At 58.8% G+C, this 53,649-nt stretch carries 42 protein-coding genes and 4 pseudogenes; 26 read left to right on the top strand and 20 right to left on the bottom strand.

The features are described from left to right. The first annotated feature begins 122 nt into the window (after positions 1-122). From GWG65_RS35435 to GWG65_RS35475, 9 genes are all read left to right on the top strand, one after another. On the top strand, positions 123-1,709 hold the full coding sequence (locus tag GWG65_RS35435; protein ID WP_275200080.1) for a flagellar hook-length control protein FliK: 1,587 nt from the start codon (positions 123-125) through the stop codon (positions 1,707-1,709). 12 nt (positions 1,710-1,721) lie between these two features. Then, on the top strand, positions 1,722-2,429 hold the full coding sequence (locus GWG65_RS35440) for a flagellar hook capping FlgD N-terminal domain-containing protein (RefSeq protein ID WP_275200081.1): 708 nt from the start codon (positions 1,722-1,724) through the stop codon (positions 2,427-2,429). A gap of 212 nt (positions 2,430-2,641) precedes the next feature. Then, positions 2,642-2,917, top strand: coding sequence for a DUF1153 domain-containing protein (locus tag GWG65_RS35445; protein WP_002714638.1), 276 nt, complete (start codon positions 2,642-2,644; stop codon positions 2,915-2,917). 182 nt (positions 2,918-3,099) lie between these two features. Beyond that, complete coding sequence (gene fliF / locus GWG65_RS35450; RefSeq protein ID WP_275200085.1) at positions 3,100-4,704, top strand: flagellar basal-body MS-ring/collar protein FliF; 1,605 nt, start codon at positions 3,100-3,102, stop codon at positions 4,702-4,704. 18 nt (positions 4,705-4,722) lie between these two features. Next, a complete protein-coding gene (gene fliG / locus GWG65_RS35455) occupies positions 4,723-5,820 on the top strand; it encodes a flagellar motor switch protein FliG (RefSeq protein WP_148742506.1) in 1,098 nt (365 codons plus the stop codon). Then, the gene (locus tag GWG65_RS35460; protein ID WP_275200086.1) at positions 5,820-6,440 is read left to right on the top strand and encodes a FliH/SctL family protein; all 621 of its coding nucleotides are present in this window, start codon (positions 5,820-5,822) and stop codon (positions 6,438-6,440) included. Before fliG ends, GWG65_RS35460 begins: the two co-directional genes overlap by 1 nt. A gap of 3 nt (positions 6,441-6,443) precedes the next feature. Continuing rightward, positions 6,444-6,794, top strand: a complete 351-nt coding sequence (gene fliN, locus GWG65_RS35465) for a flagellar motor switch protein FliN (protein ID WP_247384857.1) — start codon at positions 6,444-6,446, stop codon at positions 6,792-6,794. A 47-nt stretch (positions 6,795-6,841) separates the two neighbouring features. After that, positions 6,842-8,227, top strand: a complete 1,386-nt coding sequence (locus GWG65_RS35470) for a sigma-54 dependent transcriptional regulator (RefSeq protein ID WP_275200088.1) — start codon at positions 6,842-6,844, stop codon at positions 8,225-8,227. A gap of 566 nt (positions 8,228-8,793) precedes the next feature. Further along, positions 8,794-9,825 (top strand): hypothetical protein, encoded by a 1,032-nt coding sequence (locus GWG65_RS35475; protein WP_275200089.1) that lies wholly within the window; start codon positions 8,794-8,796, stop codon positions 9,823-9,825. Between the two features lie 120 nt (positions 9,826-9,945). Here the strand turns inward: GWG65_RS35475 and GWG65_RS35480 are convergent, their stop codons facing one another. The 4 genes from GWG65_RS35480 to GWG65_RS35495 all read right to left on the bottom strand — a co-directional run bounded on the left by GWG65_RS35480 (position 9,946) and on the right by GWG65_RS35495 (position 12,568). Further along, positions 9,946-10,185 carry an antitoxin Xre/MbcA/ParS toxin-binding domain-containing protein gene (locus tag GWG65_RS35480; protein WP_275200090.1) on the bottom strand — a complete coding sequence of 80 codons (240 nt, stop codon included), beginning with the start codon at positions 10,183-10,185 and terminating at the stop codon, positions 9,946-9,948. Positions 10,186-10,309: 124 nt separating this feature from the next. Next, positions 10,310-11,599, bottom strand: a complete 1,290-nt coding sequence (locus tag GWG65_RS35485; RefSeq protein ID WP_275200091.1) for a hypothetical protein — start codon at positions 11,597-11,599, stop codon at positions 10,310-10,312. Next, entirely contained in the window at positions 11,526-12,089 is a 564-nt protein-coding gene (locus GWG65_RS35490) for a hypothetical protein (protein WP_275200093.1), read from the bottom strand. The genes GWG65_RS35485 and GWG65_RS35490 overlap by 74 nt, the downstream gene beginning before the upstream one ends. Positions 12,090-12,238: 149 nt before the next feature. After that, positions 12,239-12,568, bottom strand: coding sequence for a hypothetical protein (locus tag GWG65_RS35495; RefSeq protein ID WP_275200094.1), 330 nt, complete (start codon positions 12,566-12,568; stop codon positions 12,239-12,241). A gap of 737 nt (positions 12,569-13,305) precedes the next feature. On the opposite strand from GWG65_RS35495, the gene GWG65_RS35500 reads away from it, so the two are divergent. Beyond that, a complete protein-coding gene (locus GWG65_RS35500) occupies positions 13,306-14,529 on the top strand; it encodes a site-specific integrase (protein ID WP_148742517.1) in 1,224 nt (407 codons plus the stop codon). A gap of 468 nt (positions 14,530-14,997) precedes the next feature. Here GWG65_RS35500 and GWG65_RS35505 read toward each other — a convergent pair whose 3' ends face one another. From GWG65_RS35505 to GWG65_RS35545, 8 genes and pseudogenes are all read right to left on the bottom strand, one after another. Further along, positions 14,998-15,225: an ABC transporter substrate binding protein gene (locus GWG65_RS35505; RefSeq protein ID WP_148742518.1), complete on the bottom strand. Its 228-nt coding sequence runs from the start codon at positions 15,223-15,225 to the stop codon at positions 14,998-15,000. Positions 15,226-15,244: 19 nt separating this feature from the next. After that, positions 15,245-15,901, bottom strand: coding sequence for a hypothetical protein (locus GWG65_RS35510; RefSeq protein WP_275200096.1), 657 nt, complete (start codon positions 15,899-15,901; stop codon positions 15,245-15,247). A gap of 263 nt (positions 15,902-16,164) precedes the next feature. Next, positions 16,165-16,371 carry a hypothetical protein gene (locus tag GWG65_RS35515; protein WP_187436171.1) on the bottom strand — a complete coding sequence of 69 codons (207 nt, stop codon included), beginning with the start codon at positions 16,369-16,371 and terminating at the stop codon, positions 16,165-16,167. A 181-nt stretch (positions 16,372-16,552) separates the two neighbouring features. Next, positions 16,553-16,819: a hypothetical protein gene (locus GWG65_RS35520; protein WP_148742520.1), complete on the bottom strand. Its 267-nt coding sequence runs from the start codon at positions 16,817-16,819 to the stop codon at positions 16,553-16,555. 623 nt (positions 16,820-17,442) lie between these two features. Next, positions 17,443-17,702: pseudogene (locus GWG65_RS35530) on the bottom strand (hypothetical protein); the annotation flags it as partial. A 704-nt stretch (positions 17,703-18,406) separates the two neighbouring features. Continuing rightward, positions 18,407-19,435 (bottom strand): aspartate-semialdehyde dehydrogenase, encoded by a 1,029-nt coding sequence (locus GWG65_RS35535; RefSeq protein ID WP_275200097.1) that lies wholly within the window; start codon positions 19,433-19,435, stop codon positions 18,407-18,409. Positions 19,436-20,166: 731 nt separating this feature from the next. Beyond that, entirely contained in the window at positions 20,167-21,309 is a 1,143-nt protein-coding gene (locus GWG65_RS35540) for a TlpA disulfide reductase family protein (protein ID WP_148742522.1), read from the bottom strand. Between the two features lie 1,050 nt (positions 21,310-22,359). Beyond that, a pseudogene (locus tag GWG65_RS35545) lies at positions 22,360-22,443 on the bottom strand (hypothetical protein); the annotation flags it as partial. Positions 22,444-22,791: 348 nt separating this feature from the next. Here GWG65_RS35545 and GWG65_RS35550 point away from each other — a divergent pair. Continuing rightward, entirely contained in the window at positions 22,792-23,937 is a 1,146-nt protein-coding gene (locus GWG65_RS35550; RefSeq protein WP_275200098.1) for an IS630 family transposase, read from the top strand. 27 nt (positions 23,938-23,964) lie between these two features. On the opposite strand, the gene nolL is transcribed toward GWG65_RS35550, so the two are convergent. Next, on the bottom strand, positions 23,965-25,065 hold the full coding sequence (gene nolL, locus GWG65_RS35555; RefSeq protein ID WP_275200099.1) for a nodulation factor fucose acetyltransferase NolL: 1,101 nt from the start codon (positions 25,063-25,065) through the stop codon (positions 23,965-23,967). Between the two features lie 882 nt (positions 25,066-25,947). On the opposite strand from nolL, the gene GWG65_RS35560 reads away from it, so the two are divergent. From GWG65_RS35560 to GWG65_RS35575, 4 genes and pseudogenes are all read left to right on the top strand, one after another. Further along, positions 25,948-27,168 (top strand): IS630 family transposase, encoded by a 1,221-nt coding sequence (locus tag GWG65_RS35560; protein WP_275200100.1) that lies wholly within the window; start codon positions 25,948-25,950, stop codon positions 27,166-27,168. 731 nt (positions 27,169-27,899) lie between these two features. Continuing rightward, positions 27,900-28,526 (top strand): sulfotransferase domain-containing protein, encoded by a 627-nt coding sequence (locus GWG65_RS35565; RefSeq protein WP_148745566.1) that lies wholly within the window; start codon positions 27,900-27,902, stop codon positions 28,524-28,526. A 179-nt stretch (positions 28,527-28,705) separates the two neighbouring features. Next, a pseudogene (locus GWG65_RS35570) lies at positions 28,706-29,111 on the top strand (transposase); the annotation flags it as partial. A gap of 177 nt (positions 29,112-29,288) precedes the next feature. Beyond that, the gene (locus GWG65_RS35575; protein WP_275200116.1) at positions 29,289-30,026 is read left to right on the top strand and encodes a helix-turn-helix domain-containing protein; all 738 of its coding nucleotides are present in this window, start codon (positions 29,289-29,291) and stop codon (positions 30,024-30,026) included. A gap of 59 nt (positions 30,027-30,085) precedes the next feature. On the opposite strand, the gene GWG65_RS35580 is transcribed toward GWG65_RS35575, so the two are convergent. Continuing rightward, the gene (locus GWG65_RS35580) at positions 30,086-31,642 is read right to left on the bottom strand and encodes an ISL3 family transposase (protein ID WP_148736740.1); all 1,557 of its coding nucleotides are present in this window, start codon (positions 31,640-31,642) and stop codon (positions 30,086-30,088) included. Between the two features lie 85 nt (positions 31,643-31,727). Here GWG65_RS35580 and GWG65_RS35585 point away from each other — a divergent pair. After that, a pseudogene (locus GWG65_RS35585) lies at positions 31,728-32,105 on the top strand (IS630 family transposase); the annotation flags it as partial. A gap of 523 nt (positions 32,106-32,628) precedes the next feature. Here GWG65_RS35585 and GWG65_RS35590 read toward each other — a convergent pair. Continuing rightward, positions 32,629-33,444 (bottom strand): ferredoxin--NADP reductase, encoded by an 816-nt coding sequence (locus GWG65_RS35590; protein ID WP_148745558.1) that lies wholly within the window; start codon positions 33,442-33,444, stop codon positions 32,629-32,631. Positions 33,445-34,500: 1,056 nt separating this feature from the next. Between GWG65_RS35590 and GWG65_RS35595 the strand changes: the two genes are divergently transcribed. Next, positions 34,501-36,396, top strand: a complete 1,896-nt coding sequence (locus tag GWG65_RS35595; protein WP_187436500.1) for a HAMP domain-containing methyl-accepting chemotaxis protein — start codon at positions 34,501-34,503, stop codon at positions 36,394-36,396. A 341-nt stretch (positions 36,397-36,737) separates the two neighbouring features. On the opposite strand, the gene GWG65_RS35600 is transcribed toward GWG65_RS35595, so the two are convergent. Further along, the gene (locus GWG65_RS35600; protein WP_235940585.1) at positions 36,738-37,160 is read right to left on the bottom strand and encodes a hypothetical protein; all 423 of its coding nucleotides are present in this window, start codon (positions 37,158-37,160) and stop codon (positions 36,738-36,740) included. 1,186 nt (positions 37,161-38,346) lie between these two features. On the opposite strand from GWG65_RS35600, the gene GWG65_RS35605 reads away from it, so the two are divergent. From GWG65_RS35605 to GWG65_RS35620, 4 genes are all read left to right on the top strand, one after another. Then, on the top strand, positions 38,347-39,657 hold the full coding sequence (locus tag GWG65_RS35605) for a DUF2130 domain-containing protein (protein WP_148745548.1): 1,311 nt from the start codon (positions 38,347-38,349) through the stop codon (positions 39,655-39,657). 61 nt (positions 39,658-39,718) lie between these two features. Continuing rightward, positions 39,719-39,928, top strand: a complete 210-nt coding sequence (locus GWG65_RS35610; protein ID WP_148745549.1) for a hypothetical protein — start codon at positions 39,719-39,721, stop codon at positions 39,926-39,928. A 2-nt stretch (positions 39,929-39,930) separates the two neighbouring features. Continuing rightward, complete coding sequence (locus GWG65_RS35615) at positions 39,931-42,396, top strand: AAA family ATPase (RefSeq protein WP_275200102.1); 2,466 nt, start codon at positions 39,931-39,933, stop codon at positions 42,394-42,396. 598 nt (positions 42,397-42,994) lie between these two features. Further along, a complete protein-coding gene (locus GWG65_RS35620) occupies positions 42,995-43,363 on the top strand; it encodes a hypothetical protein (protein ID WP_148745551.1) in 369 nt (122 codons plus the stop codon). Here the strand turns inward: GWG65_RS35620 and GWG65_RS35625 are convergent. After that, positions 43,308-44,639 carry an integrase family protein gene (locus GWG65_RS35625; RefSeq protein WP_148745552.1) on the bottom strand — a complete coding sequence of 444 codons (1,332 nt, stop codon included), beginning with the start codon at positions 44,637-44,639 and terminating at the stop codon, positions 43,308-43,310. The two genes, GWG65_RS35620 and GWG65_RS35625, sit on opposite strands and share 56 nt — an antisense overlap. A gap of 866 nt (positions 44,640-45,505) precedes the next feature. On the opposite strand from GWG65_RS35625, the gene GWG65_RS35630 reads away from it, so the two are divergent. From GWG65_RS35630 to GWG65_RS35640, 3 genes are all read left to right on the top strand, one after another. Further along, on the top strand, positions 45,506-47,416 hold the full coding sequence (locus GWG65_RS35630) for a ribonuclease H-like domain-containing protein (RefSeq protein ID WP_275200104.1): 1,911 nt from the start codon (positions 45,506-45,508) through the stop codon (positions 47,414-47,416). After that, positions 47,401-48,471, top strand: coding sequence for an adenylosuccinate synthetase (locus GWG65_RS35635; protein ID WP_275200108.1), 1,071 nt, complete (start codon positions 47,401-47,403; stop codon positions 48,469-48,471). The genes GWG65_RS35630 and GWG65_RS35635 overlap by 16 nt, the downstream gene beginning before the upstream one ends. A 729-nt stretch (positions 48,472-49,200) precedes the next feature. Beyond that, entirely contained in the window at positions 49,201-50,268 is a 1,068-nt protein-coding gene (locus tag GWG65_RS35640; RefSeq protein WP_275200109.1) for a hypothetical protein, read from the top strand. A 163-nt stretch (positions 50,269-50,431) separates the two neighbouring features. Here the strand turns inward: GWG65_RS35640 and greA are convergent, their stop codons facing one another. Beyond that, positions 50,432-50,914, bottom strand: coding sequence for a transcription elongation factor GreA (gene greA, locus GWG65_RS35645; protein ID WP_275200110.1), 483 nt, complete (start codon positions 50,912-50,914; stop codon positions 50,432-50,434). A gap of 130 nt (positions 50,915-51,044) precedes the next feature. Between greA and GWG65_RS35650 the strand changes: the two genes are divergently transcribed. Together GWG65_RS35650 and GWG65_RS35655 are read left to right on the top strand one after the other, a co-directional pair. Then, complete coding sequence (locus GWG65_RS35650; protein WP_275200111.1) at positions 51,045-51,317, top strand: AbrB/MazE/SpoVT family DNA-binding domain-containing protein; 273 nt, start codon at positions 51,045-51,047, stop codon at positions 51,315-51,317. Next, positions 51,304-51,627, top strand: coding sequence for a type II toxin-antitoxin system VapC family toxin (locus GWG65_RS35655; RefSeq protein WP_342760702.1), 324 nt, complete (start codon positions 51,304-51,306; stop codon positions 51,625-51,627). The genes GWG65_RS35650 and GWG65_RS35655 overlap by 14 nt, the downstream gene beginning before the upstream one ends. A gap of 524 nt (positions 51,628-52,151) precedes the next feature. On the opposite strand, the gene GWG65_RS35660 is transcribed toward GWG65_RS35655, so the two are convergent. After that, positions 52,152-52,856, bottom strand: coding sequence for a phosphatase PAP2 family protein (locus GWG65_RS35660; protein WP_275200112.1), 705 nt, complete (start codon positions 52,854-52,856; stop codon positions 52,152-52,154). Between the two features lie 327 nt (positions 52,857-53,183). Beyond that, a partial coding sequence (locus GWG65_RS35665) for a transporter substrate-binding domain-containing protein (protein ID WP_275200114.1) occupies positions 53,184-53,649 on the bottom strand: 466 nt, incomplete at its 5' end.

Genomic DNA, 53,649 nt, shown 5'->3' on the forward strand with positions numbered 1-53,649 from the left:
GGCATTGGGACGCCGGGGCCGATTCATCAAGCCATTGATATAATAAGATAAAATACCTCTTCGCGAGGCTGGCCCGCTCCTTGCTACCTCTGGGTCCGAAGATGCTTTCGAGGGGTTCGCCTGTGGTTGGTGTGACGTCAGATGTAGCTGCCAGCGTGCAGGTCTCCAGCGCGCAGCAGAAGACTGCCCGGTCGCAGAGCCCGAAAGACTCCACCGACTCCTTCGGTTCGCTGGTCGACAGCAACACCCAGGCGATCAGCAACAGCGCGCAGCCGCAGGACGCCGCGCCGCGGCGCAGCGATTCCGCGTCGTCCGCCTCCGACAAGGCCCCGCGCGAGGCGCCCTCCACCGACTCCTCCTCCCAGAGCAGGGCGGGCGACGACAGCGACACGCCTGTGGCGACCGATGGCGATACCGCGATCGATCCGGCCAAGGCGCCCGGCAAGACCAAGGACGAGTCCGAGGCGTCCGGCACCAAATCGGCCGACACATCCGACGACACCAAGGGTGACGAGACCGGCGGCACCGATGGCCTTGCCGCCGCCGTGGATGCCGCAGCCGCCGCCCAGACCGACGTGGCGCAGGCGGCCGTGCCCGATCCGAACGCGATCGTGATCGCCGCGCCCGTGGTGCCGGCCGATCCGAACGCGAACCAGGCCGCCAACACCGCCGCCTCGCCGCTGACGATTGCGGCTGCCGGCATCGCCGCCAGCGCCTCGACCGCGGCGCAGATCGCAGGCACCAAGACCGATACCGCGACGGCGAGCGACAAGAGCGCCAAGACGGCCGGCGCCAAAGTCGACGCGGACACCACGACGACGCTGGCGGAGGCCGCGACCGGCACAAGCGACGCTGGCGCAGCCGATGCGAAGGCGAACGGCGGGCTGATTGCCGCCGTCGATCCGGGCACGCCGAAAACCTCGTTCAAGGCCGCCGCCACTGCGCAGGCCGACGCCGCCAATATCGGCCAGGACGCCGGCAAGACCGACGCCGCCACGGCGCAAAATCCGGCGACCGCGGCGAACGCCGCCGCGCATCCCCAAGCCGCCACGCCTCAAGCCGACGCCGGCGCAAGCGATGCAAAGGCCGCCTCCGACCACAGCGCCGATGCGGCCCCGGCTGCGCCGACGACGCACGCTCATGCAGGCGCGCAGGCCGCAATCGCCGCACCAGACGCCAGCGCGCAGGCCGCCTCCTCCGTGCAGGCGCCGCTGACCAATACGACTTCGGCGGCGACCGCCTCCACCGCGACACTCACTGCGACTGCAGCGACCAACACCGCCGTGCCGATCAACGGCGTGCCGATCGAGATCGTCGCCGCCGCACGCGCCGGCAAGACCCGGTTCGACATCAGCCTCGATCCGGCCGAGCTCGGCCGCATCGACGTGCGCATCAATGTCGACCGCAACGGCCAGGTCACCTCGCATCTCACCGTCGAGAAGCCGGAAACGCTGTCGATGCTGAAGCAGGACGCGCCGCAATTGCAGCGCGCGCTCGACGATGCCGGCCTCAAGACCGGCAGCAACGGGCTTTCGTTCAGCCTGCGCGACCATAATTCGTCGGGCCAGAACTCCGGCCAGGGCAACGACAACAACGGCAATGCTCGCCGGCTGATCATTAGCGACGAAGACGCAGCTCCCGCCGCGCCCGTGGGCCGCGGCTACGGCCGCATGCTCGGGTCGAGCAGCGGCGTCGACATCAGAGTTTGAGGAGTATCCGCCATGACCACCACGAATAGCGCCACCGCACCCGCGGTCGTCTCCGGAACGACCGACCTCCCGAAATCTTCCTCGTCGAATTCCCTGAGCTCGAACACGGGAGCGACGCTGGCCGGCAACTTCCAGACCTTCCTGACGCTGCTGACGACGCAGCTGCAGAACCAGAATCCGCTCGATCCGCTCGACACCAACCAGTTCACCCAGCAGCTGGTGCAGTTCGCCGGCGTCGAGCAGCAGCTCAAGACCAACGATTCGCTGTCCCAGCTCGTCACCCTGCAACAGACCACGCAGGCGACCCAGGCGCTCGGCTTCGTCGGCAAGACCGCCGTGGTCGACGGCTCGACTGCGACGATGAAGAGCTCGTCCGCGACCTGGCACCTCAACGTTCCCAGCAGCTCGACGGTCGACATTTCGGTGACCAACAGCACCGGCCAGACCGTGTTCACCGGCAAATACACCGCCGCCGCCGGCAGCGACATTCCCTTCACCTGGAACGGCCAGGGCAATGACGGCACGCAATGGCCCGACGGCAAGTACACGATCACGGCCACGGGCAAGGACCTCTCGGGCAACAATGTCGGCATCGCCGCGCAGGTCCAGGGCACGGTGTCGTCCGTCGACCTGACCCAGTCGCCGCCGCTTCTGACCATCGACGGCCAGACCTACACCGTCAGCCAGGTGAAGAGCATCGTCAGCTCCAGCAGCAACTGAGGCGGCGCCTCGCCTGACACGCTATTTTCGTTAGTAAAGTATTTACGAACACCCTCGAACGGCCCGGACGCACCCGTTCCGCCGGCCGAGACGGCTGCGTTCCCGCAAGTTTCAACGAGAATTGTATTGAAGCCTTAGGCTTAGCGGATTTTTAAGCCGCCGCGCGTAGGGTTATGGCGTGAGTTCAGTGGTTGAGAGTTTGTGAGTACGCCATGACAGAACCCCATCGCCCGAGGGTAAAATACGTCATCGGGCCGGACGGTAGTCCGTTGACGATCGCGGATCTGCCTGCACCCGGCACCAAACGCTGGGTCATCCGCCGCAAGGCCGAGGTCGTCGCCGCCGTTCGTGGCGGACTCCTGTCCCTCGAGGAGGCCTGCAGTCGTTACACCCTGACGGTCGACGAATTCCTCTCCTGGCAGTTTTCCATCGACCAGCACGGTCTTGCGGGGCTTCGCACCACCCGCATTCAGCAATATCGCCAGTAAGCGATCCGGAAATCTGCGGCTTTTGACGAAAATCGGCCTCGCCCTGCGAGGCCGATTTTTTTCATGACACGACTTTTGTCAGAGCTCTTAACCTTCGTTAACCATATCGAAACCATCACCTAGGCAATAATTGCCCAGTCGGCCTTTCCTGGGAAAGCAGCCGAATCTTCTGGGGCGGTTGCTTGCAAGGTCTTGCGGACTTTTTGAAGGGTATCGGCGCCGCCCGGTTCGGGGCGATGATCGCGGTCACCGCCGCGCTCGTCGGCTTTTTCGCGTTCGTGATCATGCGCGTCACGACGCCGCAGATGACGACCCTGTTCACCGACCTCAGCGTCGAGGACTCCTCGGGCATCATCAAGGACCTGGAGCGCCAGGGCATCCAGTTCGAGCTGCGCAACGAGGGCACCATCATCATGGTGCCGAAGGACAAGGTCACCCGTCTCAGGATGAAGCTCGCCGAGGGTGGCCTGCCCAAGGGCGGCGGGGTCGGCTACGAGGTGTTCGACAAGTCGGACGCGCTCGGCACCACCAGCTTCGTCCAAAACATCAATCATCTGCGCGCCCTGGAAGGCGAGCTCGCCCGCACCATCCGCGCCATCGACCGCATCCAGGCCGCCCGCGTCCACCTCGTGCTGCCCGAGCGCCCACTGTTCGCGCGCGAGGCGCCGGAGCCGTCGGCCTCGATCGTGGTCCGGGTCCGCGGCGCGCTGGAAGCGACGCAGATCCGCGCCATCCGCCACCTCGTCGCCTCCGCCGTCAACGGCTTGAAGCCGCAGCGGGTCTCGATCGTGGACGAGGCCGGCCAGCTGCTCGCCGACGGCGCCCAGACCGATCCCGAGCAGGCGGTCGGCGACGAGCGCCGCACCGCCTTCGAGAAGCGGATGCGCAAGCAGGTCGAGGACATCGTCTCCTCCGTGGTCGGCTCCGGCCGCGCCCGCGTCCAGCTCTCGGCCGATTTCGACTTCAACAAGATCACCCAGACCTCGGACAAGTTCGATCCCGAGGGCCGCGTGCTGCGCTCGAGCCAGACCCGCGAAGAGCAGAGCATGACCGCCGACAACAACGGCCAGGTCACCGTCAACAACGAGCTGCCGGGCAACCAGCAGAACAGCGGTGTCGCGGCCAAGGACCAGAGCAAGAAGTCCGAAGAGACCAACAATTACGAGATCTCCCGCACCACCAAGACCGAGGTGACCGAGGCCGGCCGGGTCAACCGCATCTCGGTCGCGGTCCTGGTCGACGGCATCTACTCCAAGAACGACAAGGGCGAGCTGGCCTATCAGGACCGCACCAAGGAGCAGCTCGACCGCATCTCCACGCTGGTGCGCTCGGCGATCGGCTTCGACCAGAAGCGCGGCGATCAGGTCGAGGTCGTCAATCTGCGCTTTGCCGACGCGCCCTCCACGGCTCCGATCGCCGAGCCGAGTGGCTTCCTCGGCATGCTCCAGTTCACCAAGGACGACGTCATGTACTTCGTCGAGCTCGGCGTCATGATGCTGCTCGGCCTGGTCGTGCTGTTCATGGTGATCCGGCCGCTGGTCAGGCGCATCCTCGCCTCCGACGAGGTCGCCGCCGCGATCTCCGGCGTCCTCACCGGCCCCGCCGCCTCGGAAGAGGCTCCGTCCCAGGCGCTGCTGCCGAGCGGCGCCGCGAGCGCAATCGACGTCGCCACCGTCCAGGGTCAGGTCCACGCCCAGTCCGTTCATCGCGTCGGCGAGCTCGCCGAGCGCAACCCCAACGAAACCGTCGCCATCATCCGCCAATGGCTGACCGAACCCGCGAAATGATTCGAGACGAGATCTGACATGGCCGCCGCTTTGCAAAACGCCAACTCGAACGACATCACCAGCGTGATCTCCACGCTCGGTCAGCGTGCCAACACCCGGGCCAAGGACGGCAAGGCGGCCGAGCAATTGACCGGTCCGCGCCGCGCCGCGATCCTGATGCTGGCGCTCGGCGAGCAGTATGGCGGCAAGATCTGGGGGCTGCTCGACGACGACGAGGTGCGCCAGCTCTCACTGGAGATGTCGACGCTCGGCACGGTCGAAGTCGACACGGTCGAGGACATGCTGCTCGAATTCGTCTCGCGCATGTCGGCCTCAGGCGCGCTGATGGGCAATTTCGACGCCACCGAGCGGCTGCTCCAGCAGTACCTGCCGCCCGAGCGCGTCAACGGCATCATGGACGAAATCCGCGGTCCCGCCGGCCGCAACATGTGGGAAAAACTCTCCAACGTGCAGGAAGAGGTTCTCGCCAACTACCTCAAGAACGAATACCCGCAGACCATCGCCGTGGTGCTTTCGAAGCTGAAGTCGGAGCACGCCGCGCGCGTGCTCGGCATCCTGCCTGAGGAGCTCGCGCTCGACGTCATCAACCGCATGCTGAAGATGGAGGCGGTGCAGAAGGAGGTGATCGAGAGCGTGGAAAAGACGCTGCGCACCGAATTCATGTCCAACCTATCCCAGACCCGCCGCCGCGACGCCCACGAGGTGATGGCGGAAATCTTCAACAATTTCGACCGCCAGACCGAAACCCGCTTCATCACCTCGCTCGAAGAAGACAACCGCGAATCCGCCGAGCGCATCAAGGCGCTGATGTTCACCTTCGACGACCTCGTGAAGCTGGATTCCGGCTCGGCCCAGACCTTGATGCGCAACGTCGACAAGGACAAGCTCGGCGTCGCGCTCAAGAGCGCCAACGAGGACGTCCGCAACTTCTTCTTCGGCAACATGTCCTCGCGCGCTGCCAAGATGCTGCAGGACGACATGGCGGCAATGGGCCCGGTTCGGCTGCGCGACGTCGACGAGGCCCAGGCGCTGCTGGTCAACCTCGCCAAGGACCTCGCCGCCAAGGGCGAGATCATGCTGACCAAGAACCGCGCCGACGACGAGCTGGTGTACTGATGGGCGCTCCGGCAAAATTCCTGTTCGATACCGACTTCGCCGCGCCGGACCGGACGCGCGAGAAGGCTGCGACCGCGGTCGAGATCGCGCAGAAGGTCGCGGAAGCCGAGGCGCGCGCCTACCAGGACGGCTTTGCCGCCGGCCAGCGCGAGGCCAAGGCCGAGAGCGACCGCCGTGTTGCGCTCGCCATGGAAGAGATCAACATCGCGATCCGCGGCATCGCATCGGGCATCGGCAATATCGAGAGCAAGATGGAGACCGAGGCGGTCGACGTCGCGGTCGCGGTGGCGCGCAAGCTGTGCGCCGACCTGGTCGCCGCCGAGCCGCTCGGCGAGATCGTAGCGCTGGTCAAGGACTGCTTCTCGCATCTGGTCGCGACGCCGCACCTCGTCGTCCGCATCAACGACGCGCTGTACGAGGCCGCGCGCGAGAAGATCGAGCGGCTGGCCAAGCAGAGCGGCTTCGAAGGCCGGCTGGTGATCCTGGCCGAGCCCGAGATTGCGACCGGCGATTGCCGGATCGAATGGGCCGATGGAGGCGTCGTGCTGGAGCGCGGCGCCATCGCGACCAAGGTCGATGAACTCGTCGGACGCTACACCGCGTCCCGCAGGGGGAATTAAGCCATGAGCGACACCGACGGACAGGTCCCGCTGCCCGACCTCAACGGCCCGATGCCGCCGGCCGGCACCGACATCGGCTACACCGAGGACGAATACGCTTCGCGCGTCGCCGCCGACCTCGAAGCCGTCTTCGACGTGCCGGTGCAGGTCTCGGCCGTGCTCGGCCGCTCCAAGATGGATGTCGGCGAGCTGCTCAAGCTCGGGCCCGGCACCGTGCTCGAGCTCGACCGGCGCGTCGGCGAGGCCATCGACATCTACGTCAACAACAAGCTGGTCGCGCGCGGCGAAGTCGTCCTGGTCGAGGACAAGCTCGGCGTGACCATGACCGAAATCATCAGGACCGAACGCGGTTAACAGGGAATAGCGCGCGGGCAGCGCGACCAGACGGACAGGAGACTGACATGCGGCTTCTCATCGTTGGCACATTGAAGGGCCAGCTCACCACCGCCACCAAGATCGCGATGGAGAACGGCGCCACCGTGACCCATGCCGAGGATCACGATCAGGCGATGCGGGTGCTGCGCGGCGGCAAGGGCGCCGACCTGCTGCTGGTCGACGTCGCCCTCGACATCCGCGACCTCGTGATGCGGCTGGAAGCCGAACACATCCACGCCCCGATAGTCGCCTGCGGCATCACCAACGACGCCCGCGCCGCGGTCGCCGCGATCCATGCCGGCGCCAAGGAATACATCCCGCTGCCGCCGGATCCGGAGCTGATCGCCGCGGTGCTGGCCGCCGTCGCCAACGATTCCCGCGAGCTGATCTATCGCGACGAGGCGATGGCGAAGGTCATCAAGCTGGCGCAGCAGATCGCCGGCTCCGACGCCTCGGTGATGATCACCGGCGAGTCGGGCACCGGCAAGGAAGTGCTGGCCCGCTACGTCCATATGCGCTCGGCGCGCGCCAAGCGGCCCTTCATCTCGATCAACTGTGCCGCGATCCCCGAGCACCTCCTGGAGTCCGAACTGTTCGGCCACGAGAAGGGCGCCTTCACCGGCGCGATCGCCCGCCGCATCGGCAAGTTCGAGGAAGCGACCGGCGGAACGCTGCTGCTGGACGAAATCTCGGAGATGGACGTCCGCCTGCAATCGAAGCTGCTGCGCGCCATCCAGGAGCGCGTGATCGACCGCGTCGGCGGCACCAGGCCTGTAGCCGTCGACATCCGCATCATCGCGACCTCGAACCGCAATTTGGTGGACGCCGTGCGCGAGGGTACGTTCCGCGAGGATTTGCTGTTCCGCCTCAACGTCGTCAACCTGAAGATCCCGCCGCTGCGCGAGCGTCCCGCCGATATTCTCGAGCTCGCCCAGCATTTCGTGAAGAAGTACGCCGACGCCAACGGCGTTCCGCTGCGCCCCATTTCGGCCGAGGCGCGCCGGGTGCTCGCCGCCAACCGCTGGCAGGGCAACGTTCGCGAGCTCGAAAACACCATGCACCGCTCGGTGCTGATGGCGCAGGGCGACGAGATCGGGCCCGATGCGATCCTCACCCCGGACGGCGACCGCCTCGACCTCGCCAAAACCCCGCCTGCGGTCGCGCATGCCACGTTCGCCGCCGAGCAGGTCACGCGAGCCCTGGTCGGCCGCACCGTCGCCGATGTCGAACGCGACCTGATCCTGGAGACGCTGAAGCACTGCCTCGGCAACCGGACCCATGCCGCCAACATCCTCGGCATCTCGATCCGCACCCTGCGCAACAAGCTCAACGAATATTCCGACGGCGGCATCCCGATCACGCCCGCCGGCACGCCGGGTGAATACCCGCGCATGCCGATGGTGGGGGCATAGGGGCCACACGAGCGGTGAAGGACGAGATTGCCCGGGACCAGACCCGGGCATTTTCTTGTGAGGCGCAGATTGTCTCCACGCTCCCGGCGCCCCCGTGACCGCCCAAACTAAAAGCGCGAAAACAACCCCATGCACAGTAGCCAAGCCCTGGCGCCACCTACAGATTTTACGGATTTTACGAAGCCGCTTTGACTTGTCGGGCAAAACAGGGGCATGATGGCATGATCGAGGACGCGTGGGTGGTCGGCTCAAATCCCCTCAGGTGAGGAGTGCAGGGCAACCGTGTTGATCGTCGCGCCGGTCTTTGCCCTGATCGCGGCCGGCTATGCGGCGGCGCCGTTTCGCTTTCGTCTCCGAGACCGCGCATAAGGCCCGCATTTTTGAGCTTTCCGTAGCAACCACAGGGTGGTATCTTAAGGAGTTTCTAGCGGCTCGGTGGACGCGCATGGCGTCACGCTCTCATTGCCTCCTTACCTTTTCGTATCGCACTCCAATTTTGAGGCGAGGCACCCGCATCTTTAGTGACCGCCTTATCGGGTTGGCTCAGTTATTTCAGGAGTCACGACATGGATATCAAAGAGATTATCGATAGCCTAAGCACCATTTTCAAGCTTGTGACGGGGTCATCGTCCAGCACGTTTCTTTCAGTCGTTGGGCTGACCCTTCTCGTGGTCGCGGTCGGCTTTGCTTACAAAGCGGCAAGATCTAAACCGGACGAATTTTCCCGATCAATGAAGACCGTTCTATTTTTCTCGCTAATAGGCGGCATGATCTTCTCCGCTGCTGGACCGAGTGTGGCGCTGTTAAACGCTGTATCCATACCCAAAATGTCCACCGACGGAGCGTTCAAAAATCTTCAAGAAAACACAGAAGTGAAAAAGGTAATCCGCCTGATCTCTTATGATCCAGGAGAGGAGCCTGGGCTGGCGCTCGACCGCCTTACCAAGTTGGGGCCTTCTGACCAACTATACTCTTTCGTTGCAAGCTACGACGAATTGGTCGGTTACAAGGTAGCCGATGCTTTGGCCAAGGTCGGGCAAAGCAAGAAGAACATCAAGCGTGTTTCCGCCATCATCTTTCCTCTGAACATATCACTATTTCCCGCCAACTCGCGGGGCCTTCTTCAGGTTGTAAAGGAAATCGAGGATCGCAGGGAGATACAGACGCAGCTCTCAAAGAAACTCTTGGACGGCACGAATGCGCTGAACAGTGAGGAATTGCGGGATCTCGCAGTTACCAGCATTCCGTCCTACAAGTTAGAGAGCTTCTTGGACAAGTATCCGCATTACTGCGCACTAACGTACGAACTCGCCTGCAAGAGTTCGACCTACTCCGCGCTTGCGTTCGTCGGAAGCATCTCGCACGACTGGCATCCTCTTGGATTCTCTCAAAATCCGAGAGTGGATCGCTGCGATCTACCTTCCGCAAAGTACTGTGAGTACACGAACTGGGATGCTGCAGGTCAAGAATACCGCAACAAATTCGGAGCTCGTGCGTTTTTGATCAGAAATTTGGAGATAAACAAGATACCAGGCCGCGTAATGATAGATTTCGATAGGCCGTATGACCAAGTGATCCCTGACATCGGGAAAGACTAGCGCGATCGAGCGAATTTAGCTCATCGCGCGTTGTCGTCGCGAAGCTCAAAGCCAACCAAACGCGAGGTATACGCAGTTCGCGAAATGAGTATAATGCGCTCTTTGGCGCCGTTTCCCGAATCATTGCCCGTCCTTCGTTCGAACAGCCGCGAGTCGTGGGGATAGCGCGCCGCATGCGACACGCGGATGCGCCTCCGTCGCGAGGTAAGCCAGCGGCGCTTCCCCGCGAAGCAGCCTCTTGGGCTTGCGCGGCCAGCGGTGCGACTTCGCGGTATCGCCGAACATTTTTGCGGTCAGCCGGTCGATCCGCGATTCGTCCTCCGCCAGCCAGCCTAGGGCTGATAATATCTGCAGATCCATTCAAGCACAGTCCGACAGATTGAGGATGCTGGCCGTGAAGCTTCGTGCACCGTTTGGTTTAGTGCACTGTCACCGTAATTCCTTGGAAACTGAACTGCGTCTGCTGTCGCTTGTATGCCTGAAGCTACGCAGCCTGCCTGTCAATGTATATCAAGCCTGCTCGTCGAAGCGCGTCGTCTGAACCTGAACCCCAAAACTTTATTATTTCGAACTCTCTTCGCGCCCGAGCGCCCGTGTACATACTCAGATCAAGCATATAAGCGTCAAACGCTCTACCGACCCGGCCGCGGTCTCGAACAGTTACGCGGAGCTTGGCGCGATGAAGATATTTTAGATCGACGAGTTCATTGATCGTTTCGGTCTCAGGTGTCGTCAGGTCTTTCTCGACTAAAATGCAGTTTGCATTTTTTTCTATGCAAAAATCGACAATCTTGCGGAAGACCGACTGTAAACGATCGCGGTCCTCAGTCGTGCCCGTATCCCTCGTGAAATCCTCTTCTTTGAAAGCTCCCTGTTGACCCGCCGCACGGTTGACATCTTCGACGCCGACTTTCGGACCCCGTGCGTCTTTGCCCCCGAGTAGTCTCTCGCGCGCGACCTGGATCGATTTGCTGAATATCGTAAGGAAGTCGCGGGCAACGCCGCCGCTCGCCAATACCAACCGATCACGCGCTCCGTCTGCCATCATGTCTGATAGCGAGACGGACGCCTCAGTCGCGAACTGACCGAGGACCTTCAGCAAGAAGGCCTTCGTCACCTCATATCTCTCAAGGGTGACATCGAGATCGACCTCATCTGCATCGTCGCCCAGCTTCATACCTAGCGGTGGTTGACCATGCACATACCATCGCGAGCGGTGCCTAATCGTCCCAACCTTGAGCCAGAGGTTGGTCCCCTTGGCAATTCTGTGAAAATAGTCGACGACATTGGCTTGGTCTTCCAAGCGTAGGTGATACAGATCGTCGAGAAGCAGATAGGATGGGCCGCCCGCAAGCGCCGAAAGCCTCACGAAGAGCTGCTGATAGTTCATTATGTTCCGGTGAAGTACTTCAATCTTTCTGGAGGAATACTCGCTCTGCACCTCCGATCGGGTCCTGTCGCTTTGCGAAGTTGAGAGTTCCGATCCTACATACGGCAGCTTTCCGGAGACGCTGCCTTTCACTTCATCTGAGCTTTCAGCTCCTGCTGTAGCTTTGAACTTCATTTCCTCCGCAGCATGCAGCAGTATTTCGAGCCCTTTGATCACCTTGCCGAATTCGGCCGACAACGCTTTTGTTTCGATCCGGTTGAACCCGGGCCGGTTTGGAACGGAGCCAAATAGCTTCTTCCAAAAGCTTGTCTTAGTTGAAGGGTTTGTCGCAGCAGTATCGAGCCAAGACTGAAACTCGGAAAAGCTCTTTATCAAGACACTCAACAGGACGTCCGGATACCCGTGAGAACGTGACCGACACGTCTTCGATGCGCAGCTTTTTGCTTGCCTTAACGTCCCACTCCCAACCTCCTGATCGAAAGGGGACGGGCCCGACCGTGGCTGTGATGGTGCAGTTCGAGTAGCAGTCAGCGGCCACCTGCGACCAGAGTTCGTTGTACAGGTCACTATCCAAGAAGAATCGTCCGTTGACCATGGCCTCCATTGGACCGTAGTCGTATCCGCCCCGTTGCCTTTCGATAAAGACGAACGACCCGATGCCATCCTCCAGTAGGGGAGGCTCACCCTCCGTGACGCTGAGGTGGATAGTTAGGCCGTCGAGTTTTGCGTCCGTGTTGAGGAGTTCGAAGTCCGAGCACCTAAGAACGCGGGTCGCCACTTGTAACCCACGACCCTTGTTGCGGCGCTCGTGCTCGGCTCTGAGCGATTGACGCCACTCGTAGGGCTCCAAGTTTAAGGAAATGTTCTGTATCATGTGACTGCCCCGCCCCTTGAATATCTAGCGATAGGTTGCGGCTCCAGCGATTGAAGACAAGGCACTACCGAGGTTCTTCCTCAAGGGAGCAAGGTGGAGGGTCAAACCGCTCTATCCCCCGTGCGCCGCTTTCGCCAGCACCATGAAGACTAGCGACACCCGAAGGTGCATGTGACGTTGACGTTCACTTCCTGCGGCGGCGGATTGATACTCTGGAGCGACCGGCTCATTTCCATTAGTCCCTCGGAGACCCGCCGGGAGCGCTCCGCCTTCTGCTGATCCTCGACGGCCGCTTGCTGGCGATAGTAAAGAAGGTTTTTGCGACACTGTGTATAGGCGTCAGCCCCCTTGCCGGTCGCCAACTGTCTGCATGAAGCGTCGTCCTGAGCCTCCATCTTGGCTGCTCTAACGCCAGCATCCTCGCTGCTTACGCAACCGGACAGCAAGACCAGCCCCACAGCCAACACGACAATGCGCATTTCAGATGATTCCCCAACCTATGCCCTCGCTGAGGAGTAGTTGGCCAAGCCCACGGCTGGCAAGTTGAGATAAGGTTTCTCCTCAAGGAACACCCGCATTGGTGAATGGGCGCGCCCGCCCCCCACCAGCCATGCAAATTTGAATCGCTGGGATTCCGAAGTGTGCGTGGTGTCCTCGTGTGGGCCTTGTTACGATTGCGTTGAGCTTGGTGAGTGGTTGACCCTCGCCATTCCTTTGCGCTCGCAGGGCGGCGATACGCATTTCAATCTCCGCCTCCCACTCCCCAAGGCGGGCTTTTGCCTCGTGCTTAGGCGTGTCGGCGGCGAGCTTGAGGTGAGCTTCGCGCCTGTGGCCGTAGAGGCTTTGGTACTCCTCGCGGACATCTTCAGGATTGCCCTTGCGAGCAAACCACCGGCCATCAGCAGCTCGATCTAACGCGACCATTCGCAACGCCATTTGTGCAGCCTTTTGTATTTTAGGCGGCGCAAATACGTCAGATCTATCAGTAAGATGCCGGAGTTGCAGGACAATTCAACTGTACTGGTACAGTTGGGTGGGCTCGAACCACCGACCTCCTGTTCCACAGACACCGCGACGACTTCGCCGGTAGTACGCCAATCCCGCCTTTCGTACGAAAATCACAGTATTATCAACGAACAAGCCCGCCGCCTCCCGCCTTACCTGCGCTGCAATTGGCGCTATGGTGGTAGCTATGTGGTAGCTACAGAGGTGATCGATGGCTGTCTCAAATATAACGATCCGCGCAGTGCGAGCACTGAAGCCGGGCGAGACTATTTGGGACGCAGACCACCGCGAAGCGGTGCGGGGCTTTGGCGTTCGGCGTCAACGCGATCAAGCGACCTACGTTCTCAAGTACCGAGTGTTCGGTCGGCAGCGCTTCGTGACCATCGGTCCTCACGGCGCCCCTTGGACACCAGAGCTTGCACGCAAGGAGGCCAAGCGGCTTTTGGGCTTGGTTGCGAATGGCAAAGACCCGGCGGACGAGAAAGCCAAGGCGCGCCTGCAGGCGGCCGACACCCTCCGAGCAATCGCGGATCAATATCTCGCGAACGCCAAACAAAGGCTGAAGCCCCGGACCTATTCGGAGATAGAACGTTACTTGTTGGTCAGTTGGAACCCCCTGCATCCGGTCTCGGTCTTCCAGATCACTCGCCGCCATATCTCGGCTCGTATCGCTGATTTCGCATCAGTTCATGGAGCGGTCTCAGCAGCCCGCGCTCGTACAGCCCTGTCCTCAATGTTCAACTGGGCAATACGCGAGGGCCTTGAGATCGCTGCGAACCCGGTTCTCGGCACTAACCGACCCGCGCAGCCGGGAAGCCGCGAACGGGTCCTCACGGAGACGGAGCTATCAGCCATCTGGCACGCCTGTGGCGATGACGATTACGGACGCATTGTGCGTTTGTTGCTGCTCACAGCACAACGCCGTGACGAAGTGGGCAGCATGCAATGGGCCGAACTTGACACCTTTTCGGGGTTCTGGACGCTGCCAAGCGCCCGAACCAAGAACCGTCGCGAGCATTCTCTACCATTGGTTCCCGCCGCCTTAGCCGTACTACCGCACCGCCGAAACGGCCGAGACTTCCTTTTTGGTGACGGGCCCCGACGTAGCGGTGACCCGCATCGTGGTTTCTCGGGCTGGTCCAAGTCAAAGACGGCAATTGATGCACGGATCGCGGAAGCCCTGGGCGAACCCCTGCCCCACTGGACAGTTCACGATCTTCGGAGATCGGCGTCCACGCTGATGGCCGATCGGCTTGGCGTGTTGCCACACATCGTGGAGGCTATCCTAAACCACGTCAGCGGCCATCGGGCTGGCGTTGCCGGGGTATATAACCGCGCTCGGTATGCAACCGAGATGCGCGAGGCACTTCAGCGCTGGGCACAGCACGTTGCAGCCCTGCCAGCGCAAACGCGGGGAAAGGTTGCAGCGTGGTAGCCGGCTCCGGCCCTTCTTTGAGGCAGCTGCCTGACCGTCCGGATCGTGCGGCACCGCCCTTGAGGTGTCGCCTGCGGCCTCAGCGCAGGCGTTGGGCTTACGTCCCAGCTCGGCTCCGCATTCCTCCTACGCAGTTTGGGACACGGCCGTGCTGGTTTTAAATGTGCTGGCCTTCCTCATCATCGGGCTGGAACTCGGGCCGATCATTGCCGCCAGGAGCAGACATGGCGTGACGGGCCGCTTTGCGCCACTAGCGATCGTTCAATAGCGCAGTCCTCCGCGACCATCCCGAATTGCGGGATCATATCGCTAGTCAGTTTTCGTACAGGAATGTGTTGGACGAAATATCGGCGAGGGGAGGTCGATCATATCAAGCGGCCATCATCGGCGCGAACGCTGAGCGAATTGATTGATCGATCTGGGAAGACGACTGTTTCCAACGATTTTGAATGCCGAGCACGGTGCTTTCTAAACGACGCCAGCCGGCAAAGTCGACGTCGCTTTCTGCGCCGCCGCACATCCGGGAGAGCTGGACACGACTAGGTAATCGACCTTTTCCGCCAAAACCTGCGCGATCAGTTGGGGCATGCGACCCATGTTGCCTTCGGCTGTCCGGAAGACGACGGCCATCGTGCCACCGTCCTTGTAGCCCGCATCCGACAGCCCATCGAAAAACGCTTGGTTGGTCACCGCCATCTTCGGGTAACCTTGTGCACTAGGCCAACGGAACAGATGGACAAGCTGCTGCCCGGGCAATTTCGAATCCCTGACCCGTGCTAACCGCGCGGAACGAGCAAGGGGCGTAAGGATTCGTCCCGGCAGGAGCGAATTCGATGCTGATGTTTAAGGAACGGAGGCCGGCGATTCGGACGCTGCGCGGTTGGGCGATCTGTGTGCTGCAGGAAGCCACTTGAACGTCAGTAAGTTTGACCGGCAACAACTTCGGATTTGCAATCTGGAAATCATTGGTGATTTGCGCGATCAACCTATTCCTCTGATCCGAGCTCATGTCGATCCGGAACGTACCCGACAGGATCGCGCCTGCGCGACTGGTGACTTCTCCCGAGGCCGCTTGGACAAAGTAAGATCGGCCAATACCGAAGTGCGTGGCCCTAAAGGTCTTAAGACGTTCGCCGAGCAGGACGTCCATCGCAATCGGAAGGTACCAGAACTGAGTCTTGTCCTCTGAATCCTGATAGGCGGTTACACCGAGAATGACGGTGCCGGCACTGGATTTCGGCACCGCTCTCGCTGTGGAAGTTTGCAAGCAAAGCGCCGTAAGAGCGGCAAATACGCAATAATGGAAGCCAGAGTGCCTGCTCATGTTTTCTCCCATGAAAAGATTTGCTTCAAGCAACTGAAAGAATGTCACAAGGTAAGCACAACTCAAAGTTAATTTCTACCTGTGCATGTGATGCGTGAGCGCATCACCCTGCAAGAAGTGCAGCAGCGGTGACAACCGCGGGGCCTGATCCGCGGTAGATCCTTTGTGTGGATCGGAAAGATGCGATCGCCGACCTGTGACAAGGTGACGATTCGGTCGTCATGCCAACGGCCCACGTTATCTCTTCGGTTTTGCGCGGCCGCAAGATGCAGCCGTTCGGTTGTCTGGCGTGTGATTTCGATCGTGTCCATCTAGGCAGACGACATGAAAATATCGTCTTTCTCCTCGGAGGTGACACCTGAGTTGATGAGGAGTCGCTCGAATTCGATCTTGGCGAACTTCTTGCCGTGAACATGCGCGCTAGAGTCAGCCATTGCGCCTACCAGACGCCCGCGCTCCTGCTCCAGCGCATTTGGAATTGCCATCAGTAAGATTCTGTATTGGCGGTCAATTTTCATCGCCTCCGCAATTGGTACGAAGATGCAGGCGCTGTTCGCGAGCTAGCCGTTCGGTAAGAACTGCCGCGCCTTCCCGGGCAAGGATCTCTGGCACATGCGTTCGCTCCTGGCGCGGGTGCTGCAGCTTCTGGAAAGTCGATCATTCCGATATCTTCGAACGCACGCATCTGATTGCTGCCGGCTAGACCGACATGCGCAAGGGCATGCAGGGCTTGTCATTGTTGGTGCAGGAAGCCTTGGTGGCGATCCGTTCGTCGGAGATGTCTTCGTGTTCCGCGGACGCCGCGGTTCGCTGATTGGGGCCTTGTGGCACGATGGCGATCTGCACGATACGATCGAGGTCAGCGCAATAGATTTTAGGCTGGTTTGTTCGCTCGGCTTTCGATGTCCGCACAGGTTTGTCTTCCTCGAGCAGAGTGGCCGGACCAAATGTCACGCCAGTCATCATGCCGCCTCCTTCGCCTGATCGAAGAGATCTTGGACAACATTAGATGGGACTAGCTGTGATGCGGCGATGTGCGGCCGTCCGCGGCGGCGCGACGCACGAGCTTGGGGACTTCAACCGCGACTTGCCGAGCACAAAAAGAACGCTACGCGCACGCACTCCAGTGCTTGGAAAGCGGCAGACTCAGAGAAAAGCTATTAGTCTGACCCGTGGATTAGTCTTGGCATTGACACTGAGAACGCGGGCCGTACCGAACGCATCTTCGCGTAAACATTCGGCTGCACTCGCTCCAATGTTGTTAACAAGCAGTGCTGTCGTGACACTCGCAAGGAGCCTCACAGCAGCGCTTCGCTTGGTTGTGCCCCGGATCACTAGCCTCCCCGAGCATCGTGCAACGGGCCACTGCTCTTGCGACCTTCGCAATAATTGGCTCGTTAAATGCTGCGTCTTCCCGGGCATCGTACTCAGGTGGTTGCAAACTTGCCCGCCGCGGGGCTTAAATCCGCTGCGCGAGCACGACTTAGGAGGCATTGCCTGGATCGGAAGAGGAACAGATCTCCGCATGAGCGGTCGTTCCGGCAAGCGCGTGTAGGAACTTGTCTCGTCAGGCGGCAAAGCGTAGCGCTTTCGAGTAGCGCGCGTCCTTTCTTCGTGATGGGCCATCCTTCGTTTACGCGCTCAACAAGGCGCTGAGAAAAGATGTCGAGGTTCGGCACACGAGTGGCCACTCTCTTGGTGCGGTCGGCCTCATCGCGACCGCTCGTCGCCAAAACCGCCTTATCGCGCCGCTTCAGCTCTGCCATGGGCGCGCGAAACCGTCAGGGTAGCTCACCAAAACCCTCAAAACGATGACCTGGAAGTTAACCTGCGTGACGCCGACCGCCACATAATGTGGCGTTTGGCGAAGCGCTTCGAAGCCAACAGCCTTGAGGCGTTCGCGCGTCCTCTCGCCTCTGCTGGCGGCCTCCATCAGTTTTCGACGCGATATGTGCGCGCGTGCCGGTATCGTTCGGACAAACGGTCTGGCAGATCTCCGAAAAGCCGGTGGTATCGGCACCCCAGAAAATGTGATCCCCAGCTCAAAGATATCACAATATGACCGATGCCACCCTTGAATTCAATCGGATTGCCGAGCAGGAATCCAGACAGCCCGGTCGCATCACGCGGGCGCCAGCAGTGCCCTGCAAGCCGTTCCCTTCTTGATCGTGTCTCTAGCACGTGCTTGCTACGCAGGGGAGTGGCGCTCAAGCTGACAGTTCTGTCCTTGTAACTTGGTTGTCGGCGCGGTTCGTGTGGGAGATAGGTGCAGTAGGCGAATTCTGCGTTCTGGCGACAGTTTTCGACGGATTTGAGCAGAACCTCATGCGACATTTGCCACAATTCGGATTGGCAGGAATGATGTCATTTGAGCGAGCATCTTGGAAACGGTTGCCTAGACGGGCGGGCCTCTCACACGCACAGGCACTCTTCTGTTGCCGCTGTGCGCATCCTATCGTTTGCGGCCCGCTTCTAAGGATTGAGGCTCACGATGCTGACCCGAGGCGTTTGCTTTCACCGAAGCTTAGAGCTGTCGACTCGGGGTGCGCCTGATTACAGGCCCAGCAACAGCTCCGCGATCTGCACCGCGTTCAGAGCCGCGCCCTTGAGCAGCTGATCGGCCGCCACGAACATCGAGATCGAATGCCCTGAGGGATCGCTGAAATCCTTGCGGATCCGGCCGACCAGGACGTTGTCCTGACCGGAGGCATCGATCGGCATCGGGAAGTAGTTGTTCGCGCGGTCGTCGACGACCCTTACGCCGGGTGCCTGCGCCATGATGGTGCGGACCTGGTCCTCGCTGATCGGCTTTTCGCATTCGAAGGTGATGGCCTCGCAATGGGCGCGCAGCACCGGCACGCGCACGCAGGTGACGCCGATCGCGATCTTGTCATCCTCGAAGATCTTGTGGGTCTCCTTGATGACCTTGGTCTCCTCATCATTATAGCCGGTCTCGGGATCGATCGCGGTGTTGTGGTTGAAGAGGTTGAAGGCATAGGGGTGCGGCATCACCTTGGGCGTATAGACCTGCCCGTTGAGATTGGCGCGGGTGGACTCGACAAGCTCATCCATTGCCGCGGCGCCGGCGCCGCTGGCGGCCTGGTAGGTCGAGATGATCAAGCGCTTGATGCGGTTGTTCTGGTGGATCGGCCAGAGCGGCACCAGCGCGGTGATCGCGGCGCAGTTCGGGTTGGCGATGATGCCCTTGTGGTCGCGGATGCGGTTCGCGTTGATCTCGGGGATCACCAGCGGCACGTTCGGATCCATCCGGAAGGCGGAGGAGTTGTCGACCACGACCGCTCCGGCCTTGACCGCGATTGGCGCGTACTGCTTCGAAATGCCGCTGCCGGCAGAGAACAGGGCTATGTCGACGCCGTCGAAAGCGCGCTCGGTCAATTCCTCGATAACGACGTCCTTGCCCCGGAACGATATCGTCTTGCCGGCCGAGCGGGCGCTCGCCAAGGCCTTGAGCTTGCTAACGCGAAAGCCGCACTTGTCCATGGTGGCGATGAATTCGGCGCCCACCGCACCGGTGACGCCGACAATCGCGACGACGGGATCGTTACTCACATTCTCCTCCATTGCATCAAGATCCAGACAACAAAAAAGCCCCGGACCATCGTGGGCGGGGCTTCGGTAGAGCTGACGCGTTCAGTCGACGACTACGCGCGCACGCCTCCCCGGGCCCAGAAGGCCGTGGTGGTTTTGGTCGTGCGCTTGGTGGTCGCGAACATGGCGGCGACTTATGCAGTACAGTTGCCCCAACAATTGATATTGAAGAGCCACGGATTAATGGTTTGAAGCATTCGAGATCGGACATTCTCAAGTACGCCTTCAGCATTGCCTGAACTCGGCCACCTCCTTTTTAAGGGACAACAAGTTTCTGTTCAGGTCTATCGTAGCCCAACAGAGCACTGGATCAAGGTCTGCGGCGGCGCAACCGGACGAAGACGGTCAGATGTAACGTCGATACTGGTTCCTCGGACCGTGCATTTGAGTTCTTCGAAGGCGCCGTTTGTGCGGGCGAGGCGGACATAACCACGTGAGTAGTGCTCGATGTGAGTAGCCGACTGATGATTTCGAGCTACAAAACCGCGCATGTAAAACGGGCAGCGGCATCCCCTGAATACAACTAGTGACGAGACACCCAGCAAAGAAGGGCCGCAGGGCGTCGCATCGCTTGTTGTGGGCTAGGCTTTCCTTGTGACTTGCGTGTCGCAATCGCCTAAATGATCCTAGACGTTCCGCTGGTCGCGAGTGCTTCGAAGGCGCTTACATAGCCCCGATCGTGCATCTTCGATTAACATCTTTCTTCATGTCTCTTCCTGCGGCTGCACTTTGGGAGCTCCAGGAGACTTTTCCTGCGAAATCGAACAAGACCCGCTGCAACAAACCTTCTCGCCCCTGTAGGTGGCCAAGGTTTGGAGCAACTTCGGCATATAATGCTCTTTCGCACCGTCCGGCACTTTCGGATCGTCTAGCCATGTCATTGCCCGCTCGATCAGCTCGATCGCGCGTTGCTTGTCACCACTCTCGTAGTAATACTGAGCGACCACCCCATAAGAATAGAAGTCGAGGCCGTTGGCTTGCCCAGGATTGAGGATATGTTCCGACACATCCCTGCCGATCGCAAAGCGCTCCGCACGCGGAAGGTAGGCCCTATCGTGATCCGGATCGAAGAGTTGCCTCATCACGATATTCAGCCCCCACACAGCCTCTGAGTGTTTGTCAATCGCATCTCGAACCAGTTGGCGTAAGACCTGGAACCCGGTCGCCGTGTCGCGCATTTTGTGAAGCAACAGATCCGCATGAATCTCGCGGAACTCGAGATTGTCCGGCATCGTGGCAATGCTCTCTTCGACCGCTGAGAGCGCTGCCGGCCAATCCTTTGCTTTTATCGCCGATCGAATTGTCCGGCGGATTGAGTCTTCGCGCGCCACGCGTTGGTTTTCCGCAATCCGTTTCGCTTCGGCGGCTTTAGCTTGATCGCTGCTGCGCCAAGTGCCGTTGATAATTTTCGGCAAGACGTCGTCGATTTGGATCGCATTATCAATAAAGGCAATGTGGCCGTCGCGGTCGACGACGAACGATGTCGGAATCGTAAGAGAAGAGCTGGCATCCATCCAAAGCTTGTTCATTTCGCCTGTACTGTCGAACCCGATTCGATAGTTCAGATTTGAGAACTTTTCAGTCAACCATGCGTCCAACTTGGTGCGAGCCTCATCCGCCGTTGGTGCTTTTTCATTAGCTGCGACTCCGACGACCTCAACCCCTTCGTCTTTGTATTTTGCTTGCAGCTCTATCAGATGAGGCATCGCCTCCACACATGGGCCGCACCAACTTGCCCAAAATTCGACGATGTACACTTTCCCTGACTGGAAGTTCGTGAGGGGCTCGCCACGCAGCCAGTTTTCGACTTTGAGCGAAGGAGCCGGGGACTTAATGCATAGCGCCATGATACTCTCCAAAGTTACCGACCTTGTCGGTTCACCTTAGTTAGCAATCACCGTGCCAGGCTGTCCGCACGCACTAAGCACATGACAAAGCTTTGAAAAACATCCACACGCCCAGTAAGGTCCCCTGTAGGTAACCTGACATGTTTGCGTCGGCGTCGGATTTCGGGCACGCATCGCGTCCTTCGTGCCGCAGATCGTCATGCGAATGCGCATCCGTGAGCCGCGCTGCGCCAGTAGGGAGGCGCGTGAGAAACCGGATGGTGCCCGCTGACCGACAAATTTCAAGCGTCCGGACGTGGGGTCGCAAGAGACAACAGCGGTCAGCATCGGACACGGCACCAGCTTTCCGAACCGAGCACAAAGCTGCCTTCGGCGCGGTCCAGATGACCGCGGAAGCCGATGACCTCGTGCGCGAGCTGCTCCGTCGGAATCGCAGGCGCGAAAACCGGTGCGAGCCCTGCTTGAACATAGGAAGCCAACTCTACCTGGCCTGGCGCAGTTACTCCCGTCGCCGTGTTGGTCTTCGCGCATTCCGGTTTCGACCAGTCGCGGGGGAGACTAAAGGAACAGGAGGGCTCAACAGGATAGGGCGGAGATTGGAGATGGTACTGACCGCCTCGGGGCCAGCTCCGCACATCCGCTGCACGATGGTGTGGCCAGGACAACTTGCGGCTCTTCCTTCGCATTGGTGTTGGCAATAGCGCTGAGGCAAATCCGCGCCCGATTTGAGTGTTTGGTACCTGACGCAGGGAAGAAACTCACAGGATACGTGAACCGCGCTCGTGAAAAACGCTCAACGATGACACGTAACCAGGAATGCCTGGCTTATAATGAGGCCGGACGCTGAGAATGTTGAATTCGAACCCGCAGCACATTGGGTCCACGACCCGTAAACGGGCATCGTGGAGGCGGTCTGCCCGGTTGAAATTCACCCCACATCTCTCGAGAACGCGTGGTGCAGGCTGCGCGAGCCTGCAGAGTGATGGTATCGCCGGGCCGCGCCCTTGTTGTAACTCCAGGACTGGCCGGCATTGATGGTCCTCGGCGTTCTCATCCAGTAGTCGGTCGGGTGCAGGCGAACATCAGTAAGATGTGGATCGACGGCGGCGCAACGAGCCCGCCATACGGGGTTTTCCTCGCGTAAGCTTCGTCGAAATAGAGCGGGTGATCTTCGCCGGACTGAGCGGCAGTAGAGCTGGATCTTCCAGTGTCAGCTTGTAAGGGATCGTCGTGCGCGGCTCATCAAGAACGTGATGCGAGATGCAGGAGTCGCAACCCTCGCCGCGTCGCCGAAAGGTCTGCGCCACAGCTTCGGCGTCACGGCATTCCAGGCAAAAGTACCGCCTCATCTTGTGCAGCGATGGCTCGGGCATGCGTCGCTGCGGACCACTAGACGACCGATTCCGTGAACTTGGCAGTCATGGAACGGGACGTTTGTTTGTGGATTCCTCGTTTGGGATTGACTGAACGAGGAGTTTCATCATGGCAGGATGGCGGCAAGCGGTCGAGTTGGCGATGACCGATGAAGAGATCGAAACGTTGACGGCTCTTTCGCGGTCGAGGACCGAACCGGCGCGCCGGGTGTCGCGGGCCGCGATGCTGCTTGCCTACCGCGAGACCCCGTCGTTCTTTGCGGTGGGACGAAGACTTGGCGCCCATCATCAGACGGTCCAGCGCTGCGTCGAGCGGGCGGCGGCCGATGGCGCGCTGGCAGCGCTCGACGAGCGCCCGCGACCGGGCAAGGAGCCGGTGATCACGCCGGCGGCCAAGGCCTGGCTGGTGTCTCTGGCGTGCGACAAGGCCAAGGAGCACGGCTATCCGCACGAATTGTGGACGACGCGGCTGCTGGCCCGCCATGCGCGCGAGCACGGACCGGGGGCCGGACATGAATGTCTCGCCCATCTGGTTCAGGGCACGGTGTGCAAGCTTCTCGGCCAGGAGGAAATCAAGCCGCACAAGGTGCGCTACTATCTTGAAAGCCGTGACGCCGAGTTCGAGCAGAAGATGGCGGAGGTTCTGTATGTCTATCGCGAGGTCCAGGTCCTGAAAAAAGCCGCCGCCCGGTCGAAGAAATCGGACAAGCCGGTCGCGATCGTCTCCTACGACGAGAAGCCGGGGATCCAGGCCATCGCGACGACAGCGCCGGATCTGCCGCCAGTGCCGGGCGTGCATGCGACCTTCGTGCGCGATCATGAGTACAAACGTCACGGCACGCTCAGCCTGTTGGCGGGGATTGACCTGCTCACCGGGAAGGTCCACGCGCTCGTCAAAGACCGCCACCGCAGCCGAGAGTTCATCGAATTCCTCAAGCTCCTTGATGCCGCTTATCCGGCCAGGACCGCGATCAAGTTGATCCTCGACAATCATTCCGCGCACATCTCGCGAGAAACCAGAGCCTGGCTCGACACACGACCGGCAGGCCGCTTCCAGTTTACCTTCACGCCCAAGCACGGCTCCTGGCTCAACCTCATCGAGGGCTTCTTCTCCAAGTTCGCCCGCTCCGTCCTGCGTCACATCCGGGTGACATCAAAGCACGAACTCAAAGAGCGCGTCATGGCCGGAATTGACGAGGTCAATCGCCGTGCCGTCGTCCATACCTGGTCCCACAAACTCGCCGAGGCCACCTGATATGATTCGAACCAAGGAAACGCTGACCTAGTTCATTGCAGGTTTAGCCTGCGAAAGACCTGAACGTGCTGGCGTTCCAAGGACGAGCTGAGACAGATATGGAACCGTTCGAACAATCGAGCGGACCGTCAGTGCGAACACAACAATGGAGGCTCCGAGCGTACCGGCGACGGCAAAACGGGTCGTGAGATCCCAACGTTCTCCGAACTGCATGAAATCCATGAGACGGAAAACGGTACCCTGGACCAGGTAGAGCAGAAGCGTGCTCTGGCCCAACTCCACAGCGATAAAGCGGCCCGCTCGATTTGAACGGCCAATGCGCCAGCATAGCAAGAAGAGTTCAATAGCGATTGCTGAAGCAGCTGCAGAGCCAACAAACATCAAAAACACGTTTTTAGCCGACCTAAAATCGTGAATGATGGCAAGATTATTATAGATATAAGTATCCTTGCTCCAAGCTAGAAAGCCTACGCAAGTCACTATCGAGAGAAATACAATCAGGAGCATCTTCCCAGATCGCACTGTACTCATCCATCGTTCTCGCGATTGAGCCAACAAGAATCCCAAGCAGAAGAACGGGTAAGTGAATTTGATCAGAGGAGATATGGAAAATGTCACGGGCGCGAGCGCAACCAGTACGGCTGATCCAGATATGACCCACGATCCGTGCTTGAGATTGGTAAGTATCTTGACGAGAAGGTAGGAAACAAAGGTGGCCCAGATGAACCAGTATGTGCCAGCGAAGTCGTGTACAAATTCCAGAGGCCCGCTCGTTACCCCAAATTTGGCGGTCTCCATGAAGGCCCACCAAAACAGCATCGGCAGCAGGAGCTGCTTCGCACGATCGCTGGCGGCTCTAGTGAACGACTTGCGCAGCAGCGATCGACAAGAAAGGTATCCACTTATCGCCATAAAGAGCGGCATGTGAAACATATAGATCGACTTGTAGTACGGCGAATACCAAAACCCATCATCTCGGTAGATGATGTGCTGGATCAAATGCCCCACGATCACCAAAATAATGAGCGCACCTTTCGCGAAATCTAACTGTAGATCTCGGTCGTTTGCTCCCGGTGTACGCGGCTCGTGTGCGATCGATCCAGTCACGGTTGCCAATGTGTCAAACATCTAAATATCTGTGTTCCGATGAGCCGGTGGCCGGTTGTCTCTTTCTTTTCTGCCTCATTGTTCGGCTAAATGAAAGGTGTCGATGTGACAATTTGGATGCAAAAATAGGCTCGGGCTTCTGAGGCGCTGAAACCGTTGATTGCGGTTGCAGCTATGCTGCAAACCGCTAAGGGTGGGGTCGCCGCTGCGCAATGTACGGTTCTGAATGATGTCCACACCCATGCTGGGAGGCGTGAAACTCGCTGGTTGGTATGTATCCGGTGAAGGCGTCTGGTTTGATCCTATTACCTGATCTGCTTGGGTTCAGCAGGGTGAGCCACGTTCTCAGAACGGCAGTTCTAGGCGGGAGAGCGTAAATGCGCTTGTCGGGCCCGCGTGCAGGACGTCGCGAGCCAAGCTTGTCGATCAATATCGTTGGCCTGGGCGGTGGCGATCAGGCTGAAGGTCGCAACGTCGCGGCGGCGGCCCTCACTTGTGGACGAGCTCACACACGACGCAAATTGACCAGCTCTCCGCAGAGCCCTGTCACAGCATATTACGATGTTCCACTCGACTCTGCGCCAACGAGCTCACCTCCGGCAGACCTCAGACTTGAAAACTCGGATAAACCAGCTCGGCGAGAGGCCCTCGCAACTCTGAGGTGCTAGGTAAAAGGTGCTGCTCGCGCTCAGGTGGTGGTGGAGAAGCGCAGCGGGGGTGTTCTCGCGCATTAACCGACTCGGCGGAGCACAGACAGCCTCGACAATCCAAGCCTCGCGTCCATGATCATGGCCTCAAAGCTTCTGACCATTTCGGGCGATATGCGAGGAATTGCGCCAACACTTGCGCGGCGATACTATTCTAGCAAGTTTCTTTCGTGTGCCTGCAAACTAGACGACAGTCATGGAACGGGACGTTTGTTTGTGGATTCCTCGTTTGGGATTGACTGAACGAGGAGTTTCATCATGGCAGGATGGCATGGCAGGATGGCGGCAAGCGGTCGAGTTGGCGATGACCGACGAAGAGATTGAAACGTTGACGGCTCTTTCGCGGTCGAGGACCGAACCGGCACGCCGGGTATCGCGGGCCGCGATGCTGCTTGCCTACCGCGAGATCCCGTCGTTCTTTGCGGTGGGACGAAGACTTGGCGCCCATCATCAGACGGTCCAGCGCTGCGTCGAGCGGGCGGCGGCCGATGGCGCGCTGGCGGCGCTCGACGAGCGCCCGCGACCGGGCAAGGAGCCGGTGATCACGCCGGCGGCCAAGGCCTGGCTGGTGTCTCTGGCGTGCGACAAGGCCAGGGAGCATGGCTATCCGCACGAGTTGTGGACGACGCGGCTGCTGGCCCGCCATGCCCGCGAGCACGGACCAGAGGCCGGACATGAATGTCTCGCCCGTCTGGTTCAGGGCACGGTGTGCAAGCTTCTCGGTCAGGAGGAAATCAAGCCGCACAAGGTGCGCTACTATCTTGAAAACCGCGACGCCGAGTTCGAGCAGAAGATGGCGGAGGTTCTGTATGTCTATCGCGAGGTCCAGGTCCTGAAAAAAGCCGCCGCCCGGTCGAAGAAGTCGGACAAGTCGGTAGCGATCGTCTCCTACGACGAGAAGCCGGGGATCCAGGCCATCGCAACGACAGCGCCGGATCTGCCGCCAGTGCCGGGCGTGGATGCGACCTTCGCCCGCGATCATGAGTACAAACGTCACGGCACGCTCAGCCTGTTGGCGGGGATTGACCTGCTCACCGGGAAGGTCCACGCGCTCGTCAAAGACCGCCACCGCAGCCGAGAGTTCATAGAATTCCTCAAGCTCCTCGATGCCGCCTATCCGGCCAGGACCGCGATCAAGTTGATCCTCGATAATCATTCCGCGCACATCTCGAGAGAAACCAGCGCCTGGCTCGACACACGACCGGCAGGCCGCTTCCAGTTTACCTTCACGCCCAAGCACGGCTCCTGGCTCAACCTTATCGAGGGCTTCTTCTCCAAGTTCGCCCGCTCCGTCCTGCGTCACATCCGGATTACATCAAAGCACGAACTCAAAGAGCGCGTCATGGCCGGAATTGACGACGTCAATCGCCATCCCGTCGTCCATACCTGGTCCTACAAACTCGCCGAGGCCACCTGATATGATTCGAACCAAGGAAACGCTGACCTAGACGCCGAGCCCCAAGTGCCGGAGCGTGTTAGGCTACCGGCGAGCTTCTCCAACCGAGGCCGCCATGCCGTAAAGCTGCGCGCAGCTAACGACCGTCGTTCAGCGCTGAGGCGCTCGCGCTGTTTGCCGGGATCGAGCGCATGCCGCAGCGAGGTCAGAAGTTCGAGGGTCGCTCGCGAGCGTTGGCTCGTCTGCTTGGCCCCGTCAGCGAATGGTGGACTGGAAACCATGTAAACGACCGCAGCGCCAAGCCGTGTCACCCGCTGGGATACGTCGCGCGCGAGGACTGGCTTCGCTGTCGCGAGGTGCGTGTCGCGCTGTTTGCGGCAGCCTCCGCGCGACGAGCGCTGGGCCGCCGAGCTGCTCAAGCGTCTGCTTGATGCCAGGTTGTCGCCGTTCGAACCCGATGCGGTTGCCGTATGCGAAGCCGCCGAGGCCGAGGCGAAGCGCCCGACGCCTCCGAAGTGACGCGGAGGATCCCGACATGCCGATAAGCTTACGGGCGCAGCCGCGCGGCGTTAATGGGTGCATGCCTCACAAGAGCCCCCGTCGCGACGCTCACCACGGATATGTCAGGAGGGCATATTGACCTAATAGCGTGTAAGTCATGGTCGGCCGCTGGCCTCTTCAGGCTCTAAAAACCCATTTGACGCCACGGGTGCGGCTGATAGGGTTGGAATTGGAACCGGTGGGAGAAAGCTATGCGGGTTATTCTAGCGGCTGGTACACAGCGTTCTGGAAGCACATGGGTCTTCAATGTAGCTCGATTAATCTTGAGAACTCAGGACCCGAACTTAAAGACAGCATGGATCGACGATTATGTGCCGGGAACAGAAACGTCGGCGCTATTGAAAATTCACATCCCTGACGATCAATGGAGCGAGAGAGCGGAAACTGTACTAACTTGCCATCGCGATCTGCGTGACGTTATCGTGTCCCTTCATGATCGTGGTTGGGTGAACAAGGACGATAAAGGCGCTGCTCTCGCCGCTGCAAAAACTACGCGCGAATGTCATGAGTATTGGTCAGCACGATCCGACATCGATCTATCCTACGTCGAAATCATAAATCATCCGCAAACCTCGGCGCAGAGGATAGCGAGGGCTTGTGGGATATCTATTGACCCGAATACGGCTGCTCAAATTGTCCACGAAGTAGATGGCCTCATTGATGGAGTTGCTTCTTACAACACGGAGAACCAGCTACACCCAAACCATCGGCGCGACGGTCGGATAGGTCGGTGGATTGGCAATCTGAATGCAGATACGGCCGAGGCAATCGTTTCCGATAATCGGGACTGGTTTGTTCGTTTTGGGTATCTTACTTGAACCTCAACTTCGCTGCGGCGACCGTTGCGAACTCGCTGTCAAGCGGGATGCCGCAGCGCTCACCGCTTCGCCAGCTTGAAAACGTTGCTCGCGGCTGTCTCCAGCGCCGGTCCGAGCGACGGCAGGGTCTTGCGCGTGATCTCGTCGGTGAAGTCGAGGATCGACGCCGCCAGGCGCAACTGGCGCCGTTGCTCAACGGGATCAGGGCTATTCTGGGGACCAATCCCGACGAAGTGTCGGCCGACGCCGGCTACTACTCCGCCGCCAATCTTCGCGCGATCAAACGGCGGCGCATTGAGGGCTACATCGCCAACCGGAAGGCAGAAGCACGGCACCAAGTCCGCCACCGCGGAACAGCCTTCAAGAGCCGGCTCGCTGATCGCCAAGATGAGCACCAAGCTCAAGCGCGCCGGCTACCGAAGTCGCTACCGCTTGCGTAAGCAGATCGTCGAACCCGTGTTCGGACAGATCAAACAGGCAAGAGGGTTCAGGCAATTCCTGCTGCGCGGCATCGACAAAGTGAAGCCCGAATGGGCCCTGATTTGCACCGCTCACAACCTCGTCAAGCTGGGGAGGGCCGCATGAGCCGCTATCATTCGGATAAAACTGGCTTCCCGATGCTAACTGGACAGGCTCCTAGACGACCGATTCCGTGAACTTGGCAGTCATGGAACGGGACGTTTGTTTGTGGATTCCTCGTTTGGGATTGACTGAACGAGGAGTTTCATCATGGCAGGATGGCGGCAAGCGGTCGAGTTGGCGATGACCGACGAAGAGATTGAAACGTTGACGGCTCTTTCGCGGTCGAGGACCGAACCGGCACGCCGGGTATCGCGGGCCGCGATGCTGCTTGCCTACCGCGAGATCCCGTCGTTCTTTGCGGTGGGACGAAGACTTGGCGCCCATCATCAGACGGTCCAGCGCTGCGTCGAGCGGGCGGCGGCCGATGGCGCGCTGGCGGCGCTCGACGAGCGCCCGCGACCGGGCAAGGAGCCGGTGATCACGCCGGCGGCCAAGGCCTGGCTGGTGTCTCTGGCGTGCGACAAGGCCAGGGAGCATGGCTATCCGCACGAGTTGTGGACGACGCGGCTGCTGGCCCGCCATGCCCGCGAGCACGGACCAGAGGCCGGACATGAATGTCTCGCCCGTCTGGTTCAGGGCACGGTGTGCAAGCTTCTCGGTCAGGAGGAAATCAAGCCGCACAAGGTGCGCTACTATCTTGAAAACCGCGACGCCGAGTTCGAGCAGAAGATGGCGGAGGTTCTGTATGTCTATCGCGAGGTCCAGGTCCTGAAAAAAGCCGCCGCCCGGTCGAAGAAGTCGGACAAACCGGTCGCGATCGTCTCCTACGACGAGAAGCCGGGGATCCAGGCCATCGCAACGACAGCGCCGGATCTGCCGCCAGTGCCGGGCGTGCATGCGACCTTCGCCCGCGATCATGAGTACAAACGTCACGGCACGCTCAGCCTGTCAATCGGCTTGCAAATTCTGACCCCCTAAGCCAGGGGATCGGCGTCCAAAATTGGCTCTGCGCTGACGCAGTTTTGGTGCAGCTCCGATTATTCTGCGCCGATTAGCCTGGCTTGAAGCAAATCGATTTTGCCACGGCCGTACATTTGGCGTCTGACGAGCTTGAGGCGCGTGATCTGACCCTCAGTCTGTCCGTTGGACCATGGCGAGGTGATCGCCGCTCGAACCGCCGCTTCATCGCTCGTTACGCCGCGGGCGAACGATGCGACAAGACTGGCGCGAGCGCGCTCGATCCAGGGTGACAACTCGGCGGCGGCTCGGCGCCGAATCATCAAGTGGAATTCGGCGATGATCTCGCGTGCCTCGACCAAGGCTGGCACGCCAGCTTCTACCGCCGCGACCGTCACCGTCTCTGCCTTCGATAGCGTATCCCGTCCGACGGTCATGAGACGAGCGATCGTTCTGGCCGATGGAATCCGATGAAGAGTTTCGACATCAGTCTTTTCGGCCCGCCGTCTACGAGTCGTCCATTCGCCGACAACACGAAGGGAGCCTCGGAAACCGCGCGCCCGTAAGCGGCGCCAAAGTTCAGCGCCGTTTCGGCAACCGGCTGCCCATTGATCGTCGAGCCATGGCAGGTGCTGATCGAGAGAACTCTCCCGGGTCCGGAAGACATCATGGCGTTCGCCGCGGATCACCTGTCGTACCAGCCCCCTGCTGTGGCCCGTCTGGCGCACGATCTGCTTGATCGGCATTCCACCTTTCGACAGGCTCAAGATGGTCGCGTTGGCCTCGTCGCGCCGGAGATAGCCCTCATATTGGAGACGCTCCGCAGCTGTTAGCAGCTCGGGATCGATCGTCGTTGCTCCGATTGCGCTGCGGATCTGGCGCATCGATTTTCGGACGGCATCGAGGAAGGCCCGACTGGCGTTCTCCATCAGATGCCAACGATCTGCGACCTGTACCGCGTGCGGCAGGGCCTTCGCTGCGGCTTCGCCATATCCTCCACCGCGGTCACGAGCGACGATCGCGATCGTGGGATGAGCAGCGAGCCAGGCCTGGGCGGTCGCGGGCTCACGGTCCGGCAGCAGGGTGACCACCCGGCGCCTTTCCAGGTTGCAGATGATGCTGGCGTATCGGTGATTGCGCCGCCAGGCCCAATCATCAATGCCGATAACCCTGAGCGGGTCAGCTGGTGCACGGCTACGGCGTCGAACCACCCGGAGGAGCGTATCCTTGCTCACCGGCAGCATCAGCCGCTTTGCGAAGCCTGCCGCCGGCCGTCCGCCAAGCGCCAGACCGAGGTGATGGACAATGGAGTCCAGCCTCGCCGTGCGTCGCGCTGATGGCGCCAGCACTCCTTCGGCGAAGCGCTCAGTAAAGATTTGGCGCCTGCACAGGACGGCGTCGCAGCGGAAGCGGCGGGCGACCACCAGGAGCTGTACGATCCGCCCCGAAAGCGGGAGGTCAGTTACGCGTCGCCGATACCGGCTATGGACACGTCGGGAAACTGTTCCGCACAAGGGACACAGGCCGACGCTTCCGGACGCCCGGATCTCAATAACGGCCTTATCACCTTCGTAGTACGCACTCTCTACAACAAACCCACGCGGCACCAGACTGGAGCGGTGGAGTGCTTGCTGCATGGCTTTGATTCTCCTCCAATCAAAGCGCCACGCATCCCCCAAACTGCATCAAAAGTGAGTCAGAGCCAATATTGCAGGCCGAATGACACTCAGCCTGTTGGCGGGGATTGACCTGCTCACCGGGAAGGTCCACGCGCTCGTCAAAGACCGCCACCGCAGCCGAGAGTTCATAGAATTCCTCAAGCTCCTCGATGCCGCCTATCCGGCCAGGACCGCGATCAAGTTGATCCTCGATAATCATTCCGCGCACATCTCGAGAGAAACCAGAGCCTGGCTTGACACACGACCGGCAGGCCGCTTCCAGTTTACCTTCACGCCCAAGCACGGCTCCTGGCTCAACCTTATCGAGGGCTTCTTCTCCAAGTTCGCCCGATCCGTCCTGCGTCACATCCGGGTTACATCAAAGCACGAACTCAAAGAGCGCGTCATGGCCGGAATTGACGACGTCAATCGCCATCCCGTCGTCCATACCTGGTCCTACAAACTCGCCGAGGCCACCTGGTATGATTCGAACCAAGGAAACGCTGACCTAGTATCTATGGCGACGTGTTGGGTGACGAGGAACGCCAATTTGCTCGACGGATGTGGCGGCGCAAGTAATTGTGGACCCTCGACCGCACCTCCGGGAAAAACGTCTGCGCATCACTAGCAATCTGGTACAGCGCACTATTATGCAACGTTCATTTTCCGCCGGCTTGTGATACGGCCGGTCGCTTAGAGACTCACGGCGTTCCGATTTTCGGCGCTCAGCACCCGTAAGGCAATTTCAGAAAACCGCACAAGCACACCTATTGTCTGGTCTTCCGAATTTCTTGCATGACGAGTTGTGCACCCTGCAAGCGCGTCAGCATCAGGCGCAAAACTTCGATTCTCACCTTTAGCAGTTCAATATACTCTGTCTTCATCTCCTGACCCTTGGTTGCAGCGCGTCAGCTCGCGCTGTTCGTTTGTCATTGCCGATGCTTCGTGGCGATTCCCACTAGCCGTCATGATTTATGCCGAACCGTTGTCCGACAAGAACTCGAACCGTTGCGTTCTGCAAACTCCTTTTCGAACACGAATTGCGCCGGCTCGCCGTGATCGCCTTCGACAAAGCCCTTCGCCACCAATAGCTCGCGGGCGTCGCGCACCAACGCAGGGCTGCCGCAAACCATGACGCGGTCATGCTGCGGATCGAGTTCCGGCAGTTCGACATCTGTAAACAGCTTGCCTGACGCGATCAGGTCGGTGATCCGGCCGCGGTTCCGGAAGCGATCGCGCGTCACCATCGGATAGTAGATCAGCTGATAGCGCACGAAGTCGCCGACCAGCTCGTCCCCCGGCAGTTTTTCCATGATCATCTCGCCATAGGCGAGCTCAGCGACGCGGCGGCAGCCATGCAGTAGTACAACATTCTGGAATCGTAAATAGGTTTCGGGATCCTTGATCACGCTCAGGAAGGGCGCAAGCCCGGTGCCGGTGCCGATCAGATAGAGATTGCGCCCGTCCTCGAGATTATCGATGACCAGCGTCCCCGTCGCCTCGCGGCTGACGATGATCTCGTCACCTGCCTTCAGATGCTGCAGACGCGAGGTTAAGGGACCATCGGGCACCTTGGTCGAGAAGAATTCCAGCCGGTCCTCGTAGTGGGCGCTGGCGAGGCTGTGGGCACGCAGCAGCGGCTTCTCGTCCACCTTGAGCCCGATCATGGCAAATTCGCCGCTACGGAAGTGGAACGACGGATTCCGCGTGGTGGTGAAGCTGAAGAGAGTGTCGGTCCAGTGATGAACGCTCAGCACGCGTTCCTGGTTGAAATTGCTCATCTCACCGCTCGCGCAACAGTTGGAGCATGATCCGTGTGCCGCTTTGCCGAAATGCTCATCCTCAAATGGAACCTCGATTGACAAAAGCGCGAAGCGCACCAACGCGTTCGCTTTAAGTAAAGGCAAAGGCGAGCAGGCTTGAGCACAGCAGCACGAGACCGGCCGCGGTCAGTGCCAGGAAACTCTCGGAGACAAGATCATGATTGCGCATGAAACAGCCTCGATTGCGCAGTCGAAGAGAGAGCACCAGTCCCGGCCTTGGTCGATGATAAGACAATTCGCATCCCACTTTGCTAAATGAACTCTTCCCCTGTCTCACACTGGGCCAATAGGCGGCTTTGCCAGCTCACTCCCGGCCGAGGGTCGCGAAGGAAGAATTCAGTGCACCCTCCTCACGCAGAGACGATGGCATTTTGGGCGCCTTTGCTCCGACAAACACAGTACGTAACGAACGAACAATCTCGTTTCTTACCTGAGTGTGTCGTCTCGGCTTCATATTGGAGCGTTTCGTACAAACGACCCTGCAATTCACGCTCTATTGCAACGGTACTGGGACGGACGCTCATCGGGGATCGACGCTCCGAGATTCGCCGAAGTGGTGCTGTGCGCCGAATATGCGCTGTGCGATCCTCACATGTGATCGCGATCATCGCGACTAACCGTAGCGATATAGCAATCTTGATTAATGCAATGAGCTGCGTGTTCACGCTTAAATCCTGCGTTTGATCGCCCTTTTTGGACAGACTTCAGCGCTCTACGCTGTCTCGTTGATAGATCTGGAATGTCTTCCGACGAGGAAGCGTCGGAGCGTGACGTACGGTGTGAGTTCAGGATTTCGAAATCAATCTAAATTAGTTAGCCAGTCGTCATCGACCGAATGAAGCAGGTCAACTCCCGTTTAGCTCAATATCGATAACCGCGCTCACCAACACCGTGCCGGGGCATGAACTCATTCAAGGGATAACCATGAGCGAAGTTGCGACGAGGGGCGGCAGGCCATCGAGGGGCCTCCGCATTGGATTACGCGGCCAAATGGCACTCCTTGGGATTTCCGGAGTGCTTGTCACAGGCACAATCTGCGCGGCCGCCCTGACTTATGCGAGCCTTGTTCAGAGCGAGTCGAACGACAGCAACCAGTTCAGAGCCCGCGTCGCATCGTTGTCACAAAGCTTCCTGCAGTCACGACAAATCGCGAGCGACTTCCTGCGCAAACCCAATGAAGTATCGATCAAGAGCCATGCCGAGAATCATGAGCGGCAGCTCGCGGACCTGAGTCACGTCGAAACATTTGCGACGGCTTTGCCAGATGGGGACCCGCTGAAGCAGGCGACCGCCCTACGTCCGGTGATTAATCTCTATGCAACGCGCTTTCATAACGTGGTCTCGGCCCAACGCAACCTCGGCTTCAATGAGGATGACGGATTCCAAGGCAAGCTGCGCAAGGCCGTTCACATCGTCGAGCAGCGGCTCGCTGAGCTGAACCAACCACGCCTCACGACCTTGATGTTGATGATGCGCCGGCACGAGAAGGATTTCATCCTGCGCGGCGAAGACAAATATGGCGATCAACTGGTGGACCGGGAGGCGGAATTCGAAACGACGCTCGCTCAGGCCAGCCTGCCAGCCGACGTGCATTCCCAGATCCTCGAACTGATCCGCGCATACAAGTCGAATTTTGTTTCGTTTATGGTCACGCAGCAAGCGCTGGGCGATCAGGTGGACGATCTCGGACAGATCTACGACCGCGTCCACCCGGCGCTAGTGAAGATCATGGCTGCCGCTGAGGCGCGTTCGCGGGCTGCTGAAATTCATGCTGATGAAATTCGGCGGACGCTCATCTGGGTGATTGGACTTTCAACGATCCTCGTGGGTCTGATCGCATTACTGTTCGGCCAACGCATAGCCGAAACAGTCGCTTCGATGACGGTGGCCATGCGCCAACTCGGCGACGGTCAGTTCGACGTGGTTCTGCCGGGACTCGGCCGAAAAGATGAGCTCGGCGAGATGGCCGAAGCGGTCGAAATGTTCAAGCTGAAAGCTCGCGAGAAGGCACAGGCCGAGCTCGATGCGAAGGTCGAACAAGATCGTACTGCCGCCGAGCAGCGTCAGGCCGATATCGCTCAGCTCGCCGGCGAATTCAAAACGGCCGTGGGCAAGGTAATCGAGACCGTCTCATCCGCCTCCTCACAGCTTGAAGCCTCCGCACGCAGCCTTACCCGGACGGCTGATCATAGCCGGCAACTTTCGATCGAAGTCGCATGCTCATCGGAGGAAGCGTCCGGCAACGTTCAGCGTGTCGCGACCGCGACGAGCGAAATGGCGATAACCATCGCCAACATCGGCCGAAAGGTTCAAGAAGCTGCCAATATAGCGGGCGAAGCGGTTCGCAAGGCCGAACTCAGCGACCAGCGCATGGCCAGTTTGGCGGCCGCCGCGGAGCGGATCGGCAGCGTGATTCAGCTGATCGCTGCAATTGCGCGGCAAACCAATTTGCTTGCGCTCAACGCGACGATTGAAGCCGCGCGCGCCGGTCATCTCGGTAGAGGCTTCGCAGTTGTCGCCCAGGAAGTGAAATCTCTCGCGGCGCAAACGGCGCATGCGACCGTTGAGATCAGTGAGCAGATTGGCGGCATTCAGGCGGCGACAACTGAGTCGGTCGGCGCGATTACCGAAATTAGTGTCATCATCGACCGCATCTCGGAGATTGCCAGGACGGTGGTCGACGCCATAGGAGAGCAGGAGGCAACGAGCAAAAGCATCGCATTCAATGTGCAGGAAGCCGCGGTCAGGACCACCCAGGTGGCGGCCAGCGCCGGTGAAGTCACCAACCGCGCGATGGAAACCGGAGGGGCATCGATGCAAGTGCTGACATCTGCCGAACAGCTGTCTGAGGAAAGCTCTCGACTGAAGCACGAACTAAACAGCTTCCTGGGCAGGATTCAAGCGGCTTAGGTTGGCATGTCAGAATACTCCTTCGGCCTTTCTGGCTCTAGAAGCACGCAAGAGTGTCCCATTTTTCCTTGCGCCCTTCAGTTGCTTGGGCTTGAATGCGCTAATATTTTAGTACTTTCGCGTCGGGCGGCCCCTGACGTCATGCTCTTGCGTTTTTGCTTCCTCTTAATTGTGACGGTCTCGCTCAGCGCCTGCGCGTCGAGCGAGACGAGAAGTGACGTCAGGCTGCCGATATTCCAGCGACGAAGTACAAGAAGATTGCAGTCTAGCATGCTGATCTTGAACGAGGTCGGCTGGCGGACTTTCCGCGAAGCATTCATCGTCTACGCCGCGCGATCTCATCAGCGACTACACCGACTGCACGTATCAGCCGTTCGTGCAGGGGTCTCGAATATGTCGAGGATGTCATCATCCGGTTCATTCCTGCCCTGCTCGATGGCTTGGGCAACGAGTTCATCGAGGGGCGTTTCCTTTAGGTGACCTTTCTTGAGAAGCTCTTCAAACAGACCATCGCTTCTCGGCTGCGGTTGGATGCGACCGTCGGAGTTGCACCAAACCGTGAATGTCTGATGTCCCAGAACGACTTGCTCAACCATCTCCGCATCCAACGGAATCAGCGTCCCCCAGACCTCGTCCGCCTCGTCGGCGAACCCCGCAACGTACATCTCTGGCTCATCAGCGTCTTCATCGCGAGGGCGGAAGAACGGCGTGACGGTGATTGGAGCGTGTTTTACCATAACCATCTTTCCGAACGGCTTGAGCACAAGTTGTGTCGACGCAGTGAAGCGTCCAGGCTAAGCGCCGACATTTCCATCCTACGAAAAAGGCCAAGTTGTGAGCGACGCGACGACGGACGCAAATGCTATCGCCGCAACAAAGAAGGCCACACGGCACGCACTTGTCCAGAGAAGGAAAGCGGGAATGCCACCGGCATCACTCTGACGAAGACAAAAGGCCCCGGAAGACGGATCGCATCCGCGAGCTAAACGACAATTTCCGTAAGACCTTTACCGGGAGCAGAATGATGATGTCGGCGAGCGTCGCAGCGCTGCCGGCAATGCAGCGGTCAGCGGCGTGGCTGAACGTAAGCGATTTCGATGAGTGAAATATCGGCACGACGCCCACCGCGAGCACGACTTTTCTCGGCTTTGAGTTGTGCAATCGCACATTCTGCCTGCGACCGCTTCCCCGCTCGGATAACTCGGTCCAACGCTGCCTGACGGCGTCATGGTGCTGGCGACCAGGACAAAAGAAGAACAGCCCCTTGGCAATTGCAATCATAGATTGTTTTGTTGTTGACATTTCGACCAAGCATCTGATCGAATTACTGCTATTTCCAGCAAATTTGTTAGCTAGGGTCGATCAAAAGTGGTTTCGCAAAATCTTCGAGGTGACGCAATTAGAGCGCTTGCTGGCGCAGACTACGTGCGAGAGCAGCTTCTCAACGCGTTATCTATGGGGCCCCGCTCACTGCAGCGCAGTGCCTACGCGATCAAGTGCCGAGTGAAATCGGAAGACCGGCTGATACAAAAGGTATTGTCACGTCGCCAAAAGCGTAGGCGATACTCAGCAAGGGACGCTACTGACATCATTGGATTGCGAAAAGTCCTCCACCCGATGCACAGTCGTGCCTCGATCCACTAGAGTCCGCAACCGATCAAGCGATTTCGTCATGTGACGGCGAACGTTCGGGCCACCGTGCGGGCACCCATTATCGCAAATGGACTACCGGAGTCAGAATAAGGGAGCTGTCTGCAGCGAGTTCAAAAGGCTTCGCACGCGGACGAGTAAAGAGGAACTAATAAGCCAAAGGAGCAATCGAATTGAACTCCTGGTTGATTAGTCCTTCACCTTCCCTGCAGCGCAGTTGAATCACGATACGAAAGGTGTCAGAGCGATATGCACCTGCACTGGGCGTTGTGATCGATGCAATGCTGCAAGAGGTAAAGAATGATCGACCGCGCTGGAATCAACCAACTTAAATGCCCGAAGTGCGGTGAACTCATTCCCGTCAGCGAAACGATCTACCATCAGATCGAAGAGGAAGCCCGCCAAAACGTGAATTCCGAATTTGCTCAACAACAGAGTCTTATCGGCGAGCGTGAGCAAAAACTGAAAGAGCGAGAGTCAGATCTCGACAAAACAATTCAAGACCGCATCCGCGCGGCCCAGGACCGGCTTCAATCAGAAGCAACGGCCAAGGCGCACCAGGCGGTCTCAGTTGAGATCGATGACTTGCGGCGCCAAGCCGCGGAAAAGCAATTGTTGCTCCAAGCCTCTCAGCAGCAAGAGCTTGAACTGCGCAAGCAGAAGCGCTCGATCGAAGAGCGGGAAAAGACGCTTGAGCTGGAGTTGATAAGAAAGCTCGACGAAGAACGAGCCAAGATCGAGGTAGCCATAACACGCCGATTGGATGACCAGCATCGCCTCCGAGATGCCGAAAAGGACAAAAAGCTTCAAGACGCTATCAGGGTGAACGACGAACTCAGGAGAAAGCTGGAGCAAGGGTCGCAACAAACGCAGGGAGAGGTTCTGGAATTGCAGCTCCAGCAGCTGCTCAGCAACGCATTCCCGGAAGATCAGATCGAACCCGTTCCGAAAGGAGTGTCGGGAGCCGACCTCATTCAACGCATTTCATCGCGCACAGGAAACCCGTGCGGCATCATCTTGTGGGAATCAAAACGTACAAAATCGTGGAGCGACTCATGGCTCCAGAAACTGAAGGATGACCAGCGAGTATTGAAAGCCGAGATGGCAATTCTCGTATCCGACGCTCTGCCGCGCGACTGCGAGAATTTCAAACACGTCAGCGGGATTTGGATCACCAATTCGCAATGTGCCCTCAGCCTTGCCTTCGCACTTCGACTGCAGCTCATTGAAGTTGAGATGACAAAACTTGCGGCGGTGGGCAAAAACGAGAAGATGGAAATATTGTATCGCTATCTCTCGGGGAGCGAGTTTCGCCAGCGCGTGGAAGCGATCGTTGAGACTTTCATAGAAATGCAGTCCGAACTCCAAGAAGAACGGAGAATTGCAGAGCGGCGCTGGGCAAAGCGGGAAAAGCAGATACAGCGCGTCATAGCGAATACGTCCGGCATGTATGGTGACCTTCAAGGCTTGATCGGTACATCGCTGCAGGCCATCCCCGCGTTAATGGCGAGCACCGGCGAGGATGAGAGGATCAATCCTGTCACCACGAGTTCATCCGCGACACTTCAGATCGCTGCATCGCAACGCAACGACGACGATATCCCCTGCTGAATCAGCCGCATTAACCTTGATGTTTGCAGCAAAGTCTGGCGCAAGGTATGGTTGTGTCAACATGGCCAAACTCACAAAAGTATCTCCTATCTCAAAACCGCCTCTTTCGCCGACCGTATCCGCGGTGATTTCCGATTTCGTAAGCAAACTTGCTGAAGAGAACATTGTCGATGGCGACACGCATGATCGCCTTAAGAAGGCGCTTTTGGACAATCAAAGCGTGGACGCCGCATCGCTGTCCGTTGCACTCTTCGGCGTGGACGAAAAATAAACATGCTCAGCATTGAGAAGATTGAAATTGAAGATTTTCGAGGCGTAAAAAAGCTGGCGTTGAATCTCAAGTACAAGAATTTCGGCATATGCGGGCCGAACGGTACGGGCAAGAGCGGAATAGTTGATGCAATCGAATTCGCAATCACGGGCGATATCACAAGATTGCGCGGCAGCGGCACATCCGATCTTAGCGTCAGAGCACACGGGCCGCATGTTGATGCAGCGAAGAATCCTAACCAGGCAAAAGTTACCCTCACTGCCCGCATTCCATCACTCGGCAAGATGGTCACAATCGAAAGATCCGTGGGCTCACCGAACTCTCCCAAGATAACTCCGACAGATAAGAGCATTGAGGCGGTTATTGCGGAACTCGCCGCGCATCCTGAATTTGCGCTCTCCCGCAGAGAGATAATCAAGTACATCCTTACTCCCGCCGGCCAGAGATCGAAGGATGTTCAGGAACTCATGCGTCTCGATCATGTCGAGAAAGTGCGGCAGGCATTTCAAAAGATCGCTAACGATGCGCGCTCCAAAGCCAGTATGGCCAAAAATCAGCTTGATGGCGCCATACGCGGACTTCTGCAGGCGCTCGGTATTCCCGCGCTATCGAAATCCGCGCTTCTTAAAGCTGTAAACGACCAGCGGGCGATCCTTCAGCTTACGCCACTGGCAGACCTATCGGCGGAAACAGATCTCAAGACCGGCCTTGCAGCGGGCACGGTCACCACCGCGACGCCGATTCGCAAGGCAGTCGCAACGGCAGAAATTGAAGCGTTCAACCAGACCCGACTGGTACTCGGCTCGCCCTCCTTTGGTAAATCTGTTGCCGACGCTGCCGGGCTGGTTAAAGCTCTCGCTGAAAACACCCCCCTGCTCAAAAGCTTTCGCCGTGAAGTGTTGATCAAACAAGGCGTTGAGTTGCTGGAAGAAGACGCCTGCCCTCTGTGCGATTTGCCGTGGAACACGGCTGAACTTCTCGTTCACTTGCAAGAGAAGCTCTCACTCGTTGGAGAGGCCACGAAAGCACTCGATGCGATCCAAGCAGCAATCACACCGCTCAAAGCCGAACTTGTTGCTTTCGAGCAGGGTGCTAGAAAGCTACTATCGATTGGTGCGCGACTTGATCCAAAAATCGAGACAGCGCTCATGTCAGACGCCCTGGAAAAATGGACCGAGTGGCGACAACTGATCGAGGGCATCTGCAACGACCCCAACGATCTGCAACAAGCCCTGGAGGCATTCGGCTCCATTACTAAGCCACTCCCTACGGCAGCTCAGCAGGTGATATCTGCCATAGCAGCGTGTGTCGCGGCGTTGCCGGAAGTATCCAAAGAACAAGATGCGACAGCATTTCTGATCCTCGCGCAAGAACGATTGCGCCAATACCGCGAAGCTCGATCGGCAAACGATACTGCCAACGCCCGACAAGAAACAGCAAAGAAGGTCTCAGACCTCTATAGCGCCCGTAGCACGGCGGTGTTGGAGGGCATCTACAAGACCGTCGAAAAGGACTTCACTGATTTTTATCGACTAATAAACAGTGAAGACGAAGGAAAATTTGAAGGCGCACTGAAACCATCCGTTGGCAAGCTCGCGTTCGATGTCGATTTTTACGGACGCGGCCAATTTCCGCCGGGCGCCTATCACAGTGAAGGCCATCAGGATGGCATGGGACTTTGCCTTTACCTGGCACTAATGAAGCACACCCTTGGCAGCAACTTCACATTTGCTGTTCTTGATGACGTGCTCATGTCCGTCGATTCATCCCACCGACGCGAGGTCTGCAAACTTCTCAAAAGCCAATTCCCCAAGGTCCAGTTCATTCTTACGACTCACGATCCGGTTTGGCTTCAATTCATGCGAACCGAGAATCTAGTCGGTACTAGCGTCAACTTCGGAAGTTGGTCCGTCGATACCGGTCCACAGGTTTGGGACCATGTTGATATTTGGAAAGACATCAGTGATCGACTTGCAAAAAATGACGTTGCTGGTGCTGCGGCAGCGTTGAGACGGTATCTTGAATTCATAACCACTATTCTCGCAGATAATCTGCGGGCCGACGTGCCGTTTCAGAGCAACGGTAGTTACGACCTTGGCGACCTGATGTCGCCCGTACTTAAAGCATGGAGAGCCACGCTGGCATTGGCACGGGAAAGCGCTCAGTCGTGGGGAAACAGTTCAGCTCAGGCGACAATCGTGGCACTGGAAGCTGATGCAAAGGCCAAGATAGCCAAGACTCAGACTGAGCAGTGGATGATTAACAAGGCCGTCCATTACAATGAGTGGGCCAATCTGCAGCCCAAAGAACTTGCATCGCTGGTCGCGGCCTTCAAAGACCTCCTGGACTCCTTACGATGCACCAACGTCGATTGCGGTGGGTACTCGTACGTCTCACCCCACAAGGGCGACCGACAAGCTTTGCGCTGTACGTGCGGATCAATAAATTTCAACCTCATCAAAAAGTAAGAAATCCACCTACCAACCGGTCGCGCTCGGCACAGAGATCCTCAAGTTCCTCCGGCCGACGTCGTCGAGATACCGCCCGCTGAAAGTCTCTGCCGGCGACGCTGCTCGATGTCCACTCGAACTCAATATCCATGGTCTTGTCCTCTTCGTTCGATAAGAACAAAATGAGAACAACGGCGCAAGACTCAAAAATATTTTTGGCCCGTCACAGCATCTGTTTGGCGGTGCCAAATCGGTGCCACGCGATTTCCATTTGCCGAGAAAACTGTGCCGCGGAAATTAAAAAACTCGCTGCGCGGCAACCCCTTGCGGGTGGTGGGCGCACCAGGGCTCGAACCTGGGACCCGCTGATTAAGAGTCAGCGGGCAGGGCGGTAATCTGAGTGTCTGATTCCGATTTCCAAACGACCATAAGTTCGCATCACGTTGTCGCAGCCACCGGGCGCTACGATTGCTTGTCAAGCTCGTGGCAAAGGCAACGATTCGTCCTATTTGCACGCCACAGCTACCCAGCCGCAATATCTGCGCTCTCGATCCCTTTCTTGCTCGAGAAGCCTCGACCCTAATGCGCCAGACCGATCACGGTTCAAGGCAAAGGCATGAGCGGCAAGGACGACGCGACTCGGATCAAGGGATTACGGACACCAGATAGTCTGAAAATGCCGCTCGCGACGAAGCGTCATCGCAAGAACCGTGGCATGCCGCCGCCCGCGACGTTCGATATCGAGACGCTGCCGGGCAGCTCTAATTTGACGGCACTAGAGGCGGCCGCGGTCATCCGGCGCACGCCCGGAGCGCTGGAGCAGTGGCGGCGCGATCCGAATCACCCGCTGAAATGGCGCTACGTCGATGGCCGGCCCCTCTATCGTGTCGATGCGGTGCGCGAGTATCTGGCCAAGTGCGATAAGACCACTAGGACGCCTCAGCAGCATAATGCTCACGCAGACGGCCGAGGAGCTCGGCCTTGATCGGGTCAAGCGGATTCGTCCGCTGCAGGCGCACGATTTTGCCGACCCGTTTCGCGCCGACCAATTCCGCAATGTAGTCGTGAGCCGCTTCGAACGCCATCTTGCGGATGATCCACTGTTCGTCGTGATTGTAGACCTGGTCGATTCCGCTTGGCTTTTGCCCAACACACAGCCGCTGGATTTCGTTGTCGTAGCCACAGCGTGACATGATAGTACGCAAGCTGCGCCTTAGGTCATGCATGGTGAACTTGGCGACGCTCGCCTCCTTGACCAGGCGGTTGACCATCTTCGTGAAGCCGGACATCTGGCCGCCGGTCTTTGGCGACGGGAAGACATAGTCGGAGGTTGCCCGCTGGAAATGTTTCGCGGCCGTGAGCACCTCGTCAACCAGGTGAGTGCGCGGCACATCGTGGTGCAGCCCCATCTTGGTCCACGCCGCATCGAAGGTGATGCGGTCGTCCATGATGTGCTTTCGCCATTCGATCATGGTAGGCTCGCTGCGCCGCGGGCCACCGAGCAGGCACATGCGTGCCAGGAGACCGAAAGCCCCGAGCTTGCCGGTTGCATCCCAGACCTTGATGATTTCCTCATCGGTCAGCGCGCGACCCTTTGTTCGGCGTCCGACCCTTTGCGCGCGGGTTTCCTTCGGCGCGCGATAGCCGGCGAGCACGTTGTGCTCGACATAGCCCTCGCCGACGCACCATTCGAGCAAGGTATGCACGTGCTTGCGCAAGTCCTTGGCTGCACCGCGCTTGCCGGTCTTGGCAATCTTGTCGACCGCAGCCATGATCTGCCGTCGCGTCAGGTCCCCCACGCCGCTCTCGGCGTGATCCTTGAGCCCGCGCCGCAGCGCCGACATTGCTGGCTTCCAGTTGACGACTTGGCGTCCGGTCAAGGACGTCTGGTAGGGACCATCTTCAACGATGAGGGTGGCCAGCGTGGTGCGCTCCTTCTCGGCTGCCTGTTGCCGCCTCGCCTCGCGCTTGGCGTCGTTCGGATCCACGCCCCTGAAGACCTCGCCTGCGGCGATGGTGGCAGCCTTGCGCGCTGCCTTCTCGTTATATTTCGGCCACGCGCCGAGCGTCTTGCGCTGGGTTCCCCTCACCCCCGGCTTGGTGAACAGGTAGACCCAGGTCCGGCCGCCGGTAGCGCGCATGCGCAGGGCGAGGCCGGGCAACTTGTCGTCATGGAGATAATGCTGCCCCTTGCCTGGTGGCAAGGTGGCGTTGCGGATCACGGCATCGGTGAGTGTCAGCTGGTTGGTCGGCTCCGGCATGGTCCCTACTCTTCCTGTCGCGGTGTGCCCCGCAGCCGCCCGGACCATCGAAGCGAAGGGAAAGTGATGGTTGACTCTCCTTCGCTTTTTCCGCCTCGGGGCACACCAACCTGGAAGGACGACCCTTGAAGAACAGAGGGGACACAGACCCTTCCCGATTTGTGTGCCCCAAGGGAAGATGGCGCGGGGGCACAGCGGGGGCATACAAAATGTAGTTCGGTCAGCTGTGGTCTATTATGGCCGCATATGATGAACGCCCCTACACTCCAGAGGCTTATCCAGTTTTTACTATGGCTAGCCCCGGTTGGCTAGGGACTATGGATTGTGGTTCACACGGGAGAGGTCCAAGGTTCGATCCCTTGTGCGCCCACCATCCATCCCCTGAATCCTCCAGTTTTCCTGAACCATCCCGTCGCGGGACAATGATCGACGCTTGGCGGAGTTCGGACCGTCTCAATCAAATATGTCGAAAACAACCCCATGCACAGTAGCCGACGCGAGCGGAAACAATTGGTTACGTATTTTCCGAAATCAAATTTGACTCGTCGGGCAACACAGGGGCAGAATGGCATCATCCGGGGAGAGGCGTACCGCACGGGACGCGCGGGCCGCACCCAAGCGCGGCCATCAGTCAGGTTTGGTCCGAAATCAACCAGACTAGAAAGCTGCGAAAAATTCGGTCAGCGCCCTCGCAGTGCAGGCAAATTGTGGGTAGGCAGGGGGGGAACCGCACCCGAGGAGGCCCAATCTCCTGTGGAGCCTAAGGCCGACCGACGCCTTGGATAGGAAAGCGACTTTCGATGGGACTCGTTTGGAGATAACTTTGACAGAGTCGCGCTGCGGCGCGCGTCAGGGCGGAGCGACAATTGTTTTCACTTTTCGATGCGGAGGGCACCACCCAGCCGATCTCGCGGTCGCGGGCGAAAGACCCTGCCCGCAAGGGTACCGTGCCCGACGAGCACTTGTCGCCAATCCTGTCGCATCACGCCCGCGTACTGTTCCTAGATGTTGAGACCACCGGCCTCAGCTGGTACTATGATGAGATCACCATCATAGGTTGGGCTGTCGATGGTGAGTATAAAGTTCTGGTTAAAGGCGAGGATCCGTCTTCGCTGCTCAAGGATCTCGCCTCTGCCACTGTTCTGGTGACCTTCAATGGCACCCTTTTCGACCTTCGATTCCTTCAGAAGACCTTTGGCAAACTGGCGCTGCCCGGCATCCACGTCGATCTTCGCTATCTTTCGAAGCGCGTCGGATTGGCGGGCGGCCAAAAGAGTATCGAGAGAGAGCTCCAGATTGATTTCCGCAGCGATCTCGAAGATGTCGATGGAGCCGTGGCGGTGCTCCTTTGGCACGACTACCTGCGTGGGAATGTAGCGGCGCTGCAGCGGCTCGTACTCTATAACCGCAGCGACGTCCTCGGCATGGCCGCGATCCTCGACATTGTCATGGCGCGGCTCAATCTGCAGCGCGATTTCTGGCTCAAGCCACAAGCATTCAACGAGATCGCCCGAAACATTTTCGGTCAGCCGGCACCGACGATGTCAAGCCGCGCGCTCCAGCCGAACGTTACCTTCCGAACCTTCTCGTCGATATTCTCGAAAACGCCTGCTGAAAGCGCCCGGATCGTCGGAATCGATTTGACCGGCTCCGAAAAGCGCGGCTCCGGATGGTGCGTCCTAGATGGCCGAACCGCCGAGACACTTACCGTCCATACCGATCAGGAAATGATCGATCGGATATTCGATCTCAAGCCAGATTTGGTCTCCATCGATTCTCCGCTCTCGCTTCCGTTCGGGCGTACGGTCGTCACGGATGACGATCCCGGACGTCAAGAGTTCGGAATCATGCGCAAATGCGAAAGAGAGTTGAAGCGTCGCGGCGTGAACGTGTACCCCGCGCTGCTCCCAAGCATGCAAGCGCTGACCCGGCGGGGCATGTTGCTGGCTAACAGGATTCGGGCAGAAGGGATCGCTGTGATCGAAAGCTATCCCGGCGCGGCGCAAGACATTATGGCAATCCCACGCAAGGGCGCTGGAATCGAGTACCTCAAACGCGGCTTGTCCGACTTCGGAATCGAAGGACGGTACGCCTCCGAGGAAGTCACTCACGACGAGTTGGATGCTATAACGGCAGCCTTGGTCGGCTCATTTTTCCTCGCAAACAAGTACGAGCCACTGACCGGTCCCACCGAGGGAGCTTTGATCGTGCCCAAGCTGACCGACAGCGAGGATACCCCCCTAGTGGTGGGCATCAGCGGACGCATCTGTTCCGGCAAGACGACCGCCGCTCACATGCTTGAGCAGGAGGGTTTCGCATATACCCGGTTCAGCCTCGTGATCGACGACGAGATTCGGAACGCAGGTGGTTCGCCGGACCGTGCTACGCGTCAAAAAGTGGGTGAGCAAATTCATCGGGAGAAGGGCCAGCGGTGGCTTTGCGAGCGCGTCCTGCAGCGCGTAGCCGGCCAGAGCCACGCGGTCATTGATGGTCTCCGCTTCCCGGAAGACCGGGCATATTTCGTGGAAGCGTTTGGAACGCGCTTCGTTCATGTGCATATCTCTGCATCTGACGAAATCCGTAGAAGTCGGTACGCAGAATCCGCGGCTGTTTCGTTCGACGAGGCCGATCGCCAGGCGGTGGAAGCGGGTATTGAACCGCTGTCGAAGTTAGCCCACATTCACATTACGAATGAGGGAAGTTTGTCCGATTTGGAACAGTCACTGACGCAGATTGTCTCAGAGAATTCGAAGAGCGGCAAATGCCTGTCTCCGTAGTCGTAGGTGGCCAGTACGGTTCAGAGGGCAAGGGAAAAGTAGCGCTCGCAATCGCTCGCGAGAGGGATGCTCGTTGTGTTGTCCGGGTTGGGGGAACAAACTCGGGCCACACCATCATTGATCAACACGGACAACCGAGAGCGTTCCGGCAGCTGCCGGCTTCAGTTTTCGCGACCGATTCTATCGCGGTTCTTCCACCGGGCGCCTTGATCGACATTGACATCTTCGAGAAAGAAGTTGTCGAGCTTGGCTTGGGGCCGGATCGCGTCAAAGTGAGTCCATTTGCAAGCCTCATCACGTCCGAAGATCGGGATACGGAGCGTTCGAACGGGTTAGTGGAGCGAATTGGGTCGACCGGATCGGGTACCGGCGCCGCCCTTATACGGCGCATAACTCGTGCAGAGACTGTCCGCCTGGCTAAGAACGAAGAGAGACTTCATCCCTACTTAGAAGACACGACCGACTTGATGCGTGCCGTTCTAGCGAAGAAGCAGCGCATTGTTATCGAAGGTTCGCAGGGTTTTGGGCTCTCGCTGCTTCATGGCGGATTCTATCCTAAGGCCACCAGCCGAGACACGACGGCCGCAGCCTTTATCGCTGAAGCTGGCTTGAGCCCTCTGGACGTCGACGAAATTGTACTTGTGCTGCGTGCACATCCGATAAGGGTTGCCGGTCCCTCCGGCCCTCTAGAGGACGAGACCACCTGGCGAGATATTGCTGCCGAGGCAGGACTTCCCGAGGACTACAAGGAGTTGACTACGGCGACCAGGAAGGAACGGCGAGTCGGACGTTTTGAAGTCGACGTCGTGCGGCGCGCGATTACCGTCAACCGTCCGACGTCGATCGTATTGAACCATGTCGACTACCTCGATCCCTCACTCGCGAGTGGCGGACGGCCGTCCCAGACATGTGGCTTCATCTCCGATATCGAAAAGCACATCGGAGAAAAGATAGCCAAGGTCGGACTGGGACCGGCTTCATTGGTGCCGCGATCCGAATTTGATCGGAATGGCCGCAGTCAACCAAGCTCGAGGCACTCACTCAGGGCACTTTGAGAGATCCTCTCGATCGCGTCGGATAGAGCTGGGGCGTGCCCTTCCTGTCCAAGTATCCAGAAGTGCCGGCATGATCCCCTTCGCGCTAGGAAGTGCCGTATAAGAGGCGCGTCGGGGAAATGATCGCGAAATTTAGCGCCAAGAACTTCCGCTTGGCGGTCCACCGTCGCGGTTCTGTTGAGATGATGGTAGACGACTAGCGAGTGGCCCTTGGCCCAGAATTCGGCAAGCTCGTTCCAAAAGACATACTTTCCGCTTTTCGGAGAATGGCGCTGCACCGAGGCAGTCTGCAAGCCATTGTCCGGGTCGACAAACACCAGCTCATGTCCGCTGGCACTCGCAAGTGCTTTTTTGACCCAGGCACCCCGGAAGAGCGCTCGTTGCATTCTGGTCAGCCGGGTGTCGCTTCTCCGATCGGAGATGAGGCTGCCGAAGAAACTAGTACCCGGAGGCAAAATCCCTGCCGCCGCGACCGATCGGACGCTTCTCTTCCCCTTGTGAATAAGTCGAGCAAGCGCAGCGTGAAGGCTCGGATCAAGCTGTGCAAAGGCCGCATCGCGGAGATAGCTTACATGCCTCCCGTCTGCGTTGTGGTCCTCATCCGAATACAAGTACCATATGACTGCGATTCGAAGATTCGTTTCTCGCGCGATGGCTCTGAGCAGGGCGAATTTCGCGAAATCTCCGACGTCGCCGACGTATCGGTTTTGCATCTGGCTTCGAAACCTCTTGTCTGAAAAACAACCATCAATGGATCTGACCAAACTACCAGAGGACGACGACGATGCCAAAGCTCGTGCCGTCAGGTTTGAGAATGAAGATCCATTCCCCCATGTCCCCCGGGCTTTGCTGTCCTCTGTCGAGATCGCTGACTATGCGCGCATCACGGGGATGTTGTGGCCGTTCACAGAGAAGCAGCTCAAATCGGCATCCTACGAGGTGTTCATAGGTGGAGAAGTAATCTGGTGGGACGGTAACGGGCGGCGTCAAAGAAAGACGGTTAAAAGAGGAACCCCGCTAGTTCTCGAAGCAAACTCAATCGTTTTCGCGCAAGTCGAACCCACCTTCAGATTGCCGAACTACGTTGCCATCCGCTTCAATTTGAGGATCACGCATGTCCACCGAGGCTTGCTGCTCGGTACTGGCCCTCTTGTCGATCCGGGATTTCACGGGAAGCTTTTGATCCCGCTTCACAACCTTACATCTACAGATTATCCGATAGATACCAACGAAGCCTTGATATGGGTCGAGTTTACAAAGACCACATTTGGGTACGTACCGCCGCCGGAAGACACCTTGGCGGCTATCCGTAAGCCGGAACTCTTCAAAGGATTTCCGAGGGACAAGCGAGACCTAGAACCAGACAAATATTTGCGAAAGGCGAACGCTGGAAATCCGATCCAAAGCTCCATCCCGAATGCGATCGCAAAGTCGGCCGATTCTGCACGAAAAGCCGAAAAAAGCGCAAAGAGTATTAGAAACATTAGCGCTGTCGCTGCGCTTGTCGCCGGTGCAGGCATCGCTTTTACTCTCTATCAGATCGGCCAACAGTTCGCTTCGATGGTGCAGAACTCCCAATCCTTGATTGCGACGGTCTCAACGGATGCAAAGGGAATGGCTGAGAAGATTACGACGCTGTCAGCCGACAATAAGGCGTTGATGGACAAATCGGTCGAACTCAAGGACGCAAACGAAAAACTCAATGCCCGCGTCAATGACCTGAGCACACAAATGCAAAAGCGTAATTCGTCTCCACCTAGAAGGCAATCTAGGAGAGCTCCCCAAAAAGGAGGCTGATTCCTAAGCGACGCGTCAGAGCGCTCCAATGCATCCAAGCGATCAGTTGTCACGCGGGGACAGTGAAAAGCTCGCCGCTGGACTGCTATACGTCTGAGTGGCTCTAGAGCGATGTGACGCTGGTGTGGCCCCGCGACCCGAGGCAGTCGCCTCAAACGCACCTCTACCCGATCGACAGAATCTCGATCTCCTGCGTCCCCGCCCCTACGACATCCCCGACCGCCTTTCCCATCAGCGACCTCGCCACCGGCGACACGAACGAGATCGAGCCGGCTTTCGGATCGGCTTCGTCCTCGCCGACGATGCGATAGGTTTGCACGCGGCCGTCGGTGCGGCTGAAGGTCACCGTGCTGCCGAAGGCGACGATGTCGGTCGCGGCCGGATCGGGGATGACCTGCGCGGTGCGCAGCCTTTCGGTCAGATAGCGGGCGTCGCGCAACGGCGCCGCCGACTGCCGGCGCTTCTCGTTGACGTCCTCGATAGCTTGCGCGACTTCATAGGCTTGGCGCGCTTCGGCAAGCTGTCTCTGCAACGCCTGCAGGCCTGCCTCCGTCACGAGGTTGGGATGGGGCGAGATCGGGCGATCCGGCAACAGCGTTTCGGACGCGGTCTCGGCGCTTTCTTCCTTGGTAAAGGCGACGCTCAATACAAAAATCCTGTCGAACTGGTGGGGGCAGGCCCATCGCAGGATAACCGGATCAAACTTGCCCGGCTGCGCTCCTTGCCCGGCGAGGCGACTGCGCCTAACTTACTTTCGTCTTACCAAGGATGATCCCATGGCTACCGGCAAGCTGACGACGACTGTTTCGACCAAGGGTCAAGTCATCCTGCCCAAGGCGATCCGTGAGGAACGCCGTTGGCGGGCGGGCACTCGGCTTACTATCGAGAGCACGCCGGACGGGGTGCTTCTGAAGCCATCCTCGCCATTCCCGGCGGCCAAGCCGGCTGACGTCTTCGCGTCGCTGCACTATCGGGGCAAGCCAAAAACCGTGGAAGAGATGGAGGCGGGCATCGCCGCGGAGGCGCGGCGACGTCATGCTCGCGATTGATGCCAACCTGGTCGTTCGGTACCTGACGGGCGATCATTCCCAGCAATCGGCGAAAGCCAAAGCCATCATCGAGGCAGAAGAGGTCTTCGTCTGCACGACGGTGATGCTGGAAACCGAATGGGTCCTGCGGAGTGCGTATGGTTTTGACGCCAAACGCGTATGCAAGGCGCTCCGGGGTTTCGGTGGACTTTCCAACGTGGTGCTCGAGGATCCCGGGCTGGTCGCGTTTGCCCTGGATCGGATGGACGAGGGCATGGATTTTGCCGATTCGCTCCACCTTGGGCGGGCTGCATCCTGCGATGCCTCCTGACGTTCGATCAGCGATTCATCAGATCGGCGAAGGCGATGGGCTTGGGGAAGGTCCGGTTGCCGTAAACGCGTTTGCGCTGTGCGGCGGCGCGCCACCACGCGATGCACTCCTCGCACGAGCTGCAGCACGACATCGCCGTCATATGCCCGCGGCGCGCAGAAGCAGACGAGATGTGTCCAAGCCAATTCGCCACGCCAGTGAGCCTCGGGTTGGCTACGGATTGCGGTCCAGACGGGAGAGGTCCAAGCATCCCTTGTGCGCCCACATTCATTCTCGATCGAGAGTCGCTGGAGGCTCCCTTGCGAAGGCGTGCGTAAGTCGGCTTTGCCTTGCAACTTCATTCGCGTCGGTTCGCCGGCAGCTCGACGACTTCCGGTCTACTCTCCACTCCGGACACTTCGCTGTAGCGCGCAAACTGGAGCAATGGGCCAACAGCGGAAGTCCGGGCTCGCCCGCGGGTGAAGCCCCCTGTCAGTAGGCGAGAATATACGCGCGGGGCGGGGCCACCGAGCACGTACGGAGATTTAGAGCGCGTAGCGAGACAACTTCCAGACGGCGGTTAGAATTTGCCGTGTGTTCTCGAACACTGCTGCGATTTCGTATGTCAAAAGGAAGAACGCGCAATAAAACGTACCCGGATGGTCGTCGCTCCAAAGCAAAAGCCTGCGGCTCAGCGGGATCCTGATTTCTTTCCGACACACCGTGAGAGTGACGAGAGTGCCTATAAGGGCACCGACCACAACGTCCGACGGATAATGATAGCCGAGATAGATGCGCGGCACGCAAATTACGACAAGGCTGTACAAGATCACGAGCCAGCCCCATCGGCCCCATATCAAGAGCACGCCAACGGACAACGCAATAGCAAATGCGGCGGTATCGCTCGGAAAGGAGCTCCAATTCCACAAAGACTCACTCGTGACGCGATAGGGCAACGTGAAGGTGACTGCGGGATCATGGATCGGCCGTAATTGATAGGGCACGAGAGACCTGATGATCTTTGTCAGCAAAAGTGCCGCGACTGTCGCCGCAAGTGTTGAAATAACCAGCTCCCGGCGCAGCTTTTGGTCCGGGTCATGCTGGAACCAAGCCAGCCACAAAAGCGATGTCACAAGAGCGCCCTTGAACACGGCTTGGTCGGCCAAGAAGCTTACCGCCGCATCAAAGATCAGGGAGCGATGCGCGAAGCCGTTGAGAAGTTCGAAAAGATACTGATCAACAGGGTTCACATGCGAGTCTCCTTCCCGTTCAGCCAACAACGCCACCCGAGCATCGAAGCACAGGGCCTGCTCTTGGGCTAGGGCAACGTCCGAGTTGGGTCAATCGCATCGGTTTGGCGATCAGCCGCGCACTTCCGGTCCTCCCCTATTAACCGACATGTAGCTGCACCGCGTCAACGGACGCGAAGGGCCATCAGCGGAAGAACTCTTGCTTGCACCGTAAGGATAAGCAGTGCCCTGGGCTTCAAAGATCATGGCAAGGCGCGAGTACAGCCCTTCCAGCATTCAGAGTTGCTGGCGCAGGCTGTAGTGTCAGTCGCGCCAGGGTTCGCGTCCTCACCGGAGACCCGCGTCGGAAGGGGGTAGATAGCTAATGCCATACTTCGCGTAGATTTGTGCTGGTATCCGCTGCTCGACCACTCGGGCCAGCGCAGCATCCACGGCTGCAAGCAGCGCATCGTCGGCTCGGCGAAGCCCGACTGAAACACTCCAGTGGAGTGCCGGGTCTGGCACGTATCCGTCGGTTATCCTTACTGCCGTGCTGGGGTTTTCGTGCCGATACCAACCGATAATCACGGGGTTTGTCGCGCCAACTTCGATTTCGCCTGCCTCGATCGCGGCAATTATGTCCTCTTGAGAGGCGAAGACCGAAACGCGGAAGCCGTGCTTGGCCAGCCACTCGTGCTCGACGGATCCAACCATGACGCCAATCTTCTGACCGTGCAAATCCTCAAGCCGACGAACCGAAGTTCGAGATGAAATGACGAGGACAACACCGCTGTCTGCGTACGGTCTCGAAAAG

This window comes from Bradyrhizobium sp. CSA207, assembly GCF_029051685.1.
GTDB lineage: Bacteria > Pseudomonadota > Alphaproteobacteria > Rhizobiales > Xanthobacteraceae > Bradyrhizobium.

What these genes read in the sequence shown, in the direction of transcription:
- GWG65_RS35440 (WP_275200081.1), top strand. Translation starts at nt 1,722, where the DNA reads ATGACCACCACGAATAGCGCCACCGCACCCGCGGTCGTCTCCGGAACG.
- GWG65_RS35445 (WP_002714638.1), top strand. Translation starts at nt 2,642, where the DNA reads ATGACAGAACCCCATCGCCCGAGGGTAAAATACGTCATCGGGCCGGAC.
- fliG (WP_148742506.1), top strand. Translation starts at nt 4,723, where the DNA reads ATGGCCGCCGCTTTGCAAAACGCCAACTCGAACGACATCACCAGCGTG.
- GWG65_RS35460 (WP_275200086.1), top strand. Translation starts at nt 5,820, where the DNA reads ATGGGCGCTCCGGCAAAATTCCTGTTCGATACCGACTTCGCCGCGCCG.
- fliN (WP_247384857.1), top strand. Translation starts at nt 6,444, where the DNA reads ATGAGCGACACCGACGGACAGGTCCCGCTGCCCGACCTCAACGGCCCG.
- GWG65_RS35470 (WP_275200088.1), top strand. Translation starts at nt 6,842, where the DNA reads ATGCGGCTTCTCATCGTTGGCACATTGAAGGGCCAGCTCACCACCGCC.
- GWG65_RS35475 (WP_275200089.1), top strand. Translation starts at nt 8,794, where the DNA reads ATGGATATCAAAGAGATTATCGATAGCCTAAGCACCATTTTCAAGCTT.
- GWG65_RS35480 (WP_275200090.1), bottom strand. Translation starts at nt 10,185, where the DNA reads ATGGATCTGCAGATATTATCAGCCCTAGGCTGGCTGGCGGAGGACGAA.
- GWG65_RS35490 (WP_275200093.1), bottom strand. Translation starts at nt 12,089, where the DNA reads ATGATACAGAACATTTCCTTAAACTTGGAGCCCTACGAGTGGCGTCAA.
- GWG65_RS35495 (WP_275200094.1), bottom strand. Translation starts at nt 12,568, where the DNA reads ATGCGCATTGTCGTGTTGGCTGTGGGGCTGGTCTTGCTGTCCGGTTGC.
- GWG65_RS35500 (WP_148742517.1), top strand. Translation starts at nt 13,306, where the DNA reads ATGGCTGTCTCAAATATAACGATCCGCGCAGTGCGAGCACTGAAGCCG.
- GWG65_RS35505 (WP_148742518.1), bottom strand. Translation starts at nt 15,225, where the DNA reads ATGGCGGTGACCAACCAAGCGTTTTTCGATGGGCTGTCGGATGCGGGC.
- GWG65_RS35515 (WP_187436171.1), bottom strand. Translation starts at nt 16,371, where the DNA reads ATGAAAATTGACCGCCAATACAGAATCTTACTGATGGCAATTCCAAAT.
- GWG65_RS35520 (WP_148742520.1), bottom strand. Translation starts at nt 16,819, where the DNA reads ATGATGACTGGCGTGACATTTGGTCCGGCCACTCTGCTCGAGGAAGAC.
- GWG65_RS35535 (WP_275200097.1), bottom strand. Translation starts at nt 19,435, where the DNA reads ATGGAGGAGAATGTGAGTAACGATCCCGTCGTCGCGATTGTCGGCGTC.
- GWG65_RS35540 (WP_148742522.1), bottom strand. Translation starts at nt 21,309, where the DNA reads ATGGCGCTATGCATTAAGTCCCCGGCTCCTTCGCTCAAAGTCGAAAAC.
- GWG65_RS35550 (WP_275200098.1), top strand. Translation starts at nt 22,792, where the DNA reads ATGGCAGGATGGCGGCAAGCGGTCGAGTTGGCGATGACCGATGAAGAG.
- nolL (WP_275200099.1), bottom strand. Translation starts at nt 25,065, where the DNA reads ATGTTTGACACATTGGCAACCGTGACTGGATCGATCGCACACGAGCCG.
- GWG65_RS35560 (WP_275200100.1), top strand. Translation starts at nt 25,948, where the DNA reads ATGGAACGGGACGTTTGTTTGTGGATTCCTCGTTTGGGATTGACTGAA.
- GWG65_RS35565 (WP_148745566.1), top strand. Translation starts at nt 27,900, where the DNA reads ATGCGGGTTATTCTAGCGGCTGGTACACAGCGTTCTGGAAGCACATGG.
- GWG65_RS35575 (WP_275200116.1), top strand. Translation starts at nt 29,289, where the DNA reads ATGACCGACGAAGAGATTGAAACGTTGACGGCTCTTTCGCGGTCGAGG.
- GWG65_RS35580 (WP_148736740.1), bottom strand. Translation starts at nt 31,642, where the DNA reads ATGCAGCAAGCACTCCACCGCTCCAGTCTGGTGCCGCGTGGGTTTGTT.
- GWG65_RS35590 (WP_148745558.1), bottom strand. Translation starts at nt 33,444, where the DNA reads ATGAGCAATTTCAACCAGGAACGCGTGCTGAGCGTTCATCACTGGACC.
- GWG65_RS35605 (WP_148745548.1), top strand. Translation starts at nt 38,347, where the DNA reads ATGATCGACCGCGCTGGAATCAACCAACTTAAATGCCCGAAGTGCGGT.
- GWG65_RS35610 (WP_148745549.1), top strand. Translation starts at nt 39,719, where the DNA reads ATGGCCAAACTCACAAAAGTATCTCCTATCTCAAAACCGCCTCTTTCG.
- GWG65_RS35615 (WP_275200102.1), top strand. Translation starts at nt 39,931, where the DNA reads ATGCTCAGCATTGAGAAGATTGAAATTGAAGATTTTCGAGGCGTAAAA.
- GWG65_RS35620 (WP_148745551.1), top strand. Translation starts at nt 42,995, where the DNA reads ATGAGCGGCAAGGACGACGCGACTCGGATCAAGGGATTACGGACACCA.
- GWG65_RS35625 (WP_148745552.1), bottom strand. Translation starts at nt 44,639, where the DNA reads ATGCCGGAGCCGACCAACCAGCTGACACTCACCGATGCCGTGATCCGC.
- GWG65_RS35635 (WP_275200108.1), top strand. Translation starts at nt 47,401, where the DNA reads ATGCCTGTCTCCGTAGTCGTAGGTGGCCAGTACGGTTCAGAGGGCAAG.
- GWG65_RS35650 (WP_275200111.1), top strand. Translation starts at nt 51,045, where the DNA reads ATGGCTACCGGCAAGCTGACGACGACTGTTTCGACCAAGGGTCAAGTC.
- GWG65_RS35655 (WP_342760702.1), top strand. Translation starts at nt 51,304, where the DNA reads ATGCTCGCGATTGATGCCAACCTGGTCGTTCGGTACCTGACGGGCGAT.